We start from the raw sequence: 56,701 nt of genomic DNA, 5'->3' as shown, positions 1-56,701 counted from the left end.
GGACTTTATCATCTGCCACGATCGCTTCCACTGTGTGTTCAATCGCACTGAGCGGGCAGTGCTGAGAAAGGTACTGGTTGGGCGTTAAGGTGGTGAAGTCTTGCGAGAGATAGTCGGGCGCGTACGCTTCGTTGACCCAGCGCAGTTCGTATTGAATGGGGGAGTTATCCTCAAAGTGAATGATTTCACTGTAAAACACCTTGGTATCGAGCATCACCCCCAACTTAGTCGCAATCACGCCATCGGCCAATAACTCGACCTGCTTAATCACTTGACTGGAGTAGGCTTTGCCTCGCTGCGCGACCTCTTCTGCGATATTGCGAATATCAAGCAGCGGTGACTCCGCTTTCTCATCTGGTGCGCAAACAAACGTGCCCAATCGAGGTCGGCGCTGAAGTTTGCCCTCTGCGACCAGATCGCGAATCGCTTTGTTGACCGTCATACGGCTGACATTGAACTGCTTGGTTAACTCTAGCTCGGTGGTGATTTGGTGACCGACCGGCCAATGACCCGAGCTGATCTGTTGTTCGATGTAGTGTTTGATTTGTAGGTATAACGGTGATTGACTCATAAGTTCACTGATTTCAGAGGGACGCGTTATCGATTATTGACTATACAAAAGGGTAACCGATTGGCTGAATGCGTCAAGCAGGAGTGAGCAAGTTGTGAGGCAAACAGGGTCTTGACCCTTGTTTGCCCATTAATGAGGAGATCTGAACCAAATTAATTAGGCAGCGCTAAGATGCGTGGTGAGGTAGGGGTGCCAAGCATCTTGATAAAGCGCTTTAGAGAGGTTGCGCATTTTATCGACCTTGGCCATTTCAATGTCATTAAGCGGGCGCGATTCTGCGGCGGCTTGACGCTCGATCAGCTGAATCTGCTCATAAATATCGTGCTCTGCGCCATTTTTGACATCCGCAATGGCTTTGAGGTGCAATTGCACTTCCGCAACCAGTTGAGTTTTGGGCAATTGAACCAGAATATTCAAGTCACGATAGCCTGATGCTTGCGGGATCTTAAAACGGTTCTTCACTTTGACTACCGTAGTTTCACGCGCTAACGCTTCATAGGCGGACATCAAGCCATCAATATCGTGCGCCACTATAGTGGCCCTAGCAAGGTCGGTGATGCGCTCCACTTGACCATCGAGCTCATGGACAATTTTCTCTTGTGCTCGCTGGCTTGATTTCACGCCAGCAAAGTAAGCGTCGGTGGAGGTTAACAGTGCGGTACTTTTACATAAGGTTTCGAGCTCCGCTTGCGCTTGGTGCGCTTTGCTGTAGAGCACGTCAAAATCTGAATAGGGTTGAGTGGGGGAGGCGTCGGTTGATTTAATGCCGTACAAACCGCTCAAGTTGTGTTTAAACGCTTTAGGGCTGACTTGGTTTTGCTTGGTACTGGGTCCTTCATCGCGGTCAGGGGCCATAGGGATGGCGGCAAACGCCGGGGCGCGGCTGAGCATTAACAGCATCAGTGCAGTGGTACGCAAGAATACGCTCATTCACTCTCCTTAGAATCGTAGTCGCTTAGAAAATGGAGGAAAAAGGAACCGCTAAGTGCTACGTATCTGATTAAGATCTTGGGATGGAAATGACCTTTCCAAGGTCCGCTGTTCCATAAACTTTTGAATTATGATGTTGGTCTCAATTTCACTGACTTACCTTGGTTGGATTGCGCGTTTTTGCTTAAGTTCATCCGTAAGTTGTAACCAATTATGACCAGATTCCATCGCCGAACGCCTTATCTCACCTACCATGAAGGCTGAGTTTCCGTTAGGCTATGGCACGTCAGTCATCGAAAGAGAAAGAGAATGAAAGATCCTGAGTTTTGGCATGCCAAATGGGCATCCAATGAGATTGGTTTCCACTTAGAAGACGTGAATCCATTGCTGATTCAATACTGGCCAGCGACCAACCCCAGCGCTGACGAAAACGTATTTGTGCCGTTGTGTGGCAAATCAGAAGATTTGGTGTGGCTCGCCACCAAGCACAGTGATGTGCAAGGGGTGGAGCTGAGTAACATAGCAGTGCGCGCCTTTTTCGCTGAGCATTTTTATACGCCGTTGGTGATTCCTCTCAATGGTCAGCATGAGCTGTTTCAATTCGATGAGCTCTCTATCTACACCGGAGACGTCTTTACCGCGCCCGTCAAACCGGTCGATTTGGTCTATGACCGCGCAGCCTTAGTGGCGCTGCCTGAAGAGATGCGTGTCGACTATGTGGCAAGAATTCAGTCGTTACTTAAACCCGGTGGGCGGATTTTACTGGTCACCTTAGATTATCCTCAATCAGAGATGGCGGGGCCCCCATTTAGTGTTGCCGAGCAGGAAGTTCGTGCCCTGTTTGAGGGGTATCAAGTGACTAAGCTCTATCGAGATGATGCCGACGAGCGCCATCCAAAAATTGCGAAGCGCGGTTTGTCACGCTTTGCCGAAGAGGTTTATTTGATTCAAGCGCCATCATGAGGCGACGATCGGAACTCTGACAATCGGCGAAAATAAAAAACTCTGGCCATTACGGACCAGAGTTTTTTATTATTTAAATAGAGGGAGGCGTGAACCTATCAGTAAATCACCTTGATCTTACCGGCCGCTTCGACGGCGCTCTCGATGGCTTGCTCAATGGTGTCACGGCGTGTAATCGCAACGCCAAGACGGCGGCGACCGTTGATATCAGGTTTACCGAATAAACGCAGCTGGGTTTGAGGCGCGCTGAGTGCCTGTTGCATGCCTTCAAAACGGATGTCTTGTGAGGTGCCTTGACCTACCACGACGGCAGATGCAGCAGGGCCGTATTGAGTAATGCTGCTGATTGGCATGCCGGTGAACGCGCGGACATGCAGTGCGAACTCTGAACTGTCTTGTGACATCAAAGTGACCAGGCCGGTATCGTGTGGGCGCGGCGAAACTTCATTAAAAATCACCGTGTCGCCTTTGATAAAGAGTTCGACACCAAAAATGCCGTAGCCGCCTAATGCATCGACAACGCTTTGCGCCGCATGCTGCGCCGCTTTTAGCGCCTTATCGGACATGATTTGTGGCTGCCAAGACTCACGGTAATCGCCATCTTCTTGGCGATGCCCAATTGGGGCGCAGAAATGAACGCCGTCAACGGCGCGTACCGTCAGGAGGGTGATTTCGTAATCAAAATCAATAAAGCCTTCAACAATCACGCGACCTGCGCCAGTGCGGCCGCCATCTTGAGCGTATGCCCAGGCTTTTTCGATGTCTGCATCGGTCTTAATGACGCTTTGTCCTTTACCCGATGAGCTCATCACAGGCTTGCACACGCATGGCAGACCGACCGCCTCCATCGCTGCGGTGAATTCGTCATAGTTGTCGGCAAATCGGTATGGAGAGGTGGTCAGAGAGAGCGTTTCTGCGGCTAGGCGGCGAATGCCTTCGCGGTTCATAGTCAACTGTGTGGCTTTCGCACTCGGCACGACATTGAGACCACGCGCTTCAAGCTCCACCAGCTTGTCGGTAGCGATCGCTTCAATTTCTGGCACGACATAGTGAGGTTGCTCTTTGTCGATGATGGCTTGCAGTGCGTCGCCGTCAAGCATGTCTAGTGTGTAACTGCGATGCGCGACTTGCATAGCAGGAGCATCTTCATAGCGGTCACACGCGATGACTTCTAAGCCCAGTCTCTGACACTCAATGGCGACTTCCTTACCCAGTTCACCTGAGCCGAGGAGAAGAACACGCGTTGCATTTTGACGAGTCGCTGTACCAAACATAATCAACCTTTTAGAGATGTAGAATTTGGCGCTGATCATACGAGGATAGATCTCAAAAGGCAAACGTTTGCGTCTATCTCAATTTTGTGACTTATATTAGGACTCTTGCATGTATTTGTTGGGCGTGTAGCATAAATCAGAGTTATAATCTTAAAGTGACTTGTTGTAGAGTAATCATCAAATAAGAATGCAATACGATCCTAATAATTCCATCAAAATTCCAATCGACACTCTAACCGTCGGTATGTTTGTCACCGCACTGGAAGACAACAAAAAGGTGAACCTAGCAAATGCTGGGCGCGTCCCGTCAGAGCAAGCCGTCAATCAACTGATCAAAAATGGTATCCAATTCGCTTGGGTTGACGAAAGTTTGTCTGCTAAAGGTTGCACTTTTAAACCCGTGCAAGAGCCAATCGATGACTCGCACAACATTGCGCCACCTGCGGCGGTAGAATCGGTGAAGACCGAGGCAGTTAAGCGTAAAGCCAAAAGCCGTTTTTCCATGCAGAAGAAAGCGAGCAATATTATTCGTGAAGCCAAAGGGCTTGCTCATCGCGTATTGACCCAAACTTTTGATGGTAAAACGGTCCATGTCGATGAGTTTGATGATTGGGCGGAAGATTTGATTGAATCGGCGCTGGTGGACTCCGATGCGCTGCAATGTGTTTCAGCGCTGCGCAACAAGGACGAGTATCTATTGGAGCATTCGGTCAATGTGGCCACCTTATTGGTGACCTTTGGTAAACATCTGCAATTGCCAAGAGAGATGCTCAAAGAGATGGCGATCGGCGGCATTATTCATGATGTGGGCAAAGTGAAGGTGGATGATAAGGTGCTGCACAAACCGGCACGCTTAACACCGGAAGAATTTGAGCACATGAAGCTTCATCAAGTGTTTGCGAAAGATATGATCATGTCCGTGACTGGGCTCAGTGATGTGAGCCGTGATGTCTGTCTGATGCATCACGAAAAACTGGACGGCAACGGCTACCCGAATGGCCTTAAAGGGGATGAAATTCCACTGCACGGTCGCATGAGTTGCATTGTGGATATCTACGATGCCCTCACCGCGGATCGCGTCTACAAGCGCGGAATGAGCTCGGCAGAGGCGTTTAAAATTCTATTGAGCCTCACGCCCAATCACCTCGATCGTGACTTGGTGTATAAGTTCATCAACTGTATCGGTATGTACCCAGTGGGGGCGTTAGTCGAACTCAGTGATGGGCGAGTGGGCATTGTCTGGACATCCAATGAATCTGAGCCGCTGAAACCGGAAGTGAAGTGTTTTTACTCGCGTAAGAACAAGCATTATGTCGATGTGGCTTTTGTCGATCTCAAGCGCAGCAGCGTCAAGATTGCCAAAGCGATTGCGCCAAGTCAGCTAGAAGTGGATGCGACGCCGTTCTTTGACGTTTGATGCCTCGATAGTGAGCCGCTACTTTTCGTTGTAGGCAGAATAGGTCTTCGCGGCAACACTGCCACCGTAAACAGAAAAAGCGCCTTTTACTCACGTTATGTGGATAAAAGGCGCTTTTTTATCGAGCACAATTTGTCGGCGTTAAAGCTTAGATCGCAAGATAGGTCAGTGGAATATCTGGTCCTAATACTTCAAGGGTCGCTTGCGTGTCGGCCAGGTGGCTGATTCCTCCCTCAGCCATTTCTGCCAAGGCACCAGATTCAATGTCACTGAAGGATTTTCCGGCCATCAACAGTTGAATTAACGCGACTTGCAGTGGTGGCAAGCTTGGGTTGAACGCGGCGTTTTCAGCGTACGCACCGAGATAGGTCGACCCATCGGTGGTTTTGAGTGCGACACCGCTCAGGTTGTGAGTGTAAGGTGAGTGGCTCATATTCAGTGCTTTCAGTGCTGCTTGTACCAACTCGTCACCCTCTTCACTGTGATAGCCGTGATTGACCTCAGACATCAAACCCGACTCAATACCGAGATCGCTAGGACCAAAGGCTTCTGGCAGATAATCGTGCAGAGTCTTGCCTTCACGTTCAGGCAATTGAACCGTGAGCTCTTTTGCCGTCGACAGTTCATTCATAAACTGACGACAGTGGCCGCAAGGGCTGTAGTTGATGGTGATGTCAGAAATGCCTTGCTCGCCTTTCATCCACGCGTGGCTGATGGCACACTGCTCGGCGTGTACCGTTTGACCGAGTTGCACACCGGCAATCTCAACGTTGGCACCGAAATATAAGCGACCCGTTAAGCCGCGCACAATCGCGCCCACGTAGAATTTAGACAGGGGGGCGTAGGAAAACGCCGCCGCGACAGGCAAGAGCATCACTCGCGTATCGGCATCGCTTTTACCGCTGATGTTTTTTAACTGCTCAAATTGGTCGGCTGACAGGGTGGCATCAAATGACTCGCTCAGCACGATGGGTTTGAGGTAATCGGCAACGTCGCTAGGGAGCTGTGTCAGGGCTTGTTCTATGCGGCTGGTCATAGTGAATCCTTTGTTGTTATTTCAGAGTCAAGCTCGATGCTAGGGAAAACATAGCTAGGTTGTTGACATCTTGTGATACTGGACAATCATTCTATGCGACGCACCAAACAATACAGTGATAAAAATCACACTTACGTTTGTAACGAGTGCAAATTTACTGATAGATGAGTGATGTCACACAATTTTGGCGCACTGCCTAGCCGCAGCTAGTGCGATAACCAGAGCGCCACAGCGAAAAATGACGGTGCCAATATGGAGGTGATCACGCCACATACCACCAGAGCCAGAGAGCTAAACGCAGCATCTTGCGCGTTTTTCTCCGCACAGGTCGCGGTGCCAAGGGCATGTGAGACGGTGCCCATGGTCAGACCCTTTGCAATTGGGTGGGTGATGTTTAACAGCCCGTAGATAGGGTAGGCGAAAATTGCCCCAAACAAGCCGACCAACAGCACTAAGATCGCTGCAATCGCGGGTTCGCCGCCCAAATGGCTAGAGACTTCCATCGCAATCGGCGTGGTTACCGATTTGCCGAGCAAACTGGCGATCAAGGTTAAGTCGGTGTCTAGGCTAACGGCAATCAGACTGGCCGTCGCCATTGACAGGACGCTACCCACGCCGCATGCCAACATAATGATGCGCCAATTGGCCCGAATTTGAGGGAGCTGCTCATACAGTGGGTAGGCCAAGGCGACAACCGCAGGCTGCAGCAGGAGATTGATCCAGTGATTGCTTTCGTAATAGGTTTCAAAAGGAACGTTTAGCCAAGTCAGAAGCGGGATAAGAACCGCTAGGCTGACCAGAAGCGGGTTCATTAACGGTGAGTTGACTCTACTGCACACCCAACGCGCACTCAAAAACACCACCACAGTCACGAGTAGCCACATCATTGATCGCCTCGCTTAAGCAGGCGATCGAGCATCCAGCCCAGAGAGACGAGGACAATCGCCGTGCCACCTATCGCACTTGCCAGAATTGGCCACGCATTGTGGTAGAGCAGATCGAAGTGCTCCATCAGGCCGACACTGATGGGCACAAACAGCAGTACCATATAGCGAATAAACAGCGTCGCACCGGGTTTGACCCACTTTGAGGGCACCAAGCCGCTTGCCATTAAGGAGAACAAAATAAGCATGCCGATGATGCTGCCGGGAATCGAGGTCTCCAGCCATTGCTGAATATTAAGACCGGCGATCAGGCAGAGAAAAATCAAGCCAAATGAGATGAAGTAGTGCAATAAAGTACGAGGCATAAGAGCGGTGTTGCCTTAAGAGACCAACTGTTGAACGTATTGATAGACCGATTTTAAGATAGCGACTTTCTTTTCGTCACTTTCATGTTCATGAGCTAAGTTTTCCAGATTGATCATGTAATCTTCAATGTGACTTTCGAAGTACTCGCGGCAATGCGCCGCCCACTGCTGCTGCTCTTTTTCATCCAATGTCCATGGGTAGTGGCGTGCGCGGTAGCGAAATAGCAGCGGGGCGATGCGTGGATCACTGAATTCAATGTCTAGACCTGCGAGTTGCTGCGGATCCGTTTGACGAATGATCTCCATGGCTGCTTTGTCGGCAGGAGAAAAGAAACCGTCATACAACTGAGTATCCACATCGGATGAAGTAGCGTACTCTCTTTCAATACTGTACAAGCCAATCAACTTTTCGCGGATTTCTGGGTGTTGGCGAAGCGTGGCGAGGTTTTGTAAGCACTGCTCGCGGTCGATGCCAATATGAGCGGCATTGTCCGCCGTGAGGGTTTTCGCAGGGGCGAGAATTGGGCACTTATTGAGATGCACCAGTTTGACTGGTACTGGCAGTTCATCGGGCCCTAGGTCGTCTCGCTTAGTGTACAAACGCGTGTTGAGTGCGTCGACATCAAGATCCAACAGTGGCTGAGGATCTTTGGCTAAGTCCACCATGATAACCGCGTTTTGGTTGGTCGGGTGCCACGCCACTGGAACCATCCAACTGGTGTATTGGCACTCTCGGCCTAACATGCCGGAGACGTGCATCAAGGGGGTCATATTGACAATATCGATCAGCTCATTGAGTTTGCGTTTGTGGCGCATCGACAAAAAGTAATCAAACAATTTGGGCTGTGCGGCTTTGATTTTTTTTGCCATCTCAATGGTGGCAATCACATCCGCCATCGCGTCGTGCGCGTTGGCGTGTTCAATGCCATTGGCGACCGACAAATGTTCCAACTTAAAGCTAATAAAGCCTTCTTCGTTTTCTGGCCACTCGATGCCTTCAGGTCGCAACGCATGACAAGCGCGTAGCACATCCAAAAGATCCCAGCGAGAGTTGCCGTTTTGCCAGCTCCACGCATAGGGATCAATAAAGTTGCGGTAACAGGTATAGCGCGTCACTTCATCATCAAAACGAATGCTGTTGTAGCCCAAGCTAATGGTATTGGGCGTCGCCAATTGCGCGTGAATCTGAGCGATAAATTCAGGTTCTGGCAGCCCTTTACTGACCGCCGTTTGCGGCGTGATACCCGTGATGAGCGCCGCTTCTGGCGCGGGTAAGTAATCGGCAGGTGGCTGACAGTAAATAACCAGCGGCTCACCGATGATGTTGAAATCCATATTGGTGCGTACGCCTGCAAACTGGCTCGGCCGGTCTTTGGCAGGGCTGGTTCCCCAAGTCTCATAATCAAAGAAGAAAAACGTCGGTTGATTATCAGATTGCATGGGTTCTCCAGAAATTGCGTGCGATTGACGTGAAGTATCCGTCAAGAAAGGGCGCGCAAGCAAGGGAAATGGCGAAAAACTTTCAAGCTAGGGCAATGGGTGACAATTTTCTGCGCGTCAGGACAAATCAAGGACAATAAGGACTCGACGGCCAACGTAGAGGCACTACGAGTCATCGACTGCTAACGATAGCGCTCAATCAGCGCCAACATATCTGGGCTTTCGAGGACACGGATTCTGCTCTGGCCTTTTTCTTTTGCAAACAGCGCGTACTGCATGGCTCGCGCGACGTCACTGGCATGAATGGGAATCAGCTTGCGCAATGGACCTATCATGAGTGGACGCGCCACTTTTAGCACCGCTTGCAAAACCAGTTCATCATTTCTTGGGGTGTCTCTTAGCCCCACTAATGGACCTGGGCGAACGAATACCACTTGCTCAAACCCCATACGCTCAATGGTCAGTTCCATTTTTCCTTTACAGCGTAGGTAATGAGACAGTGAGCGCGATGACGCGCCATAACTCGAGACAACCGCAAGACGCGTCACGCCAAGCAGTTTCATTTCGCTCGCGACCTCACACACCAATTTGACGTCGACGTGTTCTAGCGCCTTTTTAGAGCCTGCCTGCTTGCGTGTGGTGCCCAAACAAATGAAGCCATAGGTGGGCGTCGGTTTGTCGTCTGTCCACGTCTGTACTTCCAGTTCAGGGTGAATCAGCGTCTCTAATTTGGGATGAAAATAGGGCAAGGCTTTTCGAGATAACGCGTAAATAGCCTCGATGGGGTCGGCTTCGAGCATCTGCTTCATTAGCTCGTTGCCAATTAGACCCGTGGCGCCTGCCGTGATGACGACAAGCGGTGCACGTTCGTTGGGGTTGTGTTCAGTCTGGTTCACCGTCAGCCTTGCATGAATTTGAGGAAGGTGAACGAAGAATCCTACAGGATCAGTGAAAAGTCTATGATCTCATCCTATCTTTCGCGATCTAATGGGTATTTGTGTCCTTGTGTGGAAGAACCGGGATTAGGTGAGTGAGAAAGGTAAGCGACGAGTGCTTTTCTTGGGTGAGGACGAGCCGTTTTTGGGTTTACTTGAACGTCGATTTGCAATCATACAGACCTCCTTGCGCTCTACGTTACTGATCAAAAGCGTTCTACGTTATTGATGAAAATATAGTACAAATGGAGAAAAATATCAGTTGAGGTCAATAAAACCGATGAATTGACCAGCAAATGGTCAATCACAACAGGGGCGGCGGGTGTTCAAAACGGTATTTCGCGGTACACTGACAAAAAATCAATCTCACCATAGGGATACGTGATGAACATTGACTTGACGACCATGCCGCCTGCGGACATTTATCATTTGATGACGCAAACGGTGATTCCCAGACCCATCGCTTGGGTACTGACGCAATCAGGCACGCAAATCTATAATTTGGCGCCGTTTTCGTACTTTACGCCGATTTCTAGTAATCCACCGCTGTTGATGTTTTCGGTGGGCAAAAAGCCCAGTGGCGAGATCAAAGACACGACGCGCAATGTACTAGCAAACCGAAAAATGGTGGTGCATATCGCTCATCAGGCGCAAGCCGAATCGGTGACGCAAACCGCCGCAACCCTAGAGCATGGTGAGTCAGAAGTGGTAGCCACCGGTCTTGAGTTGGTCAGCTTTGACGGTTTTGAACTGCCTCGGGTGCAAGGTTGCCCGGTGGCGTTTGGTTGTTCGCTGTTTGAAGTCAAAGAGATCGGTGATACCCCGCAAAGCCTTATTTTTGCCAAGATTGAGCAGATTTACCTTGATCCTAATATCGTGACAGAAGAGGGCAAACGCCTGACGATTGATGCTCTGTCGCTCAACCCACTTTCCCGTCTCGGGGGCAGCCAATACGCTTTGACCCGTGACGTTTTTTCTGTAGCTAGGCCCAAATAACATGTTAAACCACGCTTTTTCTGACGCCATTTGGCACCGTATCAACCAAAAAACCAAACCTCTTGGCTCGCTTGGCTTGCTTGAGTCAGCCGCCCATCAATTGGCGCTGATACAAAGCAGCAAAGCGGGCAAACTCGCGCAGCGCGTCACGCTCAACCAACCTGCTGCGATCGTCTTTGCCGGCGATCACGGGATTGCCGATGAGGGCGTCAGCATTGCGCCTAGCGCTGTGACGCAGCAAATGGTGCTTAACTTTTTAGCGGGTGGCGCTGCGGTGAACTGTTTCTGCCGCGCCAACGATGTTGCGCTTACTGTTGTTGATTGCGGAATCTTACTGCCTGTGGAGTCTGACTCGGCGCAATTTATCTCTCAGCGTCTTGGCGAGAGAACCCACAATTTTGCTAAACAAGCTGCGATGAGTGCTGAGCAGGTCGAGAACGGCTTGCGTCTGGGGGCGCAGGTGGTCGACAAGGTGATCGCATCTGGTTCTGAGCTGGTGATGTTTGGTGAAATGGGCATTGGTAACACCAGTAGCGCGGCGGCCCTGCTGAGTGCCTTGACCAAGGAGCCGGTTGAGCGCTGCGTCGGCCGCGGAACGGGCATCACCGATGAGCAGTACGAGCGTAAAGTGGCGCTGGTTGCTCAAGGTGTTGCGCGCTGTGACGGTCTAGACGTGAAAGAGATATTGGCCGAGGTCGGCGGGTTTGAGATTGTGCAGATGGTTGGCGCTTTCTTGGCGGCGGCTAAAGCGAAAGTGCCGGTGCTAGTTGATGGTTTCATTGTCAGTGTGGCAGCGTTGGTGGCAAGCGAACTTGAACCTTCAAGCCGAGAGATGATGATTTTTGCCCACCGCTCGCATGAGTCGGGTCATCAATTGTTGCTGCAAAGACTGGAAGCTTTGCCGCTGCTTGACTTGCAGCTGCGCCTAGGTGAGGGCACTGGCGCGGTATTGGCCGTGCCTTTGCTGCGGAGCGCCGCCGAGTTCTACAACACGATGGCGAGCTTTGAAGAAGCCGGAGTAACGGTCTAATGTGGCGCGCGAGCAAATATCAATGGCAACTGTTTTGTTTGGCGTTGGGATTTTTCTCGCGTCTCCCTATCCCGTCTTCGACGCCTTATAGTGAGGCGCGCATGAACCAAGCCGGGCGTTATTTTGCGTTGGTCGGCGCCATTTTGGGCGCGTTGTGCGCCTTGGTGTATGGCGCAGCGCAGTGGTGGCTGCCCAGCAGTGCGGCGCTGTTTGTCATGATGGTGTTTAGCTTGATGCTCACAGGCGCCTTTCATGAAGATGGCCTAACGGACATGGCGGATGGTATTGGCGGTGGAATGACCACCGAGCGCCGCCTTGAGATCATGAAAGACAGCCGCATCGGTACCTATGGCGCCAGTGCACTTATCATGGCGCTACTGGGCAAGTTTGTTTTGCTGAGTGAACTCATCGAGCAAGTAGGTCAAAGTATCACTGCCATCGGTGTGATCCTTATTGTCGGCTATACCTTGAGTCGTGCGGTGGCCGCCTCGTTAATTTTCGATATGCCTTACGTCAGCGATCTCAGTGGCAGTAAAAGTAAGCCCTTGGCGCAGCGTCAAACTCGGCTTGAGTTAGGCATTCTCCTTATGACGGCAGCAGTGCCTTGTCTGTTTTTATCCGCAAGCGCGGTACTAGCGCTAGTTATGGTTGCTGTGGTGTTTCGCTTTGGTTTTAAACGCTGGTTGCAGGCGCGCCTCGGCGGCTTTACTGGTGACTGCTTGGGCGCGGCGCAGCAGATCATGGAGTTGCTCTGTTATCTCACGTTGCTTGCGCTCGGTGGCCCCATTCTCAGTGGAGGTGCAGGGTGACGATTCATTTGGTGCTTGGCGGCGCTCGCTCAGGCAAATCGCGTTTTGCCGAAGCGCAAATTCGCTCGCTGTGTGAAGCGGGCAACGCCGCGCAGGGGAGTGAGGTAGTCAAAAAACACTACATCGCCACGGCGACTCATCTCGACCAAGAAATGGCCAGTCGGATTGCGCACCATCAAGCGCAGCGCGTCGGTGAAGGGTGGCACCTGCATGAGTGCCCCACTGAGTTGAGTGAGCAACTGGTCCACTTTAGTCAGTACGATGTGGTGCTGATCGATTGTTTGACGCTGTGGCTGAACAATGTCATCTACAACGGCGGCGAGACGCTCAGTGATGAAAACACCCAGCAACGCGTGGCGCAGTTAGTAACGAGCATTCAGCACTGCCGCGCGGATATTGTCTTAGTCAGTAACGAAGTAGGATTGGGCGTGGTGCCATTGGGTGAAATCTCGCGTCGCTTTGTCGATCATGCCGGTTGGATGAATCAAGCCATTGCTCAAGTGGCGGACAAGGTGACGTTGGTGGCCGCTGGTCTGCCTGTTTCATTGAAATCGTAGGAGTGCGGATGTCTTCTATCCGAGTCTCGCTTGTTCGTCACGCCAAAGTGGATGGCAAGCCTGCTTTGTATGGTCATACGGATGTGGCGGTGGCGGCGGATCGCCAACAGGCGTTCGCGCGTGCGTTGGCGGAAAGTGGATATGCCACGCTGCCGATCGTTTTCTCACCGCTGCGTCGCTGCGCAGATCTTGCTAAAGCTCTGCAGGCGTTGGGTGAGGAGCAACCAAGCGCCGCCAGTCCATTCACCCATTCGGTCTCAACCCCAGTTACGGTCCCTGTGACGATAGAGCCTCAATGGCGCGAGATTTCGTTTGGTCAACTCGACGGTATTCCTTTTGATGAGGTGGGCGAGCAGTGGTCTGCGCTGGAGGCGTTTTGGCAGCATCCGGCTCAGCACCCGTTACCCGGCGCAGAAACGTTAGAGCGTTTTTATCATCGCGTTGTGAACGCTTGGCAAGCGTTTGTTGCTGAGCTTTCACGCGATACCTTGGTGGTGATGCATGGCGGCACGATTCGGATGATTTTGGCTTATGTGCTGGGGCTCGATTGGCAAAATCCGGCGCTGTTTTCAACCTTACATATTGAGAACCAATCGATCACGCAGCTTGAGTTTTACACTGATGAGAGCGGTCAGGTACAAGCTCAGCACGCACGGGTCCGAATGATTGGCGCGCCGCTAGGGACTGGATAAACACTGTTTAAGGTTATCTCCTAATCGCTTAAGGCTGTCTTGTCACCGATAGCGACTTAAAAATGGCGAGCAGGTATCACGTTACATCAATCGATACGCAATGGGCTGCAGTTAAGCACACAAAAGCGCATCGAAAGACGCAAAAGAGGATGCGTTTTATTGTGATTCGATTACACTGCCTAAAGCTTGGCGCGTTGTCAGAATGGGACGACGGCGCGTCATGAACAACCTCTTTAAATGATTGAAGTTTTACGTAGCTGAACGGGGCGCCGTTCGGTTGCCTGCACAGTGAGTCTTGTGGGTAGGGTGATACCCAGTTGATGGATAATTTTCGATGAAGCACACAATTGGTGTCGATAAGTTTGATCGCTTCTACATAAATTGTCGGTTCAATTCATTAACATACACCGCTGTGCAATAAAGGAGTAGCGCATGACGAAATCCCTCTTTCGCCAATCTTTTCTTTTTGACAGCCTCAACGTCGATCAAGAGATGCCTGTGGGTGAAATGACGGTCGCCAATGGCGTCGTTTTCCGGCTTCATCAACGTGGCGTTTTGGAAGTGATTCCTGCCGACTGTGATGAGACCACCAAGCATATTGTATTGTCTACCGGCATTCATGGTGATGAGACTGCACCGATGGAGCTCATTGACAAGATTGTCGATGACATTCAAACAGGTTTCCAGCCGGTCAGGGAGCGTTTGCTGCTGATCGTTGCCCATCCGCAAGCCACCAATGCTCATACTCGATTTATTGACGTGAATCTGAATCGTTTGTTTGACGATAAAGACTACGAGCCGAGCATTGAGCTATCGATTGCTAATGAATTGAAAGATGTCGTAGGGCGCTTTTACCACGGCACTGACCCTGCCGCCCGTTGGCACTTAGATCTGCATTGTGCGATTCGTTTATCGAAGCACTATACCTTTGCCGTCAGCCCGAAAGTGCGACATCCGGTGCGCAGTAAAGCCCTCATGGATTTTGTCGCCAGTGGCCACTTAGAAGCCGTGATGTTTTCAAACGCGCCCTCTAGCACCTTTAGTTGGTTCAGTGCAGAGAATTTTGCGGCGCAAGCTCTGACGGTCGAACTGGGGCAAGTGGCCAAAATCGGTGAGAACGAACTGGGCAAGCTGGTTGCGTTTGATTTGGCGATGCGCGATTTGATTTCGCGGAGTAAAGCCGAGCACTTACCGCGTAATCCGACTATGTATCGCGTCAGTCGTACTATCGTTCGCCTGCATGACGATTTCGACTTTTTGTTTGCCGATGACGTTGAGAACTTTACTGCGTTCAAACATGGCGAAGTGTTTGGCCATGATGGCGATAAACCGCTGCTGGCGAAAAACGAAGGAGAAGCGGTCGTCTTTCCAAATCGTCATGTCCCGGTTGGACAGCGCGCGGCACTGATGGTCTGTCCGGTAAAAGTCCGCTACGAAGAGGATCAGGTCGTTTACGATTAATCGTCTTCTAACACTTTTCATTTTAGTGGCTTAGCGTTATCGTTAGGCCACTGTTCTTTCTAGTCCGCCGAATTGACCTACCTTGCATGGAATTTAGCCAACTTCTACACCGTAAACAGCACCGTTGGACACGCGCCGCATGGTTAGGTGCCGGATTGTTTCTTCTAGTGAGTCTGTTTTACGTCATGGTCGGGGAAGTGTTCATTAATCCGCTTGGCGAGCTCAGCCACATTCAAACCCAGCTGCTTGTTCATCTGCGTTTGCCTAGATTGATCTCTGCCCTGGCGATCGGCGCGGCGCTGGCGTTGTCGGGGGCAGTGCTGCAAGTCTTGCTTGGCAATGTGCTCGCAGAGCCCGGTGTGCTCGGCATTTCCGGTGGCGCGAGCATTATGATGGTGCTGGTGCTGTTTTGTTTCCCTGCGTTTGCGACGCCGTTAGGTTATATGCTGGCGGCGATCATCGGTGCGCTCTGCTTTACCTTACTGTTGGTCTCGATTGCCAAAATGATGAAGCTGACGACAACACGCCTGCTCTTGGTGGGTGTCGCGCTGGGCATTTTGTCGGGCGCTGTGGTCACTTGGGCTTTCTATTTCAGTGATGATTTAAGCCTCAGGCAGTTGATGTATTGGCTGATGGGCAGCATTGGCGGCGCAAGTTGGTCTCATCACTGGCTGACGTTAGCCCTCATCCCAGTTGTGGTCTGGCTATGTAGCAAGGGAGCGCTGCTGGATCGCCTGATGCTCGGTGACGTTTACGCTAGGCAGCTGGGTATCGATACTGACGCCGTACGCTGGAAACTCATTTTAGCGGTATCGATTTTGGTCGGCGGCGCGGTCGCACTCGGTGGAGTGATTGGCTTTGTCGGCTTGGTTGTCCCGCATTTGCTGCGTTTATCGCTGGGCAGCGAAAACCGCTTTCTGTTGCCGCTCTCTGCACTGTGCGGGGCACTATTAGTGCTGGTGGCAGATCTTATCGCGCGAACCGCGCTGCATTCGGCGGAGCTGCCGCTTGGCGTTGTGACAACCTCAATAGGCGCGCCAGTGTTCATTTGGATGTTGCTGAAAAATCATGATTCACATTAATAATCTCTCTGTTGGCTCGCGTTTGCTTCCACTCTCTTTTGAGGTCAATCAGGGAGAAATCGTCCATGTCATTGGCCCAAATGGCAGTGGCAAAAGTACTTTGTTGACCGCTATCGCAGGGCTATTAACGGCGAAAGGGCAGGTGAGGATTGGTGAGCTAGATGTGGCCAAGGCGTCGATGCCTTCTTTAGCCTCTTGCCGGGCTTTTTTAAGCCAAAGCGATCGCCCAGCGTTTAACATTGAAGTGGTGCAGTACTTGGCGCTATCGCTGCCAAGCCAAGCGAAAAGCGTGCTTGATGAGGTAAATGCGGCGGTCAACACCCTCGCTCAGTGGTTACAGTTAGAGGATAAGCTGCATCGTTCGATTCATCAGTTGTCTGGTGGGGAGTGGCAGCGAGTGCGCCTATGTGGGATTTGTCTGCAAGTCTGGCCAACACTGAATCCGTTGGCGAAGGTATTGATTCTTGATGAACCGGCGGCGCCGCTCGATATCGGTCAAGAAACGCTGCTTTACCGTTTGATCGATAAAATCGCCCAATTAGGTATTACAGTGGTGATGTCCAACCACGACCTGAACCGAACCTTGACCCATGCGCACAAGGTGGCGCTGCTTGATCGCGGCGTGTTGCAACAATTTGGTCTACCAGGAGAGGTATTGAATGAGGCGCAGCTGTCACGCGTGTTTAGTACTGAGGTCCGCTGCGAATCGATTCGCGGCAAGAGGGTTTTGCTGTTCTAACGCTTATCGCGCTCTGTTGTACTTTAGCGCTCCTGCCTATTTCATTATCATCCACACTATCCCTCACGCACTCGCCTTTAGAGTAAATAGTCGAACTGAACTAGTGCAGCGTTGCACTGAATCGGTTCGCGTGCCAAAGCAGTAGCGTCGGTAAATTAATAGTTCTCACACAAATTTAATTAAAAACAATAACTTAACTATTTTTGAAAAGTTGGCACGCTGTTGGCATTAGTGAAAGGGATACATTCTCGTTCTTGTTAGGCTGATTCAATTTTTCAGTACCCCAGAAAAATTGAACGTCGTCAAATTATGACTATGGCAGCTTCCGCCACCTAAGGATTCCCGTCCGTAGGTGGCGGCTTTTTTTCTAGCGCAAGCTTTTCTTAATGAGCGCTTTTTGTAGAGGAAGCGTTTTGTTCAGGAAAAACGAGCGCTGTAAAACGGGTTACTGAGTCAGCGGCGCTAAATCCGCAGGACGGTAATAGACCGATTTCAACACCTTCCCTTGGCGGATGGTTTTTGCGTCTGACACAAAATCTTTGGCACATTTCGCGATCAGGTAATCGCCTTTTTTCACTGCGGTCAGCTCGATACCTTGCTTGGCGTAGTGCGCTTCGGTGTCAGCGAATTCTTGCTCATTACGACATACTTTACTCATGTTGCTTGAGTGCACTTCATCCCAACACGGCACAAAGTCGATACCACGGTTAACGGCCACATTGAGCAACACATCAATCAAATAGTTAATCGCAAGATTATCTTCAATACGCTGCTGGCCTAGATGCACCAATCGACCCATCAAAACATAGACGCTATCGACAATCGCGTCGGCTTGTTCGGTTTTGCAATCCGCTTCAGCCAGTTCGGTCATTTCTTCAATGATCAAAGACGTATGGAGAGTATCCGCTTTGTCGTCTAAGCTTTCAGGTGAGGCGACAGGTAAATCGAAAGTGCTACGAAATTCAGTAATGTCTTGGTACAGGTGATTGAAAAGTTCAGTGGTGAGTTGGGTCAATTGCATATTAGCTAAGCCTAGGGTTACGAAGTATTGCCAAACGTGAAGAGAGTAAGCAAAGGTTAAGACGTGCGGCAATAGTAACAAACCACCCTATGTCCCGCCAGAGTAACTCTGTAATCGTACGACTCATTTGATATTCGTACCCTGTGATACGTTCGAGCTCGTCCATTGACCGCTGATAAAATGGCTACCACGCTTCCATTTTGAATGAAAAGCAAGAGAACCCCTCTTTCTATATGGGAGTTGATGCTTATAATTATATTAAAGACTTCACGCTGATAGGGCAACATCATGGCAATAGAAAGCGAAAGTGAAAAAGTGATCAGACGTCTGTATCAAATCACCAATGATTACAGTAAAGGCTTTGATATTCAGGTGAGTCAGCTCATCATGATGGGGTTAGAGCGCTTTAATTTAGATATCGGCATTTTGTCACGCATCGATGGCGGCACATACACGGTGCTGCACTGCGTCGTTCCTGAAGGCGCGGATCTTAAAGCGGGTGACACCTTTGAATACGATTGCACCTATTGTGAAATCACCTGCTCATCGTTTGGCCCTGTAGCGATTGAGCACATGGGGGAAGATGACGCCCACGCGATTCACCCTGCCTACAACGCGTTCGGTTTGGAGTCCTACATCGGTGTGCCCATTTTTGTGGATGATGAAATTTTTGGCACCTTGAACTTTTCTTCACCGATTCCTTACCCACGTAAATTTAAAGATATTGATATCGACGCGCTTAAGTTGATGGCGTCATGGATTGAGGTCGAGTTGATTCGTCGGAAGCAGGAGACGCGCCTGCAAGAGCTCAACGCCTCTCTTGAGTTTCAAGCATTCCACGATCCTTTAACCAAACTAGCCAATCGCCGCGCGATGTTTAAAACCATTCATGTTGATTTGGAACGCATGAAATTGGCGGGCGGTCAGGGCAGCTTGGCGATCATCGATATTGATCACTTCAAAAAGGTGAATGACACCTTTGGTCATCAAATTGGTGATGACGTGATACGTAAAACCGCCGACGCGCTAAAAGCGCAGTTAACCGACAGTGATTTTATTGCCCGTTTTGGCGGTGAGGAGTTTGTCGTCTGGCTACCCGATCGAGATCCGACCGCACGTAAAACCGTGATTGAGGCGATGCACCGTGCGGTCAACAATACGCTGCTCGACGGTAAACCCATTACGGTTTCCGTTGGCGCGACCCACTTCGATTTTGCGAATGCTCGGGTGACAGACTGCCAGAAATCCACGCTTGATGAGATTCTCGCCATTGCCGATGAGGGGCTCTACAGCGCCAAAGCCAGTGGTCGCAACCGCATCGAGTGGCGCGAGTACCACACCGACCACGCCGCGGCGTGATCGGTGACTGCGTTCAAGAGCTTTAGGAGAACAGATAAGGGAATAGTTGACGCTTTTCTTGAACTGTCAGTGATTCGACTCGGTCGATATTGGTGTCAGGTATAGCTTCTGGGTTGGGGTAGTGACGCAGGACTTTCTCCATGCTCTCTTCCCGAATCAGATGAAACACGGGGTAGGGTGAGCGATTGGTTAAGTTCTCATCATCGTCTGGCTCAGTGCCGCCAAAGCAGTAGTCGGGGTGGAATGTGGCCAGTTGGAAAATGCCCTCATAGCCTTGCTGTTTAATCAAGGCTTCCACCCAATCAATAAACAGATTGTAATCATCAAACGATTGCAACATCTCTGGCACCACCACTAAGGTGGTTTCCCGCTCCTCGGCTGAAAGTGCCTCTAGAGCGATAAGCTCACTCAATAGGTCTTCAAGAAGAGACGCTTCGTCGGTGGCGTCACTGGTCACGATATGAATTTGTCCATTGCGCTGTGGTTTTGCGGCAAACGGACAAAGGTTAAGACCGATCACGACCTGATTAAGCCATTGCTCAACGGCGCTGATGACAGGAGAAGGGTTGGCTGAGAGAGTCATTTTGCTTCCAAATTCTGATTTGAGTCAAGCATATCAGAATTTGCCTTCACAGGCGGCACTCTTGTGTGGGTAGTCTGCCGCGACAGCGCCGCACAAAGAAAGAAAATCATCACATAGAGCAGCATGCCACCAGCGATGACGGTTGCCCAACCACCGTGTTGCCAACAGTAAATCAAGAAAAAGCCCCCGATACTGCCCCCGACGTAATAGTGCACGAGATAGAGTGCAGTTGCCGTCGCCTTGGCTTGCGTCGCTTTTTGGCTCACCCAAGCGTAGGCCAGTGTGTGGGTGAAAAAGGCGCCGAAGCTAATCAGCATCAACCCCAGAAGCATGAAAGGTAGGGTATCGACGTAGGCACTCCACATTCCAAGCATACTGATTAGCGCGCCCACTTTGATGCCAAGTAGCGGCGGGTAACGCTTATTCCAAACCGAGGTGAGCTTGGAGCTCAATGTGCCCGGCAGATAGCACAGGAAGATCAGCGCCGCCAACCCAACTGGAAGAGAATGGGGTTCGGCCACGAGACGAAACCCCATCACCGAATAGAGGTTCACAAACAGCGCAAAGTTGACACCACCAATCAACATTGCGAGCCAAATAGTGCGGTTTTTGAGGTGCTCGACCAGTGCGCGATTGTGGTAGCGAAGCATCCCTTTGGCGGGCTGGAAATGTTGCTGCTTGGGGAGCAGTAACGCGACCGCGATAGCGCCAACTAAGGTGAACAGCGCCATCACCAGTACCGCGAACTCCCAGCCCAGTTGGTCGGTGAGGGTACCACCAACAATACGCCCTGTGATACCGCCGAGTGAGTTCGCGGCAATGTAGCCACCAATCGCTTGACCAAACGCAGCGCTGCTCAGCTCTTCAACCATATAAGCGACGGCGACAGAGGCAAAGGCCGCCAAGGCGATGCCCATCATCGCGCGCAGTAAAACCAAGCCCAGCAGAGACTCAGTATAGAACATGGCGAGACCAATCACGGGCATCGCAAACAGGCCAAGCAACATAACGCTGCGTCTGCCGGTGGACTCGGAGGCGACCGCCCAAGGCACAAGGAAAAAGGACAGTGCTAGGGTGCTGGCTGCAAAAATCCAGTTCACTTGGGTTTCTGACACGCTGAAATGACCGGCCATAAAAGGCAGCATGGGCTGAAATAGGTAGAGATTACAAAACACCAGAAAGGAGCCCAGCGCTAGGCTGAAAGTCACTCGTTTGTACGCAGGGCTAGACAGTTCAATCATGGTTACTCGTATGGGTGTGATCAGTCAGGAGAGTGTGATCACATTATCAGTCTCATTTTGATTTATAAAATATATTAAAAATATCGTTTTCATATGTTTTTGATCTCATTAAGGCGGCCAGAGGAGTGCCATTTTGGAGAGTAAACCTTTGCGTTATTTTGTCGCGGTGGCTGAGCATGGCCACTTTACTCAAGCCGCAAAAGCCTTGCACATTGCGCAGCCTGCCCTGAGTATTGCGATTCGAAAATTTGAGCAGACGCTGGGTGTTGAGCTGTTTCGCCGCGAAGACCGTCGCATCTCCTTAACCCCAGAGGGAGAGGTGCTCTACGAGCATGCCAAACGCATCATCCAGCAACTAGATGACGCCAAATTGGCTATTGATGAGATGAAGGGGCTGGAAAAAGGCGAAGTCAGGCTTGGCGCTCCCAGTATGATGGGGTCCTATTTTTTTCCGCGCATTATGATGGCGTTCAAAAGCCACTATCCCAATCTTAAATTGACGCTGGTGGATGCGGGGGCGCGCTCGGTGCGGCAAATGTTGCTCGATGGGGAGCTGGATATTGGTGTGATTGACAGTGAAAATGTGCCCGAGGACTTAGCCACCGATCATTTGCTGGATTCGGAAATGGTCGCGGTGGTCAGCCCAACGCATCCGTTTGCCCAGCGACAAGCAGTAGATTTTGATGAATTTTTTGAGCACGAACTGGTGCTGTTTAAGCCCGGCTATTTTCACCGTGGGTATCTGGAGCAAAAAGCCAAGGCGTGTCAAAAGCCGCTCAAATTCTCGTTTGAGACCAACTTGTTGCCGATGATTCTTAGTATCGTCAAACAGGAATTTGCCATTACCGCTTTACTAGAGTTAGTGCCTGAGCATGAAAAAGCGGTCGTAGGTGTGCCGTTCACACAACCGGTCACTGTCAGTTTAGCGCTCGCTTGGCGCAAGGATGGCTACCTCTCAATTGCGGATCGAACCTTTATCGACTTCGTAAAGCGTTATGTATGATGGACGAATAAGGATAACAACACACTCAACAAAGGACTTGTATGCGCATTGCCATTCATCAGCTCAACACAACAGAACACTTAACACCGCTAAAGATTGAACGATGGGAGATTGAAGACGGACACTCATGGGGCGTATTCAGCTCTGAAGGCGATATCGGATCGCAACTGGGCGCACTGCTTTGCGGCGATGCCCCCTTTGAAGGCGTTCAGGATGCGGTTGACAGGAGTGAAGGCCGCGTTGCACAAGTCTCGCTAGCGAGCCAGCAGCAATTACTCGAAGAGGAAATTGCTAATGATGACACCGATTTTCTCGACAGAATCGATAGTGGGACGAGCGTTGAAACCTTGGTCAAACAGCAGTGCGATGATCTTGAGTATGCCAATCAATTGATGAGTCAGTTCGATTTGTGCCATTTAGCCAACAGTGGTTTTCGTCAGTTGTCGACGGGAGAAACCCGCCGCGTGATGTTGGCGCGCGCACTGGCCAGCAAGCCTGATCTGTTGGTACTCGATAATCCGTTCTCCGGTCTGGATGTGGCCCATCGTGAGTCGCTGTCGACAACGCTGGCAGAAATGGCGCAACAAGTGCAGATTATCGTGACCTTCAATCGTGAAGAAGATTTGCCCCCTTGGATTGACCAAGTCGCGCTGTTTCATCACGGACAATTGGAGAGCACGATGGCCTCCGCCGCTTGGCATGCGCACCCAGTGATTGCTCAGTTGCAATCGCTATCAGAGCAACAAAGCGAGCACATGTTGGCGTTGGTGCGTAAACATCAGCACAGTAATGATCTGCCCAGTCCAGTGTTTGCCATCAAGGATGGGGAGGTCGCGTACACCGACAAAACCATTTTCACCCAGCTCAATTGGCAAATCGATAAAGGTCAACATTGGCAGATTAAAGGTCCAAATGGTTGTGGTAAAAGCACACTGCTCGGGCTGATTTTTGGCGATCACCCTCAATGCTACTCCAACGATATTACCATTTTCGGCCACCAGCGCGGCAGCGGTGAAACCATCTGGCAAATCAAGCAGAACATCGGCATGGTCTCCTCTTCATTGCATCTGCAGTATCGAGTTAGTTGCAGCGTACTGGACGTGATTCTCTCGGGCTTTTATGACTCCATCGGCCTTTATCAGCAGCCGAGTAAGCGTGAGCTGCAAACCGCGCACGAATGGCTTGCCATGCTGCACATGACCAACTGCGCCAAGCGCTCGTTCCGTGAACTGGATTACGGCCAGCAGCGATTGGTGTTAATCGCTCGCGCGTTGGTGAAACAACCCGCCCTGTTGATTTTAGATGAACCCTATCAAGGACTTGACTACTTAGGGCGTCGGTTAGTGAAAAACAGTTTAGAGATGATCGCGCGTGAAAATCTTAGCCAACTCTTGTATGTCTCGCACTATGAGGCGGACAAGCTGGAGGCAATCCGCAATGAGCTCAGCTTTGAGTTTGACGAGTCGATGGGCTGTTATGTCCCTCGGGTTGTCATGGGTGAATCAAGTGGCGCATAAACGGCGTGTGTCACCCTGACAAACGGGCTCGGCTCATCTACGCTTAAGATAGTCTTATTATTCAGGGAGTAGCGTCGATATGATGCGGTTTTCTGCGGCCATGATGGCCACGGTGTTAAGTTGTGTAACCTGGGCGGCGAAGCCGGAGTTCGTGACTCTTTATTTGGATGCAGATAGGACAGGGCACCTTGAATCGGCGCAGTCGATTGAACAAGGTGTGAAAGTGGCACTGGCGGAAGTAGACAACCAACTCAACGGCGTACCTGTGCGCTTTGTCGTGCGCGATCACAGAGGCAACGTCAAACGCAGTAAGCGCCATATGGATGAGTTTTTGCGCGATCCCAATGCCCTAGTGTTTGTCGCTGGGATGCACTCTCCGCCGTTGATCAAATACCGTGATTTTATCAACCAGCAAGACATATTGACGTTAGTGCCTTGGGCTGCAGGAACGCCAATCACGCGCTCGCTCGAAAGCGATCAGAACTTTATTTTTCGACTCTCTGTGGATGATTCCAAAGTGGGCGGATTTCTTCTCAACGTCGCCTTTGAGCACGGCTGCTCTGTGCCCCATCTAGTGCTGGAAAACACCGGCTGGGGCAAATCAAACTACAAAGCGATGATGCGCGCGTTGCCCAGTGATGTGGATGCTGAGGTCAAGGTCTCTTGGTTTGACTGGGGCATACAAGCGTCAGACGCGCGAAACATCGTTCGCCAAGCGCAGCAGGACAAAGCGCAATGTTTGCTTTTGGTGGGTAACGCTCGCGAAGGCAAAAATATTGTTGATGCGGTGGCCGAGCTTAATGCCTCCCTACCAGTTTACAGTCACTGGGGGATCACCGGCGGACAGTTCGCACAAAATGTGCCGTTTGAGGTGCGAGAAAAAGCGCAACTGACCTTTGTTCAGTCTTGTTTTAATTTTTACAGCAACGCGCTCACGCCATTCCAAGCAGGGGTGTTTGAGCGTGCAAGCCGCTTGTTTCCGGAGCAGTTTACATCAACCAATATTCAAGCGCCGGCGGGTTTTGTCCATGGTTATGACCTGACACGCGTTCTCATTGCTGCAGCAAACCACATCGAGTGGCAACAGGAGATGCCCGACAATCGACGCGCATTGAAAGTCGCCCTAGAGTCACTAGAGACGCCAGTGCAAGGCTTGGTCAAACGCTACCAACACCCGTTTAGCCCTATCTCTAGGGAGAATATGGATGCACATGAAGCCTTATCGGCACAGGATTTGTGTATGGCGATGTATGACGAGCACGATGGCGTCAAATTGCGTTTGACCGACTCTAAGTAGCACGCAACGAATAACAATAACAACGAGGGATGCATCAAAGCAGTTCCCGAGGAGCAATATAGTGAATCCAGTTTGGTTAGGGCACGCTCAATGCTAAAGTTTGACAAAAAAAATGGCATGCAACTCTTCACCCTGTTTATCTTGTTGGGCGCGAGTGTCTTTTTTCTCACCAGTTTTTTGTTTGTTCAGCATCAAGCACAGCAAACGGCGCAAGTGGTGATTAACGAGAGTTTAAAAAGCAAATTTTCCACGTTAGACAGTTATCTCAAGACCTATTTAGAATCGAGACGAGATCGCTTAGCCAACATCGTAGAGCAGCCGATTCTGCTAGGCGCTGTGTTGGAGGGCGTTGCTGACTCCGCGTCCTTCTCGGATAAGTTGGCTCGCTTCAAACCGGTCGATTCGCAATCTTTCGTCAACGTGTATGACTTTGTGGGTGATAAAGTTTACTCCGAAATTGTGTTACCGCAGGCGGTGAGCACGTTTATCGCTCAGGAGGTGGCGAGTGGTCAGTTGCTCGAGTCGGTCTCCTATTCGATTTTTTCTCATCATGACGCGGATTTTCTGCTCGTAACCCTACCTGTCAAATACAACGGTTACTCAGAGGGCATCGCCGCCTACGTCACGCCCCTAGAGGGCACGGAGTTTTTCAGCGGTTTTGGCCATGATGACGCGCGATGGTTTGGCATCCGCCAAGCGCAGTTTGATTGGCGTATGGCCTCGCCTTTCCCTTGGGCCATCGCCGAGCGCCCGATTCCTGATACCACCTTTACCTTGCTCTACAGTTATTCACCGAGTTTGGTTGAGGATGTCAAACGAGAGTTTGTGCAAAGCCTATTGACCGGGATGATTACCGCGACCGGTGTGGCGCTCTTTGTGCTCTATTTTTTGGGGCGTAAGGTGCTGGTCTCGCCATTTCAAGCGTTATATCGCTCGGAGCAGCAGCTACTGCGCCAATCGGAAGAGCTCAAAAGAAGAGAGGCAGAGTCTGCACGCTTAGCTCGGGTAGCGAAGTACATGCGTGATGCGGTGGTATTTACTGATCTGAATGTCAATGTGTTATGGGTCAACAGTGCTTTCGAGCGTTTAACAGGCTATCAGCAGCAAGAGTTGATCGGTAAGAAACCCGGTGATGTCTTGCAAGGGCCGCTTAGTGACCGAGAGGTGATCAGCCAGATTCGCACTGCAATTCATAACCGAGAGCAGGGCTTTTTCGAGTTGGTCAATTACAACAAAGCGGGGCAGGCGTACTGGATTGAACTTGCCTTGACGCCACTGTATGACAAAGATGACCAGATTGAGGGCTTTATGGCGGTTGAACGTGATATTACCGAACGCGTTGAGCTGCAAAAGTCACTCAAGCAAAAAGCGCAGGAAGCCAACGCGGCCAGCGTCGCCAAATCGAAATTCCTTGCCGCGATGAGCCACGAATTGCGCACTCCAATGAACGGGATTTTAGGGGTGGGTGAGCTGCTGCAACAAGGAGAGCTTACTGACGAGCAGCACGAGTACATGACCACTTTGCTCGATTCCGGTCAACATATGCTGGCGGTACTCAATGACATCCTCGATTTTTCTAAAATTGAGGCGGCTAAGCTGAAATTGGTGGCAACGGACGTAGAGGTCGAGCCTTTTGTCGCCAAGTTCAGTCAGCTTTATCAGCCGTTATGCGAGGAGAAAGGGCTGAGTTTTCGTGTCGATAGCACCTTACCAGCGGATTTAGTCATTCGGGTAGACGAGACCCGATTAACCCAGATATTGCAAAACTTGCTCGGCAATGCCCTCAAATTTACCGCAGAGGGCGGTATTGCTTTGTCTGTGTCACTCTCTGATTCATCCGAAACGATGCAGATGCGCGTCAAAGACAGTGGTATTGGCATCAGCCAAAGCAAGCAACGGGTGATTTTTGCGCCGTTCAGTCAGGCCGAGTCGGATACTACGCGCCGCTTTGGCGGTACTGGGCTTGGTTTGTCTATTGTCTCTGAACTGGTGGGCGCAATGGGCGGTGAAATACGAGTAGAGAGCGAGCTCGGCCGTGGCAGCGAGTTCATTGTCACCTTACCGATAACACGCGCCGCCGCGCAGCAAGAGTCGGTGTCTACTGAGGCCGTCGTCAGTGATTACTTGGGTGATGGAATGCGCGCCTTGATTGTCGAAGACACGCGCATGAATGCCTTGGTGCTGTCTCGGTTTCTTTCTAAGCTCGGGTTTGAATGCGAGGTGGCGGTCAATGGGGTTGAGGCAGTAGAAAAGGTCAAGTCTGAGCACTTTGAGGTGATTTTCATGGACAACCACATGCCAGAAATGGACGGCATTCAAGCCTCTCAAATTATTACTCAGCTTAATCTGCAAACCCCGCCAGTGCTGATTGGTTGCACCGCCGACGCGTTTGAAGAGACGCGAGAAAATATGATTGCCGCCGGTTGCCAAGAGGTGATCACGAAACCGATCAATTCTCAGCAGCTTAATCGAGTGCTTGCTCAGGTGATGCCCAAGTAGAAACAGCGGTACTATTTTCCGCTGTACATGCGCTCGAAGTTTTTCACATTCCAACCGATCATGTAACGATCGCCGATTTTCAGTACCGGTAAGGAGCGAGCGCCAATGGCGTCGAGCTCTTTGCGACCGCGCTGCATTTTCGCGTTGGTCAAACGATATGGGTAACCTTTCTCTTCCAAGTAGCGTTGAGCATCTTTGCAGTGCGGGCACTTATCTTTGACGTAAAGCACGAGGCGTTTCATGGGGTTTCTCCAGTGAGGTTGATCGCGATGAGTGTAATGAAAAGTCAGTGAATGACAAGGGCGAATAGGCTAGACTAGCGCCTTTTCGTCAACTCGGTAGAGCGATGAGTATCAATCCCGCATTAAGGTATGTGCAAGGTTATCCGCCACATATCGTTGATCAAGTGGCGCAACTGGTAGATTCCGGCAGACTGGCGACCTGGTTTCACCAGCGTTACCCTAACAATCACACCATTAAGAGTGAAAAGGCGCTGTTCGATTACACCATGGCGTTGAAAAACCGCTATATGAAGAAAACCGCGCCGCTGAGCAAAGTGGTGTACGACAATAAAATCCACATCATCAACAATGCGCTTGGCCTTCATACCTATGTGTCGAAAGTGCATGGCGGAAAAATCAAATCAAAGAATGAAATTCGCATCGCTCGCGTATTTCGAGAGGCACCTGAGCCGCTATTGCGCATGTTGGTGGTGCACGAACTGGCGCACTTGAAAGAGAAGGAGCACAACAAAGCCTTCTATTCGTTGTGCTGCCACATGGAGCCCGACTACCATCAACTGGAACTCGACGCTCGATTGTTTATGATTTATCTCGAGACCCGAGACGAGCCGACGAACTAGGCATAAATGCCTTGTTGTTGATCACTCACTACACGTTACGCATTACAGATCATGGCTACACACCGTAAAGATTCGCACCCTTCGACCAAACGTGCGCCGAAAACACGAAATAGCGCTGCTCAGTCTGAGCCAAAGCATCGCTCGAATCGTGAGATGACGTTTATCAAGCAGCCAAGTAAGCCGGGATTACATCCTCGCAATAAACACCAAGGACGCTATGATTTTGCCGCGTTGGTCAAAGCGCTGCCTGCGCTGAAACCGTATGTTATTACCACCCCAGCCGGTGACAAGAGCATTCCATTTTCTGACCCTATCGCAGTGAAGCTGCTCAATAAAGCCTTGTTGGCGCATCACTACCAAGTCAGTGAGTGGGATATTCCCAAAGGGTATCTCTGCCCGCCTATTCCTGGGCGTGCTGACTACATCCATCGTCTTGCTGAGTTGCTTGAGGCGGATGTGCCTGAGGCGAAACACGCGAGTGTGCATGCGTTAGACATCGGCGTTGGCGCCAACTGCATCTATCCGATCATTGGCGCGGTGGATTATGGCTGGCACTACGTTGGCAGTGATGTGGACGAGGTGTCGGTGGACAATGCCAGCCAGATCGCGAGCGCCAATGCGGTGTTGAAAGGCAAAATTGAAAGCCGGTTGCAGCGTGACTCTCGGTTTGTGTTCAAACACATTATCGCCAAAGACGAGCGTTATGCTCTGACTACCTGCAATCCGCCGTTTCATAAATCCCTTGAAGAGGCGCAGCAAGGCAGCGAGAAAAAACTGGCTAATTTAAGTCGCAATAGGACGAAAAAAGGCAGCAATAAGGCCGCGGTCGCCGCCGCCAATGCGCCACAACACACAACGCAGAAAGGTTCGCCTATACTTAATTTTGGTGGGCAGAAAGCGGAACTGTGGTGTCCGGGTGGTGAAGCCGCGTTTGTGAAAAAGATGGCGTTTGAAAGTCGAGATGTGGCATCGCAAGTCCTTTGGTTCTCCACCTTGATCTCAAAGAAAGAGAATGTCCGTTGGCTGCGTAAAAATCTTGAAAAAGCCGGAGCGCTGGAAGTGCGCGTGATTGAGATGAGCCAAGGGCAGAAAGTGAGCCGTTTTATGGCTTGGACGTTTCATGATAAAGCCAAGCGCGCCACTTGGTTTGATACCAAACCCCGTTAACCACTGATACCAATAGATGAGGAGGGCATATGGAGTTTGAGATTTATATGCCCTGTGAGCCCAGTTGGATTTGCGATAGCTTTCTTGCGCTGTTCGCGGTGCTGCTGTTGTGGGGACTGGGTTATTTTGTGCTGATTTTGTATCGAGAATACAAAAAAATCCACAAACGAAAATGATCAGTTTATCCGTTCGAGAGCGCTTCTAACTGCTTACGATACTTCTCTTCTAACGCGCTGTTCCCGGCGCGCTCTTCCAACTCGACCAGTAGGGCCAATGAGGCTTGTTGCACGCCAAACTGCTGGTGGAAGTTCATCAAGCGTATTCGCGCCGATGTGTATTCACCTTGCTCTATTTCAAGTTTAGTAAGGCGCAGCAGCGAGGTGACACGGCGCGGGTCGTGATCCAATGTGCGTTTGAAATAACCCATGGCTTGTTCGGGTTTGCCCGCTTTCAATGCACAGAGTGCTGCATTTTCATAGCTGGCGGAAATCAGGTAGTAGTAGGGCTGCTCAATGGCGCGATTAAACAGTTGATCAGCCTGAGGATAGCGCTCTTGTTTGCATAAAAACGTGCCGTAGTTGTTCATTACATTACCGTTTCTCGGGTGCTGTCTCAGCGCCGTTTTATACAGTTTTTCAGCGTCCGCTTCTTCACCGACTTGCTCGAAATAGTGCGCCATCGCCAATTGTGCTCGGTAATAACTCTTATCGTGCTGAAGGGCTTTTTCCAGATTTTCGCGGGCTTTCACCATATCACCCTGCTGTAAGTAACCCATGCCAAGGGCTAAGCGTGCATCGGCTTTTTCTCGTGGGTTGGCATTGAGCTCAGGCTCAGCGTTATTGTCCACCGTGACACAGGCAGAGAGAAGTAACACCAAAGGAAGGAGAAGGGTACGCATATTCGTTCAACTTTTGTAGTTCAGTAACAGATAACAAGCTTGTGCTTTTTTATACCTGATCCCATCTGGTGTTTGCGCCGATGAGTGAGACTCTGCGAGGGGTTTATCAGTTTCTGAGTGTGGGCGGAAAAAGAATGCGAGCGAGGGCGCGCTTGCGCCCTCGTGTTCGGTGATTGGGTATCGATTTCGACACGTTAATCATCTTTAGTAAAGTTCGCTTCGCTGAAGTGATCCAAATCGTATGGCGTTTGCTGGTAGACACAGTAGTTCAACCAGTTGGCAAAAAGCAGGTGCCCATGACTGCGCCAACTTGCGCACGGTTTGTTGTCGGGATTGTTGTTGGGGTAGTAGTTGACCGGAATCGCCGGTTCCATTCCCTCGCTCAAATCGCGGATGTACTCATTGTGCAGGGTGTGTGAGTCATACTCTGGATGGCCTGTTACAAACACATTGCGCTTATCTTTGGTGGCCGCCAAGTAAACGCCAGCCACGTCTGAGGTGGCCAAGATGTCGAGATCCGTGTGCTCGGCGAGATACTCCGGTGAGAAATCGGCGTAGCGAGAATGCGGTGCTAAAAAGGTGTCGTCAAAACCACGCAGAATGGGGTGAAACTCGTGATGAATTTGATGTTGATACACACCGGAGAGTTTCTCTTTGCGAGTGCGCTTAGGCAGATTGTAGAGCAGCTTTAACCCTGCTTGTGCGGCCCAGCAGACGTATAAGGTTGAGGTGACGTGCTCTTTCGCCCAGTTCATGATGGTTTTGAGGTGGTCCCAATAAATCACGTCTTCAAACTGGACCAGACCGAGCGGCGCACCGGTGATGATCAAGCCATCGAAATTGCGTTTTTTGATCATCTCAAATTGACGGTAAAAGTTGTCTAGGTGCTCGGTTGGCGTATTTTTACTCGGGCGATCATCAATGCGCAGCAGTTCAATATCGACCTGCAATGGGCTATTGGACAAGAGGCGTAAAAATTGCGTCTCTGTCTCAATTTTTTTGGGCATAAGATTGAGGATCAACACCTTAAGTGGACGAATCTCCTGCGTAGAGGCACGCGATTCGCTCATGATGAAGATATTTTCCTGACGCAGTACATCAGTGGCAGGCAATTGATCGGGGATCTTAATTGGCACAGCTTTCTCCCTAAGCTCTGTTATGGACGTCTATACATCTAAACTTAACCCAATCGGTATGAGATGTCGATAGCATTTTTAGGCCAAATTGGTTTACTATCTGCGCCTCGAACTCGGTGAGACTATGTCGGCATAGCCGCAAGCAAATCAGCGGACATCAGCCGCAAGGGAGTAATAGAGCGGTGAAATTGACCTTAATTCGTGGTCTGCCAGGTTCTGGCAAAAGCACCCTAGCGAAAACATTGCCAGCGGTGCACCTTGAAGCGGATATGTATTTTATCGCTGACGATGGCGTTTACCGCTATGACAAAGCGAGAATTTCCGATGCGCACGAGTGGTGCAGAGCAGAGGTAAAACGCGCGCTGACCAACAAGCAGGACGTGGTTGTCTCCAATACTTTTGTCCAGCGCTGGGAAATCGCACCGTACTACCGCCTCGCCAAGCAATTTGGCGCTGAGTTTGTGGTGATGGAGTGCACTGGGCAATTTCAAAATATCCACGGCGTTGAGCGCAGTACAATCGAACAAATGAAAAAACGGTGGCAGACATGGCAAAGCGATCGCCCGTTGTTGAAATGACCTCTTACGGTATTTACGACCAATGGGACTCCAAATCAAAGCATCTTCCTAAAATACAAGCGTTTACCACTAAGGTTCCGGCTGACGAGGACGTCGAGTTTGGCTTTATCGTCAACATCAAAAAAGCCAAAGGTGCGCTGATTGAGTTTTGTATCGATCATCCCGGTATCTTAGGCAAAAAAGGCCAGACGTTAGCGCCTTTCACCGGCGAGTTGCACGTGGGCAGCAACGATTGGGATTTCTACTTGGGCGATACGATTCAACTGCTTCATCCAGACGGCGGTTTGGAGTCGAATTTGGGGCGTTGGCACATGAGCATCGAGATGGACGGACGCGTGATTGCGCAAAAGACCTTCGATGTGTATGGCCGGGATGAAAACGAGTTTTGGCGCCGCCGAGGTTTTTAAACGCGGCGCTCAAACGTTATCGCGGCGATGTTCACGCAATGCGCGCCAAGCCATGAGGCTCCAACCCAGTGCTTGCACCCACAGCAGTGCGTATTGCGCCGCGACTTGATGCCATTCTCCCCCCATCTGATTTAAACGCAAGAATGCTTGGATGGCGGGCGTACTAGGAAAAAGCTGTGATAACCAAACGATGCCATCGGGAATCGCTTCGAGTGGCCAGATAAACCCCGCACTAAAAATCAGCGGCATTGAACTGATTAATACCACTAATGTCACCAACTCTCGTCTTGGTACTACCGTACCTAGCCAGATGCCTATCGCGCAGGATGCCAATAAGAAAGGCAGCAATAGAGTGACAAGCTCGGTGAGGCTTGCCAACTGCGAGACGCCGTGCAAGCGAAAACTCGGCCCGAAGTAATAACCGCTTAGCACCAAGTAAATACTCGTCAGCAGCACCATTCGCCCCCCCATCAAGGCGAGAGGGCTGACGTTAGACCAATAGCCACGACCATGCTTTTGCGTGCCTTGCATCAACCCGGCCGCCATCGCCAGCGTTTGCTGCAAAATCAGCACAAACACCGCAGGCACCACGTAATCGACATAGCCCATTTGCGGGTTAAAAGTGGGTTTGAGGTTGAGCTTGGTGGGCGCGAAGTGATTGGCCGCTGCGCTCAGTGGCTCACCATCAACAAGCAATTTCGCCACTGTGGTTTGCGCCGCTAGCGTGCCACCCGCTTGCCCCAAGCCTTCGACAATGGTGCCGTAGACCAAAAAGTACGAGGCATCCCCCGCGTAAGCCAAGGTCGGGCTTTTACCTAACATCAGATCTTTATAGAAATGCTCTGGGATCACCAAAATGCCGCTAATATCGCCACTTAAAAAGGCCACTTTGGCCGCTTCTATGCTTGAGTCACGCCGCGTGATGTGCACTTGGGGTGTCGCATCTACCATGCGCTCTAGCTGATAGCTGGTTTGGCTTTTGTCCAAGTTCACCACGCTGATGATTTGCTCGCGTGGGGTTTGGTAAGAGTAGGGCATTGGGTAGAGAAACGAGTAAAACACGACGCCACCAAACACGGTGAGAAGTACCACAGGATTATGCAGCAGCGCCTTTAGCTCCGCTTTCAGCAGTGCGGTAAACGTCATGACTGGTGCTCCTTAAGTTCGGCACGCGCGTGCCTGTTGGTGTCATCTGCAGCGTTAATAGCACTGTTGAGGTGCTTGCGAGCGAGAAGAAGACACAGCAGCGCTGGCAGTAGGTAGCCAAGCAGTGGCGTCAGATGCATCAATGTGGTGAGCGCCGATGCGCCATAGCTGACTTGGCTCACCTGCGCTTCAATATAGTGACTGATGGGCAAGAGTGAGCGCCAAGCTTGGGCGAGCGGCGACATGTCAGAGACCGGGAAAGTGATACCCATAAAGGCAAAACTTGGCGCAGTAAACGCGCCGGCAAAGCTCATCGCTCTCGCGGGATCTAAGGTCAAAAAGAAGAACACACTGCCCATGGCCATACACGCGAGTATGGTCGGCACTTGCGCGGCGAACAACACCCGAAGGTCGCCTTGCATTGGCCACTGTAAGCCCGAATAAAACCAGACTAAAAACGCCACGCCTTGCAGCCAAAATAACGGAAAGTAGGGCAGTAAAGTGCGACACAGCGCCACGCCCGGCGAAGGCGCTAACCAACGCACTAGACCATGATCGCGTTGATTGGCGGCCAGCACTAACAGCGTGCTGACGACAATGACGATTTGCCACAGCGCTGGGATGATCGCGCTGACTAAAAACTGGGCGTAATTGGAATTCTTATTGAACAGCGGGGTGACTTGAGTCGAGACGGGCACAGCGTTGCCCATCGCAGAGAGTAGGGTTGTATTGCCATCGGTGAGACCCGCGAATGTGGCTAACTGCGCATTGAATGTCCCTTGCGCTTGGACAAACGCGGCGTTCATCAGTTTGCCAATCAAGATCGCTTGGCTGTTGTAAAACACACTGACTTGCGGGGCGAGCTGTTTCATCGCGTCTTGTTCGAAACGGCTCGGGATCACTGCGTAGGCGTAGATCTCCCCCTGTACCAGTGCTGCTTTCGCCTCACTGGGGCTTTGAAAATGACGCGTCACTTGCATGGTTGAGGTGGCGTCATAGTCGCGTTCGAGTGCGTAAGAGAGCGCACTCTTGTCTAGATTGACCACACCAATAGGCAGATCGCGCGCGATACCTTGGGAAAATATCGACCAGATACACCAAGCGAGTGCGATGGGAATCCAGGTCAAGCTAGCGAGGAGCCACCGATCACGCGTCATGGTGGCCCACTGCTGCGCTATGGCTTGGCCTATCATCATTGCGCGCCTTGCGAGACAGCTGAAGGGGCAATTTCCACAGCGAGACTCATGCCCATCCTCAAGCCTTGTACAGGCTCGCTTGGTCTGGCTTCGACCTCAAAAGTACGTAAATCAAATCCTTGGCTGGCATCGGTTGAGCGCCAAGTGGCAAAATCACCCATGACGGCGACATGGCTCACGGTGAAGGTTATCTCTTTATCCAACGCAGGAACGTAAGCGTCAAATTGTGCGCCTTTGCCAAAGTGGCGCAGGTAATCTTCACGAACGTTAAACACGGCCCACATATCTTCGGTATCAAGCACAGTGACAACGGGAAAGCCTTGCGGCGCTAACTCGCCGCTTTGCAGCAGCACCTGCGAAACCTCGCCGTCAAACCAACTGTGAATTTGGGTATCTTGCGCGTAGGCTTCTACTTCGGCAACCGCACCGGCGGCCATGCGCGCTTTCTCTGCGGCGGCGACTTTGGTCTCGCTGCGCGCACCTTCTTGCGCCATTTGATACATCTGGTAAGCGGCACTTTCCGTGTATTTTGCCGCGTCCCATTGGGTTTTGGCTTCGTCGCGTTTCTGCTCTGCCACCACGCCATCATTAAATAGGTTATTGACTCGAAGATAGGTTTTTTCCATCAGATCGGCGGCGGCTTGCGCTTTGAGCCATTGATCTTTTGCGGCTTGGATTTGTTGTGCACGCGCGCCTTTTTCCGCTTCTTGAGCCAGTGCATCGGCGGCTTTCTCTCCGGCCTTAGCTTGCTCTAATTTTGCCGCGATTTCAGGGCTGTGCAGGGTGAAAATGAGCTGCCCTTTAGTGACATTGTCACCTTTGCGCACCAGCACTTGATCGATACGCCCTGGTACTTTTGACGAAATGCTGTATTGCTGCGCTTCAATCTGGCCTTGCAAGCGAACTGGCTGAGGCTGATAGGCGTCGTAAACGCTGTAGCCGACCCAAGATGTCAGAGCGATTGCAGCTGCGGTAAGCAGGTAAGGTTTGGCTTGGTTCATCTTTGATCCTTAACGATTCGACAACGGGATGGCGTTATATTGATACTGTTTAAAACTGTCCATTTCACTCGACAGAGCCAACAACTTTGACAGTGACACAAGGTATTGAAAACTGGCGGCTGCTTTTTGTGTTTCAACACTGGCAACATAGAGCTGGGCATCGACGACATCGGTTGACGTCGAAAGCCCTTGCGAAAAGGCTTTTTCGCGCAGTTTGAGATTCTCCTGCGCCAGTGACAAGCTGGAATCGAGCCCCTGGACCTCTTCTCGCGCTTGCTGCGCTTCCAGATAGGTTTTCTGGACCAGAACGGAGAGATCTTGTTTTGCCTGCGCTTTGAGATAGTTAACCTGAGACACCGCACTGTGCGCCGCTTTGACCTGCTCTGAGCGACCGGAGGTATCAATCAAAGGCACATTGACCCCAACACCCACGAGCCACTCGGGTTTCAGCTGACTTGCGAGGGAATCATCCTCATACAAGCTGTAGTCGCCATAGAGGTACACTTCTGGGTAGTAGCGGCCTTTTTCCGCTTTGATCAGGCTGTTGGCTTGCTTCTCTTTGGCGTCAAGCAGAGCGAGGCCTGGGTAGGTGCCTAACGTGCGGTCGATAAACAGATCTAGTGGCGGCAGGTTTGGATTTATAAACAAGTGGTCCGAGGGCTCGACGCCGTCGGTTTGGTTTAGAATTTTCGTCAGCGCCGCTTGGGCGATATCGAGATCTTTTTGCGCCTTCTTGCGCTCAATCACGGCTTTGTCCAAGGCGGATTCCGCTTGCAGTCTTTCGACGCGGGCGATTTGCCCTTGCTGTTCAAGCTTGAGTGCGTTGTCTCTGTGTTTGGTTAACCCAGCTTCCACCAGTTGTCGGGTGTGAAGTACGTCTTGTGTCAATAAAACGGAAAAATAGTATTTACTGAGATCTTCAAAGCGCGCTTGAGTTTCCATCGCTAGCTCACTCTTTGCCTGTTCGCTTTTCCCTTGCGCGGCGCTTTGCGCGGCATCGATGCGACCGCCAGTAAAGATTGGCCAAACGGCGCGAATGGAGGAGGAGAATATGTCGCGCTCGGTGATGGTAGAGGTCACGCTGCCGAGCTGTGAGACCAATCCACCGAAGGTGGGGCCAAGGTTGGGCATCGTTGCCCCTGTGCTGTCAAAGAGCTGCTCACCAGATAGGGTCACGTCGGTATCGAGGCGTGTGTAGTTGGCGCCTAGAGTGACAGACGGCAAATTTAGGCTATCGGTCGCTAAGTGCAGCGCTTGATAGCGGTCAACATTCGCGCGCGAGGCCGCGAGTGAGTGGTTCTCTTGTTGGAGCAGCGTCCACGCTTGTTCAAAACTGATCGGGGCAGCGTGCGCCACGCTAGACACTGCGCCGCAACAGGCGAGCATCAAAGCTAAAGGGCGAATAGGCATGACGTGTGCGATCCTCGCTTAAATGAAAGTGATAAATTAGAGTCTATACTCTAATTTTTGTTCAAGCAATCCATCTATGAGGTTTGATGCGTAAGGAAATTAATGCGTAAGGAAAGAAAACGAGGGCGATAACGCCCTCGGGATAACACAACGTTCGAATGACAACTTTCGACTGGCTACTGCTCAATCTGTTTTGGCGAGCCTTTCAACGCTTGTACCAGTTTGACCAGCAGTGGGCTGAGTAGCACGAGCGCAGCGAGCACGGTAAAGGTGAAGGTGATAGGGCGCTCCCAAAGGAAGCTCAGCTCACCATCGCTGATCATCAAGGCGCGGCGTAAATTCTCTTCCATCAAGCCGCCAAGGATAAAGCCAAGCAGCAGCGGCGCGAGTGGGAAGTTGGCTAAACGCAATGCGATGGCACCAACGGCAATCAGCAACATGATGAACACGTCCATGGTGTTAAACGAGACCAAATACACACCGGTTATCGAGAAGAATAAGATCATCGGTAGCAGTACGGTGCGCGGTACGGCCAGCAGGCGTGAAATGCAAGGGATCAGCGGTAAGTTCAAGATCACTAACACGATGTTGCCAAAGTACATTGAGATAATCACCGACCAAAACACATCTGGATGCTCAACAAACAAACGTGGCCCCGGCTGAATACCATAGGCGATCAGCGCACCGAGCATGATGGCGGTGGTGCCCGATCCTGGAATACCCAGCGTTAACAACGGCACAAACGAACCACTGGATGCGGCGTTGTTGGCCGACTCCGGTGCCACCAGCCCACGAATGCTGCCTTTACCGAACTCTTCACGCTTCTCTTTTGGCGCTAAGTTTCGTTCCATGCCATAGCTAAGAAACGCGGCAATGGTTGCCCCTGCACCCGGCAATACACCGGTGAAAAAGCCTAAAATGGAAGAGCGAATCGAGACTGGCGCCACTTCTTTGATCTCTTCCTTGGTCACTTTCATGCTGCCGATGTCGCTCATCTTACTCTGCTCTTCGTCGCGGGTGTCTTGCTCCGGTTTGAGAATGCCCATCAAGGTTTCACCGAGTGCAAAAGTGGCCATCGCAAGCAGAAGGAAGCTAAAGCCATCCATTAGATCAGTTAGGCCAAAGGTGAAGCGTTCAACGCCGACGCCTTTATCAATTCCGACGGTAGAGAGCATCAAACCGAGGACCGTCATCATCCACGCTTTGATCACTTGCCCTTTGCCAGCAAACGCCGCAACAGCGGAGAGGCCAAGCAGCATCAAGGCAAAATAGTCGGAGGATTGGAAACTCAGGGAGACGCTCGCGAGCGCAGGCGCGGCAACCAACAGCATGATGGCCGAGAGCGTACCGCCCGTAAATGACGAGTAGGCCGCAAGCGCTAGGGCTTTTCCTGCTTGACCTTTTTGTGCCATAGGATAGCCATCAAACGCCGTCACGACGGTGGATGAGCAGCCCGGTGCGTTAATCAAAATAGAGGAGGTGGAGCCGCCAAACACCGCGCCGTAGTAGACGCCCGCCATCAAGATCAGTCCTGATGAGGGATCGAGTCCGTAGGTGATGGGGATCATGAGGGCGATGGCTGAAATCGGGCCAAGGCCAGGAAGCATGCCGATAAACGTACCGACAAAACAGCCGACGATGACCATCATTAGGTTCATCGGCATCACGGCGGTCGAAAGACCTTGTAAAATTCCGTCTAACATGGGATTTCCTTACTGATTACGACCACATAGTGAAGATAACGCCCGGCTCGAGATAGATATCCAGCCCTTGGGTAAGAAGAAGATAAAACGCAATCACAAACGGGAATGACGCGCCAAACAAGACCGCTTTGCGTCTTTCGCCAAGCAGGTAAAAGCCGGCGAGTAAGAAAAAGCCCGTTGCCAAGACAAAACCAAGGTAGGTCAGGCCGACGCCGTAAAGCGCCATCAGGGCTAAAAAGCCAATCAGTAACTTCCAGTTGAAATCCAGTACAGCGCCACTTTGGCTGTCTTTTTTGCCCATCACCAGCAGCAAGAGTGCCAGGCCGATTCCTGCGAACGTCAGCAGTGTGGGTAGGGTACGCGCGGTAAAGGGTTCGTATTCATCACCCGGAAACATCGGGATCTGGGTGGTTTGGTAGCCGTAGCATAGGCAGACAATCAGAAATATCATCGCACCAACACGATCACGGCACAGCAGGTTCTCTTTGCTAAAGAAGCTGCCTTGGTTGAAAGAGTTCGTTGGTAAGTCCGACATAGCCAACTCCATTTGAGTTATCGAAACGCTGCATCAATCGAGCCATGCTGAGTAGAGGCTGGATACGATGTGCGTTGGATGAAGTAGAGAAAAAAGCCGTACTAGAGGGTTAATGAGCAACATATTCACTAACAATGGCCTTTCTCTCTAAGTGGAATTTGGAGTGAAAGGCCAACTGTTCAACACAAACAGCGGAGATTGTCTAAGGTTCTCAAGTACGGCGAAAACAAGGGTGGTAGACCCGCTACCGACCCAAACATGGCGGCGTATTACTTGAGGAAGCCAAGCTCACGCATCAAATCGCCCATCTGCTTCTCTTGGTCTTCAAGGAAAGCGTAGAACTCTTTGTCCGCTTTGTAGTTGTCGATCCAACCATTACGGTCACGCACGACTTTCCACTCATCGGTTTGATACATTTTGCTGAGGGCGGCATTCCATTCATCAATCTTCGCTTGGCTTGCGCCAGGGGCTGCGAAGAAGCCACGCCAGTTGGCAAACACCGTTTCGTTGCCATATTCAGTGAGCGTCGGAATATCCGGTGCTGCGTCTAAACGTTTAGGCGCTGTCACCGCGAGGATCTTAACTTGGCCAGATTTCGACATCTCCAGCACTTCGCCAAGGCCGGTAGATAAGAGCTGCGTTTCACCAGAAAGCAGTGCGGCCATGGCTTTGCCGCCTGCATCATAAGCGATGTAGCGAACGGTTTTTGCGTCAAACCCTTCACCTTTAAAGGCGGCTGCGACTACTAAGTGGTCCATGCTGCCGCGTGCAGAGCCGCCAGCGATTTTGACTTTACGTGGGTTAGACTCAAATTCTTTAACTACATCCTCCCAAGTGTTGTAGCCCGAATCGACCGATGTCACGATGGCGCCGTAATCGGCAATGGTCGCCGCGACGGGCGTGAGATCACGGAATGATTGCGGGAAAATACCGGTCAGAGAGCGCACCACGATAGGGGTGGAATTGACCATCAGAGTGTCTTCTTGACGCTCAGCGGTTTCAATCAAATGCGCAATGGCTTTACCGCCGCCGCCACCAGAGAGGTTTTGGAACGAGACGTTGTCGACAATCTCAGATTTGACCAACACGTCACCAGTGCCACGCGCCGTCATATCCCAGCCGCCACCGGCGCCACCTGGGATCAGAAAGTGGATTTTTTCCACATCCGCCGCCCATGCACTGAATGAGAAAGACGCAGCGATGATCGACGCTGCAAGAGTGGGTTTGAGTACCTTAAACATGATTCACGTTCCTTATGTAGGCAGAACTTCTCTTTGGAAGTCTCGTTATGGTTATGGGTTATCTCACCAAAGCGAGCGCTGTTATCGAGCCTGGTCTTGCTAGGCGATACCAGCACGTGCTTGTTGGATGCCTTAAGGTTAATGAGATGTTACAAGTCTGTCTGCGTTGCGCGTATAAAAATAATATTGGGCATAAAGCGAATTAAGTTCATAAAGTTCACGGACGTCGATGGGGGCGTTTATTATTCATCATTGTCGACACGAAGTGGCATTTTTGGCAGTGAAAATGGGTTTTAACTTATACCTTAGTCTAAATTGTCGACAATGTGATTGATTGTCGACAATTTGAGCGTTATGGTGAAAACATCAACGAACACCTCCAACACTCTGCGGAGGGCGTCACCCAGAAATGATTGAGAGACCGATGAACATCGCTAGAGAGTTTGAACTCACCAAGGGCCCAAACAAAACGAAGCCAGCTACTGAAAATACCAAATCCCTGACACTCACCGAGAGCCTTGTCGAGGACATTGTCAGTGGTGCGATTGCCCCGGGCTGCAAAATATCGGAGCCAGAACTGGCGAAACGATTTAACGTCAGCCGCGGGCCTTTGCGTGAGGCGATTATGCGTCTTGAAGGGTTGGGATTGATTGAGCGTATCCCGCACGTCGGCGCGCGCGTGATCACCTTCTCACCGGAAAAACTGATTGAATTGTATTCGGTGCGAGAGGCGCTCGAAGGGATGGCGGCCCGATTAGCCGCGCGACACATGACACCACAAGACATTGCTGGTCTTGAGCAACTGCTGAATGCTCACTCTCATCATATTGAAGAAGTGGAAGGCGCGTCCTACTTCCATCAACACGGCGATTTTGATTTCCACTACCGCATTATTAAAGCGAGTCGCAATCGACACCTTATCAATTTGCTGTGCAATGAGCTGTACCACTTATTGCGTATGTATCGCTACCAGTCTCCGCGCGCGCAATCGCGACCAAAAGAAGCGCTGGCGGAGCATCGACATATCCTCCAAGCGATTGCCAACCGTGACGAAGAGTTAGCGGAAATGCTGATGCGTCGCCACATCTCAGGTAGTCGCCTTTTGATTGAACAACAAATACTCACGGACTAGAGGAAGTGACTATGAGTCTCACGCCCGGAGCCAAGTTTCGGCTCGCCCTACAGCAAAATCATCCGCTCCAGATTGTCGGAACCATCAACCCTTATTGCGCCATGATGGCGAAGAACTTAGGTCATCAAGCGATCTATCTCTCTGGTGGGGGCATTGCCAACGCCTCGTATGGATTACCAGACCTTGGCATCACGACATTGAATGATGTGCTGGTGGATGTTGACCGCATCACTGATGCGTGCGACCTGCCGCTGTTGGTGGATATCGATACCGGATTTGGCGGCGCATTTAATATTGGCCGCACCATCAAAGCGATGGAGAAGGCCGGTGCGGCAGCGGTGCACATGGAAGATCAAGTGGCGCAAAAACGCTGTGGCCATAGACCGAACAAGGCGATCGTTAGCCAAGAAGAGATGGTCGACCGAGTCAAAGCAGCGGTGGATGCGCGCAATGACGATCAATTTGTCATCATGGCGCGCACCGATGCGTTGGCTGTCGAAGGTATTGACCGCGCGATTGAGCGGGCGATTGCGTGTGTCGAAGCGGGCGCGGACATGATCTTCCCCGAAGCGATGACAGAGTTAGCGCAGTACCGACAGTTTTCTGCTGCGCTTGAAAGCGCTACGGGGAAAAAAGTGCCGATTCTGGCGAATATCACTGAATTTGGTCAAACGCCGCTCTACAGCTGTGAAGAGCTAGGCCAGTCGAATGTCGACATGGTGCTCTATCCACTGAGTGCGTTTCGCGCGATGAACAAAGCGGCGGAAATGGTCTATCGCCATCTGCTTGAAGTGGGCAATCAAGAAGCGCTACTTGGCGAGATGCAGACCCGCAAAGAGCTCTACGCACACCTCAATTATCACGATTACGAGGACAAGCTCGACAGACTGTTTAGTGACCAATAACAACAGATTTTGAGTGACGAATAACAGTAGTTTTTGAGTAACGAATAACAATAGCAATGCAACCAATAACGTGAAATCAGCGGGTTAAAGAGATCCAAACCTCTTGCCGTCAGCGCTTGAAGCAAAAGGCGCTTAAGCGTGAGGGGGATTGGGCAAAGCTCGCAAGAAAAGGAGTTCTACCATGTCTCACACTGAGAATGATCTGAGCAAAAAACCGATTGGCGGCGCAGGATTGCGTGGTCAGAGTGCCGGCAGCACCGCACTGTGCACCGTTGGCAAAACAGGAACAGGGCTAACCTACCGTGGTTACGACATCACCGATTTGGCCAATAACGCCCAATTTGAAGAGGTGGCGTTTTTGTTGTTAAGAGGCCATTTACCCAATCAACAAGAGTTAGACAATTACAAGACGCGTCTGATTGGCCTACGCGGCCTTCCGAATGAGCTTAAGGCGGCGTTAGAGCTGATTCCTGCCAGCGCCCATCCGATGGATGTGATGCGCACCGGTTGCTCAATGCTTGGAAACCTAGAGCAAGAGATGAGTTTTGATCAGCAGCTCGATGCGACCGAGCGGATGTTGGCGCTCTTTCCCGCCATCATCTGCTATTGGTATCGCTTTAGCCATGATGGAGTGAGGATTGATACCCAAGACCAAAGCGAAGCCTGCATTGGGGGCTACTTCCTCAAACTGCTCACTGATAAAGCGCCGAGTGAACTTCATAAGCAGGTGATGCACTGCTCGCTCATTTTGTATGCAGAGCATGAGTTTAATGCCTCTACCTTTGCGGCCCGAGTGTGCGCTTCGACCTTATCTGATATCCACTCATGCATCACAGCGGCGATCGGTACTTTACGAGGACCGCTGCACGGCGGCGCCAATGAAGCCGCAATGGAGATGATTGAAGGCTGGATGACGCCCGATGAAGCGGAAGCCAACATCCTCACTATGTTGGCGAACAAAGACAAAATCATGGGATTCGGCCACGCCATTTACCGTGAAAGCGACCCGCGCAATGCGTTGATCAAACGCTGGTCAAAAGCACTCTCTCAAGCGGTGGGGGATACCCATCTCTATGCGGTTTCCGAACGGGTTGAAGCGGTCATGAAGCGAGAAAAAGGGCTGTTCTGTAACGCAGATTTCTTCCACGCATCGGCGTATCACTTTATGGATATTCCCACCAAACTGTTTACTCCAATTTTTGTGATGAGCCGTCTCACAGGTTGGGCAGCGCACGTGTTTGAGCAGCGCGCCAATAATCGCATTATTCGCCCAAGCGCCGACTACACAGGCCCCGAGCATCAGCAATGGGTTCCGATTGAGCAGCGTTAACGCCTAAGAGAGTGGATGTAAAGATGAATAGCGATTCAAAATACAGAAAGTCACTGCCCGGATTCGATGTCGATTATTTCGATGCTCGCGCGGCGGTGAATGCACTGTCGCCCGGTGCTTACGATGGGCTGCCTTACACTTCACGGGTTCTGGCGGAGCAGTTGGTGCGCCGCTGTGAGCCAGAGAGTCTTGATGCAGCGCTGATGCAATTGATTGAGCGCAAGCGTGACTTGGACTTTCCTTGGTATCCGGCGCGCGTCGTGTGTCACGATATTCTAGGACAAACCGCCTTGGTGGATTTGGCAGGGCTGCGTGATGCGATTGCTCTGCAAGGTGGCGATCCTGCGAAAGTGAACCCAGTGGTCGAAACGCAGCTGATTGTCGACCACTCATTAGCGGTGGAACACGCGGGCTTTGATCCACAGGCGTTTGAGAAAAACCGCGCCATCGAAGAGAGGCGCAATGAAGATCGCTTCCACTTCATTGATTGGTGTAAAACCGCGTTTGAAAACGTCAGCGTGATCCCAGCGGGCAACGGCATTATGCACCAGATCAATTTGGAAAAAATGTCGCCAGTGGTTCAAGTCAAGCAAGGCATTGCTTATCCGGATACTTGTGTCGGGACCGACAGCCACACGCCGCACGTTGATGCGCTTGGCGTGATTGCCATCGGTGTCGGCGGCCTAGAGGCGGAAACCGTCATGCTAGGACGGCCGTCGATGATGCGTTTGCCCGACATTGTCGGTGTCAAGCTAAGCGGAAAACGCCAAAGTGGCATCACCGCGACAGATATCGTACTGGCGATCACCGAGTTTTTACGCGAGCAGCGCGTGGTCTCGGCCTATTTGGAGTTCTTTGGTGAAGGAGCTCGCGATTTGACGATTGGTGATCGCGCCACCATTTCCAACATGACGCCGGAATACGGGGCGACGGCAGGGATGTTCTACATCGATGAGCAGACCATTCAGTATCTAAAACTGACCGGCCGCGATGACAAGCAAGTGGCTTTAGTGGAAGCCTACGCGAAACAAACCGGACTTTGGGCGGATGCGCTTAGCGAGGCGCAGTATGAGCGTGTGTTGGAATTTGATCTCTCGAGTGTCACACGAAACCTCGCAGGCCCGTCTAATCCCCATCGCCGCTTACCGACGAGTGAGCTGGCCAATCGCGGTATCGCGCAACCCCGCGGTACAGATACCGGCGAGCAAAGGCTGCCCGATGGCGCCGTGATTATTGCAGCGATCACCTCTTGTACCAACACTAGCAATCCGAGAAACGTCGTAGCGGCAGGGTTATTGGCGAAAAAAGCCAATCAGCTAGGTCTGGTGCGCAAGCCTTGGGTGAAGTCCTCATTTGCGCCCGGCTCGAAAGTCGCCAAGCTCTACTTGCAAGAAGCGGGGTTATTGTCAGAGCTGGTGCAGCTTGGCTTTGGCATCGTCGCTTACGCGTGTACCACCTGTAACGGAATGAGCGGCGCGCTCGATCCCACTATTGAGCAAGAGATCATCGAACGCGATCTGTATGCGACCGCGGTGCTGTCAGGCAATCGCAACTTTGACGGTCGTATCCACCCGTATGCCAAACAAGCGTTTCTTGCGTCTCCTCCGCTGGTGGTTGCCTACGCGCTGGCGGGTTCAATCCGCTTTGATATTGAGCGCGATGCGCTCGGCCACAATGCCAACGGTGAACCTATCTATCTGAAAGATCTCTGGCCAAGTGATGAAGAGATCGATCAAGTGGTGGCTCAGCACGTGAAACCTGAGCAGTTTAAGCGGGTTTACATTCAAATGTTCAAATTGGATGAGGAACAACAGGCATCCAACCCACTCTATGATTGGCGCCCGATGAGCACCTATATTCGCCGTCCACCCTATTGGGAAGGGGCGTTGGCAGGTGAGCGCACCTTGAAAGGGATGCGTCCTCTGGCGGTATTGGGTGACAACATTACCACCGATCACTTATCGCCCTCCAATGCGATTTTGGCCAGTAGCGCTGCGGGCGAGTATTTAGCCAGTATGGGTGTGCCAGAAGAGGATTTTAACTCCTACGCCACGCACCGTGGTGACCACCTGACGGCGCAACGTGCCACATTCGCGAACCCCAAATTGTTCAACGAGATGGTGAAACAGGGCAGCGATGTGGTGCAAGGCTCACTGGCACGCATTGAACCCGAAGGCAAAGTGGTGCGAATGTGGGAAGCGATCGAAACCTACATGGCGCGAAAACAGCCGTTGATCATTATTGCAGGCGCCGATTACGGCCAAGGCTCTTCTCGAGATTGGGCGGCAAAAGGTGTTCGATTAGCAGGGGTTGAAGCGATTGTTGCGGAAGGTTTTGAGCGTATCCATCGCACCAACCTTGTTGGGATGGGCGTATTGCCGCTGGAATTTAAAACGGGCGTGACACGCCATACTCTTGAGATAGATGGCTCAGAGACCTACGACGTAGTGGGTGACATTGCGCCTGGTGCAGACTTGGCGCTGATCATTACCCGCGCCAATGGTGAAACGCTTGATGTCGCGGTGACGTGCCGTCTAGATACCGCCGATGAAGTCTCTGTTTATCAAGCAGGCGGTGTTTTGCAGCGCTTTGCTCAAGACTTTTTAGCGCAGTAGGAGGCTGACAATGAACGATGTGATTCGCGTTCCCGCGACCTACATGCGTGGTGGAACCAGTAAAGGGGTCTTTTTCAGGTTGGAAGATTTGCCGACTCAGGCACAAATCCCCGGTCCTGAGCGTGATGCGCTATTGATGCGCGTGATTGGCAGCCCTGATCCTTATGGGAAACAGATTGATGGCATGGGCGGAGCGACATCCAGCACCTCCAAAACCGTGATAGTGAGCCCGAGCACGCGTGACGATCACGACGTGGACTATCTGTTTGGTCAGGTGGCGATAGGGCAAGCGTTTGTCGACTGGAGCGGAAACTGCGGCAACCTTTCTGCTGCGGTCGGCCCTTTTGCCATTCACGCGGGTTATCTGCCTGCTGAGCGCGTTCCCCACAATGGCGTTGCCAAGGTGCGGGTTTGGCAAGCCAATATCGAAAAAACCATCGTAGTGCATGTGCCCATCGTCGAAGGACAAGTGCAAGAAATGGGCAGTTTTATGCTCGATGGGGTCACGTTTCCTGCCGCAGAAATCCGCGTCGATTTTGTCGACCCCTCGGGCAGTGACAGTTCGCTGTTTCCAACTGGGCAAGTCGCGGAAGTGTTTGACGTGCCCGGAGTGGGGGCACTAAAGGCGAGCTTTATCAGTGCGGGGATTCCGACCGTGTTTCTCAATGCGCACGAATTGGGCTTAACCGGCAGCGAACTTCAGCCGGCGATTAACGGCGATCCTGAATTGCTGAATAAGCTTGAGACCATACGCGCTCACGGCGCGCTTAGGATGGGTCTGATAGAGGATATCTCAGAGGCCGCGACTCGCCAGCACACGCCGAAGCTGGCGTTTGTGGCACCGCCTAATACTTATCATACGTCAAGCGCAAGTGTGGTTGAGGCGGGCGATATTGATGTTTTGGTCAGGGCGATGTCGATGGGACAGTTGCACCACGCCATGATGGGTACCGCAGCGGTGGCTATCGCTGCGGCGGCGTGCGTACCGGGCACGCTGGTCAATCAAGCGGCGGGCGGCGGCGAGCGTGACCAAGTCACCTTTGGTCATCCATCTGGCACCTTAACCGTCGGCGCAAAAGTCGATGCGCAAGGTGGGCAATGGTGCGCTCGGCAAGTCAGTATGGGTCGCAGCGCAAGAATTTTGATGGAGGGCGTTGTGCGTGTTCCCTCCGATGTCTTTCACTCTGTTCAATAACCAGAGTGCCAATAGTTAAAGACAGTCTGGAGGAAGCAGCATGTCTGAGTATCAAAAGCAGTATCAATGGGCAAAAGAATCGCCAGAGCAGTTCTGGCAAGCACAAGCCGAAGCGATTGATTGGTTTGAAAAACCAACCACGATATTAGCGGAGGATGACAACGGGATTGAACGCTGGTTTCCTGACGGTGTGATGAATACCTGCTGGCTCGCGCTCGATTACCATTGTGAGCAGGGACGCGGCGCCAAAACGGCGCTGATTTATGACTCCCCTGTGACAGGAACCAAAAAGCGCTACACCTATCAAGGTATGCGTGATCAAGTGGCTAAAATTTCAGGAATGCTCAGCGCGCAAGGTGTCACCAAAGGCGACCGCGTTGTCATCTACATGCCGATGATCCCAGAGGCCGCCATGGCGATGCTGGCGTGTGCTCGGCTGGGTGCGATTCATTCGGTGGTGTTTGGCGGGTTTGCTCCTAACGAGCTCGCGGTGCGCATCGAAGATGCTGAGCCGAAGGTGGTGATGACGGCTTCCTGCGGCATTGAAATCAATAAAGTGATTGAATACAAACCGATGGTCGATAAGGCGATCATGGATAGCCGCTGGAAACCGGAAGCGGTGTTTGTGTTGCAGCGTGAACAGTGCCAAGCAGCACTCACACATGAGCGAGATGTCGATTGGCACCAGGCGTTTGAGGCGGCGCTGCCTCATGCCTGTGTGCCTGTATTGGCAACCGATCCGCTCTATATCTTGTACACATCCGGCACGACCGGCAAACCCAAAGGGGTGGTGCGCGATAATGGCGGCCATGCGGTAGCGATGAAGTATTCAATGAGCGCCATCTACAACGTACCGCAAGAAGGCGTGTACTGGGCGGCATCGGATGTCGGCTGGGTAGTCGGTCACTCTTATATTGTCTATGCGCCGCTGATTCATGGTTGCACCACCATTTTGTTTGAGGGCAAGCCGGTGAGGACGCCCGATCCCGGTGCTTTCTGGCGCGTATGTGAAGAGTATCAAGTGGATGTGCTGTTTTCTGCTCCAACGGCGTTTCGCGCTATCAAGAAAGAAGATCCGCAAGGGGAGTGGGTACGCCAGTACGACTTATCTAAACTGCAGACGATTTTTATGGCCGGCGAGCGGCTTGACCCGCCAACACTAGAGTGGGTTGAACAGCAAACGTGCAAGCCTGTGATCGATCACTGGTGGCAAACCGAAACGGGCTGGGCGATTGCAGGTAATCCGATTGGGATTGAAGCGATGCCCGTTAAAGCCGGTTCGGCAACCAAGCCAATCCCGGGCTATCAAGTCGACATCTTGGATGAGCTAGGGGAGATCGCAGCGCCTGGTCAGCAAGGCTTTGTGGCCCTTAAACGGCCTCTGCCGCCAAGCTGTCTACCGACGGTGTGGCGCAATCATGACCGATTTGAGTCCGGCTACTTGAGTCAATTCCCCGGCTACTACGTTTCAGGAGACGGCGGGTATCTTGATGAGGAGGGCTACTTGTTCATCATGGGCCGGATTGATGATGTGATTAACGTGGCGGGTCATCGCCTTTCCACGGGAGAGATGGAGGAGATTGTCGGTGCGCATCCCGCGATTGCAGAGTGCGCGGTGGTCGGAATTCATGATGATTTGAAAGGGCAACTGCCCCTCGGTTTTGTGGTGCTAAAAGATGGCGTGAAGATTGATTCACTAGAGCTCGAAGGTGAACTGATTGGCAAAGTGCGTGATGAGATTGGCGCGGTGGCGTGCTTTAAACACGCGCTGGTCGTGGAGCGCCTACCCAAGACGCGCTCTGGTAAAATCTTGCGCCGCACCATTCGTCAAATCGCCGATGGTGAAAAGTATACAGTCCCATCGACCATTGATGATCCAACCAGCCTAGATGAAATCATGAAAGCGCTGAACTCTTAACCCGTCATTCTGCGCGCCATTCTCTCGTTATTGGGGCGGCGCGCAGGTTATTGCTAATAATCCTTTGCAACGCTTGCAATCGCACAGTTTGCGACCCAAACTAACGCTTTACCGTAAAACCGCCTCAGCATGAAGATTCGCAGCGCCATCGCACAAGACCTCGATACCCTCAACGAATTGATGTTTCAGCTCCATGATGAGCATCACCAACAGTCGCCGGACTATTTCAAACCTGCCGAAGAGATAGAGCAAGAGAAGAGTATTGCGCGTTATCTCGATAACCCTGAATGCTTGGTTTTGGTGGCATTGGATGCGTCAAGCCAACAGATTGTCGGCTTTGTGTCTGGTCACTTTTGTGAACTGATTTCTACCGTCAGCCAACCGTTGCAAATGGGATCGCTCGATGAACTTTACGTGTTGCCCACCTATCGCCAACAAGGTGTGGCTCAACAGTTGTGTGATGAGATGGCGCATCGATTTGAGCAATACGGTGTCGAAGAGATGTTTGTTGAAGTGTGGCAGTTCAACCAAAGTGCCTTAGCTCTCTATGACCGATTGGGGTTTGAGCCTCATATCCATTGGTTGAAGAAGACGCTGAAATAACCGTGGTGGCCATATGACAATAATCAATGAGGCCGTCACACGGCCTCATTGATTGAATTGCGCTTACCGCTTACTTATCGGTGTTGAGCACAAACTGCTCAATCACTAAGGCAACGCCATCGTCGTTATTACTTGCGGTGATGTGATTGGCGATGGCTTTGGTGCCTTCCATCGCGTTTTCCATCGCTACGCCTAATCCAGCGTATTCGAGCATGTGGTGATCATTCTCCGCATCGCCCATACAGATCACGGCATCAGCCTCAATACCGAGGTGCTGGGCAATCGCGCCGACGCCGACGCCTTTGTTACTCTGCTGGCTCAAAAACTCCAGGAAGAAGGGGGCACTTTGCACTATGGTGAAGTCGCCGTGAAAATCAGCGGGAATATTACTGATAGCTTGGGTGAGCTTCTCTGGCGCACCCACGATCATCGCTTTGATGATTTCATGGTCGTCATGCAACTCGTCAAAATCCATCAAGGTGACGGGAATTTTGTTGATGGTGGATTCAATACCAGTGAACTCATTCATCTCTGGCGTGATAAGGCCCAGCTCACTGCTGAATGCGTGACAATATAGGTCAAGCTGCTTTGCCAGCGCAGCAACACGTTTTGCACTCGCCCCATCAATGATCGCTTGGTGAATGACCGTATCACTGCCGAGCTCTTTCACCATAGAGCCGTTAAAGTAGACAACAAACTCGCCGTCAGCATAGAGGCCAAGTTCTTCAATCGCACCACGCATACCATCAATTGGGCGGCCAGAGGCAAGCACGACCTTAACGCCTTGTTCACGAGCCTTGGCAATGGCTTGTTTGGTGCGAGGGCTTATAGTTTTATCACTGGTGAGCAGGGTGCCATCCATATCCAGTGCGATCAATTTGTACATAACGGGCATCTTAAATTTGCAACAACAAAGTCTCGCAGAATAATCCTTCATCGCTTAATGATCAATTTATGATTTAGTTGACCTACACGCCGAGCTCCTTTAAGGTCTCGCCCTTGCAAAATGATTAGATGACAAATTGGGCTGATTAACTTTGTACAAAGTGAATGAAATGTTTGAAACCATCCAGGGTGAGGGGGTCTTTACAGGGGTTCCTTCGGTGTTTGTGCGCCTGCAAGAGTGTCCTGTCGGCTGCGCGTGGTGTGACACCAAACAGACCTGGGATGCGACGCCACAAGATGAAACCTCGTTTAAGCAGATCATGGTCAAGCAAGGTGATTCACCCACTTGGTGCCGCGCAGACGCGAGTGCCATCGTTGAACAATATGTCGCTCAAGGTTATCAAGCCAAACATGTCGTGATCACGGGAGGCGAACCTTGTCTTTATGACTTAACGCCTATGACCCAAGCATTTGAAGCGATCGGTTGTCAGTGCCAAATTGAGACCAGCGGTACTTATGAGGTGCTTGCAACAGAATCAACATGGGTGACAGTGTCACCAAAAATCGCCATGAAAGGTAAGCTTCCGGTGCTGGATAGCGCGCTGCTGCGCGCCAACGAAATCAAACACCCGGTTGGCACACAAAAAGACATCGATCAGCTGGAGGCTTTGCTAAGCCGTGCGAAGGTGCCGAGTTGCACCACCATTGCATTGCAACCGATCAGTCAAAAGCCGCGTGCGACACAACTCTGTATTGATACTTGCATCTCGCGCAACTGGCGGTTATCTATTCAGACGCACAAGTATTTGAGTATTGCTTAAAGGAATTGAAGATGAAGAAAGCGGTCGTCGTATTTAGTGGTGGACAAGACTCCACTACCTGTTTGGTTCAAGCACTGCAAGAGTACGATGAAGTACACGCGATAACCTTTGATTATGGCCAGCGCCACAAACTTGAAATTGAGGTGGCACAAAGCCTAGCGAAAGAGCTTGGTGTCTCAGCGCACAAAGTCATGGATGTGGGTCTTCTCAATGAGTTAGCGATTAGCTCACTAACGCGCGATGACATTCCTGTTTCTCATGAACTGCAAGAGAACGGTTTGCCGAACTCCTTTGTGCCTGGACGCAACATCTTGTTTCTCACCCTTGCGGGCATCTACGCCTATCAAATTGGCGCCGAGGCGGTCATCACCGGTGTCTGTGAAACTGACTTTTCAGGTTATCCAGATTGCCGAGATGAGTTTGTTAAAGCAATGAACAGCGCCTTGGTGAAAGGGATGGACCGACCATTAGAGATTGTGACACCACTGATGTGGCTCAATAAAGCGCAAACGTGGGCACTGGCGGATCAATATCAAGCACTCTCTCTTATCAAAGAGAAAACCCTGACGTGTTACAACGGTATCATCGGGGATGGTTGCGGTACCTGTCCTTCGTGTGATTTGCGCAGAGCGGGCCTTGACGCGTATCTCGACAATAAAGAGGTGGTTATGGCAGAGCTTGTAGAGAAGCAGCGCTAACCGATTTTTGTGGAATACAAAACGCCCTGCAAGTGCAGGGCGTTAATGTTTTTACAGGATCACCTGATGGCAAAGCGCTTACGCGAGGTAAAGCTTAGCGAGATCAGAAGGCTCCACTTCTTTGCCTTCCAATTGTGCGTTCCAGTTGGTGCCGACGAGGACGCCGTCTTCCGCGAGCGTCAATAGCCAATCTTCAACAAAGATATCCAGAGGGATCTCTAGGACTTCAAAGTCTGCCCACTCTTCAACGTTATGCGCTTGAGCATCCTCTTTTGAGGACCAAAACGGCATCACTTCGCTGTTCTCAAATTCTGAAGAGTCGCAAGATAGCCAACCTTCTTCGTTACGCATGCCCCAAACCAGTTTGCTCTGTTGCGTTTCTGCGACGAATAGTTCCAAGTTAGCTTGGATATCTGATGTTAATTTGCTCATTGTAAAGCTCTCTTAAAGTAGTTCGGCTGTAGGGTAGCACTCTGGACAAAGAAGCGAAACTCCTGTGCGAGGTTTCTGCTATCAAGTTGCAGCAAAGCCTACGCACAAGGCGTTATTTCGGAATAGTGGTAAAGATAGTCCACTCTTCTTTGACGTGGCCTTTATGCCCAACCACACTAGCAACGACTTTTCTGTTCATGGCATGTGAGACTTCGTCTTCACCCGTCTCAGAGACGTTGTCACCATAACCCACAACGCGAATTCGGCTCGGTGTTACCCCATAGCCAACCAGCGCTTGGCGTACCTCTTCTGCACGTTGCTTCGACAGCGCGAGATTGTGTTCAGAGTTGCCCGTTTTACTGGCAAATCCCTGCAACTCAATCGAGGTTTCAGGGTATTGGTCCAGAAACGCCGCCATCGATTCAATTTGCGGGTAAAACGGAGTCGCGATTTCAGTAGAGTTGTTATCGAACAAAATATGCAAACTTAACGCCAGCGAGGTTTTGACAAAGGTGCCACAGCCATCATTATCGATGTCCGCTTTTTCGGGCGTACCCGGGCAGAGATCGCGCGCGTTGACCACGCCGTCATTGTCGTCGTCTTCTAGATCGGCGATTTGGATGGGTTTTGGCGTTTGAATATAGTCAAACTCATCGTCAGATAATACCGCCGTTGAAAGTGTGGCGCACGATAGGATAAGGGCTAAAATTGAGACTTTCATATTAGTATTCTACAGCTTGGTTCCAAGGCTCTGGGGTGTTGACTCTAAGGGCAGATAGCAAGTTGCCAGTGGCGTTCATCACTCGATATTTGGCGTACTGCTCATCGTATTTGGCATCGAGATAGTCTTTGCGGGCTTCAAACAGCTCATTCTCCGTGTTGAGCAAGTCGAGGAGCGTACGTTTGCCCAGTCGGTATTGTTTGCTGTACGCAATAACCGTCTGTGAGGCGGAGTCAACATGATCAGCCAGAAACTCTTTCTGCTGTAAGGTAAGGTCCAGCGCGCTCCATGAGAGACGTAAACTCTCCTCAACTGAGCGGAATGTGCGGTCACGGAAATCTTTGGCTTTATTTAGCTGATACGCTGCGCTTTCAGTGCGATCTGCATCCGATCCGCCATTGTATAGGTTATAGCGCATACGCAGCATGGCGGAGAACTCCTCCGCTGACCCTTCGTAGCCGCCAGCGTCGTCGCGCCACGTCTGATTGGCTTCAATAGACAGCGTAGGGAAGTTGACGCCTTTGGTCTGCTCATATTGAAAGCGTGCTGAATCGACATCCGCTTGCGCGACTTTGATGACGGGATGAGTCTCGTAAGCTTTGTTGAGCGCTTCGTCTAACGTGTAAGGAATAGCCATCTGATCGGCACGAGGAAAAATCAAACCTTGAGGTGATTGGCCAACCACGCGCTGAAATTGAGTGTGGGTATCGAATAAATTGTTCTGAGCGGCCAGCAAGTTTCCGTGTGCTTTCGCTATACGAGCTTCAACTTGGGTTAAATCGGCAGTTGAACCGATACCGGACTCGACGCGCCTTTTAATATCACGGTAGATCTCTTTATGAATGGCTAGGTTGCTCTCGGAAAGTTGCAGAACTTCGAACGCCTTGACCGCGTCTAAATAGATGTCCGCAACTTCAAGCGCCATGTCTTGCGCTTCCGCCAACAATTGAAAACGCACTGACTCTGCGTCTGCCGCCGTGCGGTCCATATCGTTCAGGGTTGATGAACCATCCCACAATAACTGGGTAAGAGACAGAGTCGCTTCTTTACGGTTGAGGTCATTTTCAACCCCAGTTGCGAGATCAACGGCTTCGTAGCCAATGCCTGCATCGAGATCGATTGACGGCAAATAGGCCCCGGACGCGGCTTCGGCGTCATAGACTTTGCTCATGAATTCGTTAAACGATGCTTTGATGTCAGGATTGGTCGTTAAGGTATAAGCGACCGCTTGTTCGAGTGTTTGACTTTGAGCTGGACAGCTAAGAGCTACCAAGCAGCCCACCACTTTCAACGTGTTCCAATTCAACTTTCATTCTCCATGAGATACAACGAGCGGGCATGATAGCGAACACCCACGTCTCATAAATGAGATTAAACCATTTATGGCGTCAATGAGCTAGCACTTTACGGTGATTGTGACTAACGTAGGCTAACATTTATATAACCTTTAAAGTTGCAACAGAATTCGGAGCCTGGACCTAGTCAATTTTGTTAATTTATCGATACGACGTTTCAGTTTAAGTGCGATAAAAATGAGATCTTGGTACATACTTATTGAAGTTGTGACCTGCCGCTTGTATCTAAAATGTTGCAAAGTGACAGGGTTAGAAATCGGTTTGTTGAATTAACCCGTAGTGTTAATTTATAGCTGTGATTAATAAGTCTTTGCTTACCATCATCACAATAAAGCAGAGATCATTAGAAAGGATTAGAGGCGCGTTATGAGTTTTGTCACGCATGCATTGATCGGTAACCTAGCCGGTGGTCAAATCATTGTTATTGATAAAAATGGCAATGTAAGAGTCGTCAATGAAGGAGAACAACTCCTTCCCGGCGAAGTTGTCATTTCCGGTGATGCCAGCCTCGTTGAATCCGCATCAAATCCAGAAGTCAGCGTAAACCTGGTTCAAGACAGTGGTGACCTCACGGACATCACCGGTGAAATCGATGCCATTTTCGCTGCGTTAGAAGAAGGCGTAGACCCAACTCAATTAGGTGATGAATTCGCCACCGCCGCCGGTGGAATCTCCGGCTCATCGCTAACCCCAACGGGAACGATTGAGCGTGAGGGGGTAGAAGCATTAGCGAGTACGAACTTTGATACATCAGGTTTCGAGTCAATTGGATTATCGACTACACAGAGTCTCGCTTTATTAAATCCTCAATTCTCTCCTATTTTCGTTGACATCAACAACGACCCGTTGGGTGAAAGTACGACGGTTGTTACTGACGAAGATACACCGATCAGTGGCACGCTAACCGCTACCGATCAGAATACTCAAGATACCCTAACTTATTCTCAATCTACTGTGCCTATTAATGGTACAGCTGTCGTCAACCCAGACGGCACTTGGACATACACGCCCAATGAAAACTACAACGGCCCAGATAGCTTCACTGTAATTGTTGATGATGGCAATGGCGGTACAGATACACTCGTTGTAAATATTGATGTGACTCCGGTG

Annotated in this window: 55 protein-coding genes (1 of these 55 cut by a window edge); 30 read left to right on the top strand and 25 right to left on the bottom strand. The window is 51.2% G+C overall.

The genetic code is table 11. The annotated features are described in order from the left end of the window. Positions 1 to 571 carry the 5' portion of a histidine utilization transcriptional repressor HutC gene (gene hutC, locus AC6R0R_RS14250; protein ID WP_500627151.1) on the bottom strand. The gene continues 140 nt to the left of window position 1, outside the view, so 571 of the gene's 711 nt are visible here — the first part of the coding sequence; it begins with the start codon at positions 569 to 571; its stop codon lies beyond the left edge, outside the window. A 156-nt stretch (positions 572 to 727) separates the two neighbouring features. Then, positions 728 to 1,501 (bottom strand): phosphoribosylglycinamide formyltransferase, encoded by a 774-nt coding sequence (locus tag AC6R0R_RS14245; protein ID WP_500627150.1) that lies wholly within the window; start codon positions 1,499 to 1,501, stop codon positions 728 to 730. 309 nt (positions 1,502 to 1,810) lie between these two features. On the opposite strand from AC6R0R_RS14245, the gene AC6R0R_RS14240 reads away from it, so the two are divergent. Further along, positions 1,811 to 2,464: a thiopurine S-methyltransferase gene (locus AC6R0R_RS14240; RefSeq protein WP_500627149.1), complete on the top strand. Its 654-nt coding sequence runs from the start codon at positions 1,811 to 1,813 to the stop codon at positions 2,462 to 2,464. Between the two features lie 98 nt (positions 2,465 to 2,562). Here the strand turns inward: AC6R0R_RS14240 and purT are convergent, their stop codons facing one another. Continuing rightward, positions 2,563 to 3,738 (bottom strand): formate-dependent phosphoribosylglycinamide formyltransferase, encoded by a 1,176-nt coding sequence (gene purT / locus AC6R0R_RS14235; protein ID WP_500627148.1) that lies wholly within the window; start codon positions 3,736 to 3,738, stop codon positions 2,563 to 2,565. Positions 3,739 to 3,925: 187 nt separating this feature from the next. On the opposite strand from purT, the gene AC6R0R_RS14230 reads away from it, so the two are divergent. Next, positions 3,926 to 5,155, top strand: a complete 1,230-nt coding sequence (locus AC6R0R_RS14230) for a cyclic di-GMP phosphodiesterase (protein ID WP_487902430.1) — start codon at positions 3,926 to 3,928, stop codon at positions 5,153 to 5,155. A 148-nt stretch (positions 5,156 to 5,303) separates the two neighbouring features. Here the strand turns inward: AC6R0R_RS14230 and cdd are convergent, their stop codons facing one another. From cdd to AC6R0R_RS14205, 5 genes are all read right to left on the bottom strand, one after another. Further along, positions 5,304 to 6,191: a cytidine deaminase gene (gene cdd / locus AC6R0R_RS14225; protein ID WP_500627147.1), complete on the bottom strand. Its 888-nt coding sequence runs from the start codon at positions 6,189 to 6,191 to the stop codon at positions 5,304 to 5,306. 206 nt (positions 6,192 to 6,397) lie between these two features. Further along, positions 6,398 to 7,075: a CidB/LrgB family autolysis modulator gene (locus AC6R0R_RS14220; protein WP_500627155.1), complete on the bottom strand. Its 678-nt coding sequence runs from the start codon at positions 7,073 to 7,075 to the stop codon at positions 6,398 to 6,400. Continuing rightward, a complete protein-coding gene (locus AC6R0R_RS14215; protein ID WP_500627146.1) occupies positions 7,075 to 7,440 on the bottom strand; it encodes a CidA/LrgA family protein in 366 nt (121 codons plus the stop codon). Before AC6R0R_RS14215 ends, AC6R0R_RS14220 begins: the two co-directional genes overlap by 1 nt. Positions 7,441 to 7,455: 15 nt before the next feature. Next, complete coding sequence (gene sbcB, locus AC6R0R_RS14210; protein WP_500627145.1) at positions 7,456 to 8,880, bottom strand: exodeoxyribonuclease I; 1,425 nt, start codon at positions 8,878 to 8,880, stop codon at positions 7,456 to 7,458. A gap of 182 nt (positions 8,881 to 9,062) precedes the next feature. Beyond that, a complete protein-coding gene (locus AC6R0R_RS14205; protein WP_500627154.1) occupies positions 9,063 to 9,689 on the bottom strand; it encodes a Rossmann-fold NAD(P)-binding domain-containing protein in 627 nt (208 codons plus the stop codon). A gap of 510 nt (positions 9,690 to 10,199) precedes the next feature. Here AC6R0R_RS14205 and AC6R0R_RS14200 point away from each other — a divergent pair. From AC6R0R_RS14200 to btuD, 8 genes are all read left to right on the top strand, one after another. Continuing rightward, the gene (locus tag AC6R0R_RS14200; RefSeq protein ID WP_500627144.1) at positions 10,200 to 10,811 is read left to right on the top strand and encodes a flavin reductase family protein; all 612 of its coding nucleotides are present in this window, start codon (positions 10,200 to 10,202) and stop codon (positions 10,809 to 10,811) included. A gap of 1 nt (position 10,812) precedes the next feature. Beyond that, complete coding sequence (gene cobT, locus AC6R0R_RS14195) at positions 10,813 to 11,841, top strand: nicotinate-nucleotide--dimethylbenzimidazole phosphoribosyltransferase (protein ID WP_500627143.1); 1,029 nt, start codon at positions 10,813 to 10,815, stop codon at positions 11,839 to 11,841. After that, positions 11,841 to 12,650, top strand: coding sequence for an adenosylcobinamide-GDP ribazoletransferase (locus tag AC6R0R_RS14190; RefSeq protein WP_500627142.1), 810 nt, complete (start codon positions 11,841 to 11,843; stop codon positions 12,648 to 12,650). Before cobT ends, AC6R0R_RS14190 begins: the two co-directional genes overlap by 1 nt. After that, positions 12,647 to 13,207, top strand: a complete 561-nt coding sequence (gene cobU, locus AC6R0R_RS14185) for a bifunctional adenosylcobinamide kinase/adenosylcobinamide-phosphate guanylyltransferase (RefSeq protein WP_500627141.1) — start codon at positions 12,647 to 12,649, stop codon at positions 13,205 to 13,207. Before AC6R0R_RS14190 ends, cobU begins: the two co-directional genes overlap by 4 nt. An 8-nt stretch (positions 13,208 to 13,215) precedes the next feature. Beyond that, a complete protein-coding gene (locus AC6R0R_RS14180; protein ID WP_500627140.1) occupies positions 13,216 to 13,899 on the top strand; it encodes a histidine phosphatase family protein in 684 nt (227 codons plus the stop codon). A 432-nt stretch (positions 13,900 to 14,331) separates the two neighbouring features. Next, positions 14,332 to 15,360 carry a succinylglutamate desuccinylase gene (locus AC6R0R_RS14175; protein ID WP_500627139.1) on the top strand — a complete coding sequence of 343 codons (1,029 nt, stop codon included), beginning with the start codon at positions 14,332 to 14,334 and terminating at the stop codon, positions 15,358 to 15,360. 86 nt (positions 15,361 to 15,446) lie between these two features. Continuing rightward, on the top strand, positions 15,447 to 16,442 hold the full coding sequence (btuC, locus tag AC6R0R_RS14170; protein WP_500627138.1) for a vitamin B12 ABC transporter permease BtuC: 996 nt from the start codon (positions 15,447 to 15,449) through the stop codon (positions 16,440 to 16,442). After that, positions 16,429 to 17,181, top strand: coding sequence for a vitamin B12 ABC transporter ATP-binding protein BtuD (gene btuD / locus AC6R0R_RS14165; protein ID WP_500627137.1), 753 nt, complete (start codon positions 16,429 to 16,431; stop codon positions 17,179 to 17,181). The genes btuC and btuD overlap by 14 nt, the downstream gene beginning before the upstream one ends. A 445-nt stretch (positions 17,182 to 17,626) precedes the next feature. Here btuD and AC6R0R_RS14160 read toward each other — a convergent pair whose 3' ends face one another. Further along, on the bottom strand, positions 17,627 to 18,202 hold the full coding sequence (locus AC6R0R_RS14160; protein ID WP_334550502.1) for a nucleoside triphosphate pyrophosphohydrolase family protein: 576 nt from the start codon (positions 18,200 to 18,202) through the stop codon (positions 17,627 to 17,629). A gap of 288 nt (positions 18,203 to 18,490) precedes the next feature. Here AC6R0R_RS14160 and AC6R0R_RS14155 point away from each other — a divergent pair, with 288 nt between their 5' ends. Continuing rightward, positions 18,491 to 19,561 carry a sensor domain-containing diguanylate cyclase gene (locus AC6R0R_RS14155; RefSeq protein ID WP_500627136.1) on the top strand — a complete coding sequence of 357 codons (1,071 nt, stop codon included), beginning with the start codon at positions 18,491 to 18,493 and terminating at the stop codon, positions 19,559 to 19,561. A gap of 22 nt (positions 19,562 to 19,583) precedes the next feature. Here AC6R0R_RS14155 and AC6R0R_RS14150 read toward each other — a convergent pair whose 3' ends face one another. Both AC6R0R_RS14150 and AC6R0R_RS14145 read right to left on the bottom strand, forming a co-directional pair. Next, entirely contained in the window at positions 19,584 to 20,144 is a 561-nt protein-coding gene (locus AC6R0R_RS14150; RefSeq protein WP_500627135.1) for a DUF1415 domain-containing protein, read from the bottom strand. Continuing rightward, positions 20,141 to 21,385 carry an MFS transporter gene (locus AC6R0R_RS14145; protein WP_500627134.1) on the bottom strand — a complete coding sequence of 415 codons (1,245 nt, stop codon included), beginning with the start codon at positions 21,383 to 21,385 and terminating at the stop codon, positions 20,141 to 20,143. The genes AC6R0R_RS14150 and AC6R0R_RS14145 overlap by 4 nt, the downstream gene beginning before the upstream one ends. Before the next feature lie 133 nt (positions 21,386 to 21,518). Between AC6R0R_RS14145 and AC6R0R_RS14140 the strand changes: the two genes are divergently transcribed. The 4 genes from AC6R0R_RS14140 (at position 21,519) to AC6R0R_RS14125 (ending at position 27,701) form a co-directional block, all read left to right on the top strand. Next, on the top strand, positions 21,519 to 22,388 hold the full coding sequence (locus AC6R0R_RS14140; RefSeq protein WP_500627133.1) for a LysR family transcriptional regulator: 870 nt from the start codon (positions 21,519 to 21,521) through the stop codon (positions 22,386 to 22,388). Between the two features lie 41 nt (positions 22,389 to 22,429). After that, on the top strand, positions 22,430 to 23,905 hold the full coding sequence (gene modF, locus AC6R0R_RS14135; protein WP_500627132.1) for a molybdate ABC transporter ATP-binding protein ModF: 1,476 nt from the start codon (positions 22,430 to 22,432) through the stop codon (positions 23,903 to 23,905). 79 nt (positions 23,906 to 23,984) lie between these two features. Then, positions 23,985 to 25,202 carry an ABC transporter substrate-binding protein gene (locus AC6R0R_RS14130; protein WP_500627131.1) on the top strand — a complete coding sequence of 406 codons (1,218 nt, stop codon included), beginning with the start codon at positions 23,985 to 23,987 and terminating at the stop codon, positions 25,200 to 25,202. A 90-nt stretch (positions 25,203 to 25,292) separates the two neighbouring features. Next, the gene (locus AC6R0R_RS14125) at positions 25,293 to 27,701 is read left to right on the top strand and encodes an ATP-binding protein (protein WP_500627130.1); all 2,409 of its coding nucleotides are present in this window, start codon (positions 25,293 to 25,295) and stop codon (positions 27,699 to 27,701) included. An 11-nt stretch (positions 27,702 to 27,712) separates the two neighbouring features. Here the strand turns inward: AC6R0R_RS14125 and AC6R0R_RS14120 are convergent, their stop codons facing one another. Beyond that, positions 27,713 to 27,943: a glutaredoxin family protein gene (locus AC6R0R_RS14120; RefSeq protein WP_500627129.1), complete on the bottom strand. Its 231-nt coding sequence runs from the start codon at positions 27,941 to 27,943 to the stop codon at positions 27,713 to 27,715. A gap of 110 nt (positions 27,944 to 28,053) precedes the next feature. Between AC6R0R_RS14120 and AC6R0R_RS14115 the strand changes: the two genes are divergently transcribed. Genes AC6R0R_RS14115 through AC6R0R_RS14105 form a run of 3 tightly spaced genes read left to right on the top strand, consistent with a single transcriptional unit; the run spans position 28,054 to position 29,906 of the window. Next, positions 28,054 to 28,563, top strand: a complete 510-nt coding sequence (locus AC6R0R_RS14115) for a M48 metallopeptidase family protein (protein ID WP_487903131.1) — start codon at positions 28,054 to 28,056, stop codon at positions 28,561 to 28,563. A 51-nt stretch (positions 28,564 to 28,614) separates the two neighbouring features. Beyond that, the gene (gene rlmF, locus AC6R0R_RS14110; protein ID WP_500627128.1) at positions 28,615 to 29,730 is read left to right on the top strand and encodes a 23S rRNA (adenine(1618)-N(6))-methyltransferase RlmF; all 1,116 of its coding nucleotides are present in this window, start codon (positions 28,615 to 28,617) and stop codon (positions 29,728 to 29,730) included. Between the two features lie 29 nt (positions 29,731 to 29,759). Further along, positions 29,760 to 29,906: a hypothetical protein gene (locus tag AC6R0R_RS14105; protein WP_334550487.1), complete on the top strand. Its 147-nt coding sequence runs from the start codon at positions 29,760 to 29,762 to the stop codon at positions 29,904 to 29,906. A gap of 5 nt (positions 29,907 to 29,911) precedes the next feature. Here AC6R0R_RS14105 and pilW read toward each other — a convergent pair whose 3' ends face one another. After that, positions 29,912 to 30,628 carry a type IV pilus biogenesis/stability protein PilW gene (pilW, locus tag AC6R0R_RS14100; protein ID WP_500627127.1) on the bottom strand — a complete coding sequence of 239 codons (717 nt, stop codon included), beginning with the start codon at positions 30,626 to 30,628 and terminating at the stop codon, positions 29,912 to 29,914. Between the two features lie 194 nt (positions 30,629 to 30,822). Next, the gene (metA, locus tag AC6R0R_RS14095; protein WP_334550485.1) at positions 30,823 to 31,764 is read right to left on the bottom strand and encodes a homoserine O-acetyltransferase MetA; all 942 of its coding nucleotides are present in this window, start codon (positions 31,762 to 31,764) and stop codon (positions 30,823 to 30,825) included. Between the two features lie 182 nt (positions 31,765 to 31,946). Between metA and AC6R0R_RS14090 the strand changes: the two genes are divergently transcribed. Further along, a complete protein-coding gene (locus AC6R0R_RS14090; protein ID WP_500627126.1) occupies positions 31,947 to 32,342 on the top strand; it encodes an ATP-binding protein in 396 nt (131 codons plus the stop codon). Next, on the top strand, positions 32,312 to 32,749 hold the full coding sequence (locus AC6R0R_RS14085; RefSeq protein WP_334550483.1) for a DUF3859 domain-containing protein: 438 nt from the start codon (positions 32,312 to 32,314) through the stop codon (positions 32,747 to 32,749). Before AC6R0R_RS14090 ends, AC6R0R_RS14085 begins: the two co-directional genes overlap by 31 nt. Before the next feature lie 9 nt (positions 32,750 to 32,758). Here the strand turns inward: AC6R0R_RS14085 and AC6R0R_RS14080 are convergent, their stop codons facing one another. The 7 genes from AC6R0R_RS14080 to AC6R0R_RS14050 form a co-directional block, all read right to left on the bottom strand. Next, on the bottom strand, positions 32,759 to 33,895 hold the full coding sequence (locus AC6R0R_RS14080; RefSeq protein ID WP_500627125.1) for an ABC transporter permease: 1,137 nt from the start codon (positions 33,893 to 33,895) through the stop codon (positions 32,759 to 32,761). Further along, positions 33,892 to 35,091 (bottom strand): ABC transporter permease, encoded by a 1,200-nt coding sequence (locus tag AC6R0R_RS14075; protein WP_500627124.1) that lies wholly within the window; start codon positions 35,089 to 35,091, stop codon positions 33,892 to 33,894. The genes AC6R0R_RS14080 and AC6R0R_RS14075 overlap by 4 nt, the downstream gene beginning before the upstream one ends. Further along, positions 35,088 to 36,092, bottom strand: coding sequence for an HlyD family secretion protein (locus AC6R0R_RS14070; RefSeq protein WP_500627123.1), 1,005 nt, complete (start codon positions 36,090 to 36,092; stop codon positions 35,088 to 35,090). The genes AC6R0R_RS14075 and AC6R0R_RS14070 overlap by 4 nt, the downstream gene beginning before the upstream one ends. A gap of 9 nt (positions 36,093 to 36,101) precedes the next feature. Then, complete coding sequence (locus AC6R0R_RS14065; protein ID WP_500627122.1) at positions 36,102 to 37,502, bottom strand: TolC family protein; 1,401 nt, start codon at positions 37,500 to 37,502, stop codon at positions 36,102 to 36,104. 176 nt (positions 37,503 to 37,678) lie between these two features. After that, complete coding sequence (locus tag AC6R0R_RS14060) at positions 37,679 to 39,205, bottom strand: tripartite tricarboxylate transporter permease (RefSeq protein ID WP_500627121.1); 1,527 nt, start codon at positions 39,203 to 39,205, stop codon at positions 37,679 to 37,681. Positions 39,206 to 39,221: 16 nt separating this feature from the next. Then, positions 39,222 to 39,740, bottom strand: a complete 519-nt coding sequence (locus tag AC6R0R_RS14055; protein ID WP_500627120.1) for a tripartite tricarboxylate transporter TctB family protein — start codon at positions 39,738 to 39,740, stop codon at positions 39,222 to 39,224. Between the two features lie 269 nt (positions 39,741 to 40,009). Next, entirely contained in the window at positions 40,010 to 40,981 is a 972-nt protein-coding gene (locus AC6R0R_RS14050; RefSeq protein ID WP_334550472.1) for a tripartite tricarboxylate transporter substrate binding protein, read from the bottom strand. A gap of 424 nt (positions 40,982 to 41,405) precedes the next feature. Between AC6R0R_RS14050 and AC6R0R_RS14045 the strand changes: the two genes are divergently transcribed. The 7 genes from AC6R0R_RS14045 to AC6R0R_RS14015 all read left to right on the top strand — a co-directional run bounded on the left by AC6R0R_RS14045 (position 41,406) and on the right by AC6R0R_RS14015 (position 50,679). Further along, the gene (locus AC6R0R_RS14045) at positions 41,406 to 42,113 is read left to right on the top strand and encodes a GntR family transcriptional regulator (protein WP_500627119.1); all 708 of its coding nucleotides are present in this window, start codon (positions 41,406 to 41,408) and stop codon (positions 42,111 to 42,113) included. 11 nt (positions 42,114 to 42,124) lie between these two features. After that, entirely contained in the window at positions 42,125 to 43,018 is an 894-nt protein-coding gene (prpB, locus tag AC6R0R_RS14040; protein ID WP_500627118.1) for a methylisocitrate lyase, read from the top strand. 181 nt (positions 43,019 to 43,199) lie between these two features. Continuing rightward, the gene (gene prpC / locus AC6R0R_RS14035) at positions 43,200 to 44,348 is read left to right on the top strand and encodes a bifunctional 2-methylcitrate synthase/citrate synthase (protein WP_334550469.1); all 1,149 of its coding nucleotides are present in this window, start codon (positions 43,200 to 43,202) and stop codon (positions 44,346 to 44,348) included. A 23-nt stretch (positions 44,349 to 44,371) separates the two neighbouring features. After that, complete coding sequence (gene acnD, locus AC6R0R_RS14030; RefSeq protein ID WP_500627117.1) at positions 44,372 to 46,963, top strand: Fe/S-dependent 2-methylisocitrate dehydratase AcnD; 2,592 nt, start codon at positions 44,372 to 44,374, stop codon at positions 46,961 to 46,963. Between the two features lie 10 nt (positions 46,964 to 46,973). Next, positions 46,974 to 48,158, top strand: coding sequence for a 2-methylaconitate cis-trans isomerase PrpF (gene prpF, locus AC6R0R_RS14025; RefSeq protein WP_500627116.1), 1,185 nt, complete (start codon positions 46,974 to 46,976; stop codon positions 48,156 to 48,158). A gap of 40 nt (positions 48,159 to 48,198) precedes the next feature. Next, positions 48,199 to 50,076: a propionyl-CoA synthetase gene (locus tag AC6R0R_RS14020; RefSeq protein ID WP_500627115.1), complete on the top strand. Its 1,878-nt coding sequence runs from the start codon at positions 48,199 to 48,201 to the stop codon at positions 50,074 to 50,076. 129 nt (positions 50,077 to 50,205) lie between these two features. After that, the gene (locus tag AC6R0R_RS14015; RefSeq protein ID WP_500627114.1) at positions 50,206 to 50,679 is read left to right on the top strand and encodes a GNAT family N-acetyltransferase; all 474 of its coding nucleotides are present in this window, start codon (positions 50,206 to 50,208) and stop codon (positions 50,677 to 50,679) included. A gap of 70 nt (positions 50,680 to 50,749) precedes the next feature. On the opposite strand, the gene AC6R0R_RS14010 is transcribed toward AC6R0R_RS14015, so the two are convergent. After that, complete coding sequence (locus AC6R0R_RS14010) at positions 50,750 to 51,565, bottom strand: Cof-type HAD-IIB family hydrolase (RefSeq protein ID WP_500627113.1); 816 nt, start codon at positions 51,563 to 51,565, stop codon at positions 50,750 to 50,752. A gap of 169 nt (positions 51,566 to 51,734) precedes the next feature. Here AC6R0R_RS14010 and queE point away from each other — a divergent pair, with 169 nt between their 5' ends. Beyond that, positions 51,735 to 52,385 carry a 7-carboxy-7-deazaguanine synthase QueE gene (gene queE, locus AC6R0R_RS14005; RefSeq protein WP_500627112.1) on the top strand — a complete coding sequence of 217 codons (651 nt, stop codon included), beginning with the start codon at positions 51,735 to 51,737 and terminating at the stop codon, positions 52,383 to 52,385. An 11-nt stretch (positions 52,386 to 52,396) separates the two neighbouring features. Further along, positions 52,397 to 53,083: a 7-cyano-7-deazaguanine synthase QueC gene (queC, locus tag AC6R0R_RS14000; RefSeq protein ID WP_500627111.1), complete on the top strand. Its 687-nt coding sequence runs from the start codon at positions 52,397 to 52,399 to the stop codon at positions 53,081 to 53,083. A gap of 78 nt (positions 53,084 to 53,161) precedes the next feature. Here the strand turns inward: queC and AC6R0R_RS13995 are convergent, their stop codons facing one another. The 3 genes from AC6R0R_RS13995 to AC6R0R_RS13985 form a co-directional block, all read right to left on the bottom strand. Further along, positions 53,162 to 53,515, bottom strand: a complete 354-nt coding sequence (locus AC6R0R_RS13995; protein ID WP_334550457.1) for a DUF2750 domain-containing protein — start codon at positions 53,513 to 53,515, stop codon at positions 53,162 to 53,164. Positions 53,516 to 53,627: 112 nt separating this feature from the next. Beyond that, entirely contained in the window at positions 53,628 to 54,236 is a 609-nt protein-coding gene (locus tag AC6R0R_RS13990; protein ID WP_500627110.1) for an OmpA family protein, read from the bottom strand. 1 nt (position 54,237) lies between these two features. Next, positions 54,238 to 55,542 carry a TolC family outer membrane protein gene (locus AC6R0R_RS13985; protein WP_500627109.1) on the bottom strand — a complete coding sequence of 435 codons (1,305 nt, stop codon included), beginning with the start codon at positions 55,540 to 55,542 and terminating at the stop codon, positions 54,238 to 54,240. Between the two features lie 415 nt (positions 55,543 to 55,957). On the opposite strand from AC6R0R_RS13985, the gene AC6R0R_RS13980 reads away from it, so the two are divergent. Further along, the coding region (locus AC6R0R_RS13980) for an Ig-like domain-containing protein (protein WP_500627108.1) at positions 55,958 to 56,701 on the top strand (744 nt) is incomplete at its 3' end.

This window comes from Vibrio sp. R12-SW3-ISO1 (assembly GCF_059834005.1).
Note: the sequence above shows the minus strand (reverse complement) of the source record. Positions and strands in the feature narration are given on the sequence as shown.

What these genes read in the sequence shown, in the direction of transcription:
- AC6R0R_RS14215 (WP_500627146.1), bottom strand. Translation starts at nt 7,440, where the DNA reads ATGCCTCGTACTTTATTGCACTACTTCATCTCATTTGGCTTGATTTTT.
- AC6R0R_RS14060 (WP_500627121.1), bottom strand. Translation starts at nt 39,205, where the DNA reads ATGTTAGACGGAATTTTACAAGGTCTTTCGACCGCCGTGATGCCGATG.
- AC6R0R_RS14245 (WP_500627150.1), bottom strand. Translation starts at nt 1,501, where the DNA reads ATGAGCGTATTCTTGCGTACCACTGCACTGATGCTGTTAATGCTCAGC.
- AC6R0R_RS14055 (WP_500627120.1), bottom strand. Translation starts at nt 39,740, where the DNA reads ATGTCGGACTTACCAACGAACTCTTTCAACCAAGGCAGCTTCTTTAGC.
- modF (WP_500627132.1), top strand. Translation starts at nt 22,430, where the DNA reads ATGCGCATTGCCATTCATCAGCTCAACACAACAGAACACTTAACACCG.
- AC6R0R_RS14130 (WP_500627131.1), top strand. Translation starts at nt 23,985, where the DNA reads ATGATGCGGTTTTCTGCGGCCATGATGGCCACGGTGTTAAGTTGTGTA.
- btuD (WP_500627137.1), top strand. Translation starts at nt 16,429, where the DNA reads ATGATTCACATTAATAATCTCTCTGTTGGCTCGCGTTTGCTTCCACTC.
- AC6R0R_RS14020 (WP_500627115.1), top strand. Translation starts at nt 48,199, where the DNA reads ATGTCTGAGTATCAAAAGCAGTATCAATGGGCAAAAGAATCGCCAGAG.
- acnD (WP_500627117.1), top strand. Translation starts at nt 44,372, where the DNA reads ATGAATAGCGATTCAAAATACAGAAAGTCACTGCCCGGATTCGATGTC.
- AC6R0R_RS14200 (WP_500627144.1), top strand. Translation starts at nt 10,200, where the DNA reads ATGAACATTGACTTGACGACCATGCCGCCTGCGGACATTTATCATTTG.
- pilW (WP_500627127.1), bottom strand. Translation starts at nt 30,628, where the DNA reads ATGCGTACCCTTCTCCTTCCTTTGGTGTTACTTCTCTCTGCCTGTGTC.
- queE (WP_500627112.1), top strand. Translation starts at nt 51,735, where the DNA reads ATGTTTGAAACCATCCAGGGTGAGGGGGTCTTTACAGGGGTTCCTTCG.
- AC6R0R_RS14205 (WP_500627154.1), bottom strand. Translation starts at nt 9,689, where the DNA reads ATGAAGCAGATGCTCGAAGCCGACCCCATCGAGGCTATTTACGCGTTA.
- AC6R0R_RS14050 (WP_334550472.1), bottom strand. Translation starts at nt 40,981, where the DNA reads ATGTTTAAGGTACTCAAACCCACTCTTGCAGCGTCGATCATCGCTGCG.
- queC (WP_500627111.1), top strand. Translation starts at nt 52,397, where the DNA reads ATGAAGAAAGCGGTCGTCGTATTTAGTGGTGGACAAGACTCCACTACC.
- rlmF (WP_500627128.1), top strand. Translation starts at nt 28,615, where the DNA reads ATGGCTACACACCGTAAAGATTCGCACCCTTCGACCAAACGTGCGCCG.
- AC6R0R_RS13995 (WP_334550457.1), bottom strand. Translation starts at nt 53,515, where the DNA reads ATGAGCAAATTAACATCAGATATCCAAGCTAACTTGGAACTATTCGTC.
- purT (WP_500627148.1), bottom strand. Translation starts at nt 3,738, where the DNA reads ATGTTTGGTACAGCGACTCGTCAAAATGCAACGCGTGTTCTTCTCCTC.
- AC6R0R_RS14105 (WP_334550487.1), top strand. Translation starts at nt 29,760, where the DNA reads ATGGAGTTTGAGATTTATATGCCCTGTGAGCCCAGTTGGATTTGCGAT.
- AC6R0R_RS14160 (WP_334550502.1), bottom strand. Translation starts at nt 18,202, where the DNA reads ATGCAATTGACCCAACTCACCACTGAACTTTTCAATCACCTGTACCAA.
- prpF (WP_500627116.1), top strand. Translation starts at nt 46,974, where the DNA reads ATGAACGATGTGATTCGCGTTCCCGCGACCTACATGCGTGGTGGAACC.
- AC6R0R_RS14065 (WP_500627122.1), bottom strand. Translation starts at nt 37,502, where the DNA reads ATGCCTATTCGCCCTTTAGCTTTGATGCTCGCCTGTTGCGGCGCAGTG.
- AC6R0R_RS14150 (WP_500627135.1), bottom strand. Translation starts at nt 20,144, where the DNA reads ATGACTCTCTCAGCCAACCCTTCTCCTGTCATCAGCGCCGTTGAGCAA.
- AC6R0R_RS13990 (WP_500627110.1), bottom strand. Translation starts at nt 54,236, where the DNA reads ATGAAAGTCTCAATTTTAGCCCTTATCCTATCGTGCGCCACACTTTCA.
- AC6R0R_RS14070 (WP_500627123.1), bottom strand. Translation starts at nt 36,092, where the DNA reads ATGAACCAAGCCAAACCTTACCTGCTTACCGCAGCTGCAATCGCTCTG.
- sbcB (WP_500627145.1), bottom strand. Translation starts at nt 8,880, where the DNA reads ATGCAATCTGATAATCAACCGACGTTTTTCTTCTTTGATTATGAGACT.
- AC6R0R_RS14230 (WP_487902430.1), top strand. Translation starts at nt 3,926, where the DNA reads ATGCAATACGATCCTAATAATTCCATCAAAATTCCAATCGACACTCTA.
- AC6R0R_RS14180 (WP_500627140.1), top strand. Translation starts at nt 13,216, where the DNA reads ATGTCTTCTATCCGAGTCTCGCTTGTTCGTCACGCCAAAGTGGATGGC.
- prpB (WP_500627118.1), top strand. Translation starts at nt 42,125, where the DNA reads ATGAGTCTCACGCCCGGAGCCAAGTTTCGGCTCGCCCTACAGCAAAAT.
- AC6R0R_RS14120 (WP_500627129.1), bottom strand. Translation starts at nt 27,943, where the DNA reads ATGAAACGCCTCGTGCTTTACGTCAAAGATAAGTGCCCGCACTGCAAA.
- prpC (WP_334550469.1), top strand. Translation starts at nt 43,200, where the DNA reads ATGTCTCACACTGAGAATGATCTGAGCAAAAAACCGATTGGCGGCGCA.
- AC6R0R_RS14190 (WP_500627142.1), top strand. Translation starts at nt 11,841, where the DNA reads ATGTGGCGCGCGAGCAAATATCAATGGCAACTGTTTTGTTTGGCGTTG.
- AC6R0R_RS14240 (WP_500627149.1), top strand. Translation starts at nt 1,811, where the DNA reads ATGAAAGATCCTGAGTTTTGGCATGCCAAATGGGCATCCAATGAGATT.
- AC6R0R_RS14080 (WP_500627125.1), bottom strand. Translation starts at nt 33,895, where the DNA reads ATGACGTTTACCGCACTGCTGAAAGCGGAGCTAAAGGCGCTGCTGCAT.
- btuC (WP_500627138.1), top strand. Translation starts at nt 15,447, where the DNA reads ATGGAATTTAGCCAACTTCTACACCGTAAACAGCACCGTTGGACACGC.
- AC6R0R_RS14220 (WP_500627155.1), bottom strand. Translation starts at nt 7,075, where the DNA reads ATGTGGCTACTCGTGACTGTGGTGGTGTTTTTGAGTGCGCGTTGGGTG.
- AC6R0R_RS14125 (WP_500627130.1), top strand. Translation starts at nt 25,293, where the DNA reads ATGCTAAAGTTTGACAAAAAAAATGGCATGCAACTCTTCACCCTGTTT.
- AC6R0R_RS14155 (WP_500627136.1), top strand. Translation starts at nt 18,491, where the DNA reads ATGGCAATAGAAAGCGAAAGTGAAAAAGTGATCAGACGTCTGTATCAA.
- AC6R0R_RS14015 (WP_500627114.1), top strand. Translation starts at nt 50,206, where the DNA reads ATGAAGATTCGCAGCGCCATCGCACAAGACCTCGATACCCTCAACGAA.
- AC6R0R_RS14045 (WP_500627119.1), top strand. Translation starts at nt 41,406, where the DNA reads ATGAACATCGCTAGAGAGTTTGAACTCACCAAGGGCCCAAACAAAACG.
- AC6R0R_RS14085 (WP_334550483.1), top strand. Translation starts at nt 32,312, where the DNA reads ATGGCAAAGCGATCGCCCGTTGTTGAAATGACCTCTTACGGTATTTAC.
- AC6R0R_RS14075 (WP_500627124.1), bottom strand. Translation starts at nt 35,091, where the DNA reads ATGATGATAGGCCAAGCCATAGCGCAGCAGTGGGCCACCATGACGCGT.
- AC6R0R_RS14145 (WP_500627134.1), bottom strand. Translation starts at nt 21,385, where the DNA reads ATGATTGAACTGTCTAGCCCTGCGTACAAACGAGTGACTTTCAGCCTA.
- AC6R0R_RS14010 (WP_500627113.1), bottom strand. Translation starts at nt 51,565, where the DNA reads ATGTACAAATTGATCGCACTGGATATGGATGGCACCCTGCTCACCAGT.
- AC6R0R_RS14175 (WP_500627139.1), top strand. Translation starts at nt 14,332, where the DNA reads ATGACGAAATCCCTCTTTCGCCAATCTTTTCTTTTTGACAGCCTCAAC.
- cdd (WP_500627147.1), bottom strand. Translation starts at nt 6,191, where the DNA reads ATGACCAGCCGCATAGAACAAGCCCTGACACAGCTCCCTAGCGACGTT.
- cobT (WP_500627143.1), top strand. Translation starts at nt 10,813, where the DNA reads ATGTTAAACCACGCTTTTTCTGACGCCATTTGGCACCGTATCAACCAA.